This is a genomic window from Streptococcus sp. 3109 (genome assembly GCF_013276905.1).
In the GTDB taxonomy this organism is placed as follows: domain Bacteria; phylum Bacillota; class Bacilli; order Lactobacillales; family Streptococcaceae; genus Streptococcus.
Map to the genome: position 1 here is coordinate 1 of NZ_VMLY01000004.1, position 57,671 is coordinate 57,671.

Below are 57,671 nucleotides of genomic sequence, written 5' to 3' on the forward strand. Positions count from 1 at the left end.
CGTCAGCTTTATCTGCAACCTCAAAGCAGTGCTTTGAGCAACCTGCGGCTAGCTTCCTAGTTTGCTCTTTGATTTTCATTGAGTATGAAGCAGTAAATGCTGAGGGAGTGGAGGTTTAAACTCTGACATTTGTGAGAGTTTGGTCTCCCCTCTTCTATTTTGTTTTTAAATAGGGGTGAAAAGACTTTTTGCTTCTATTTAAAAATAAAATAAGGAGATCAAATCATGAATCTTTTGATTATGGGCTTACCTGGTGCAGGTAAGGGAACTCAAGCAGCAAAAATCGTAGAACAATTCCATGTTGCACATATCTCAACAGGTGATATGTTCCGCGCTGCAATGGCAAATCAAACTGAAATGGGTGTTCTTGCTAAGTCATATATTGACAAGGGTGAATTGGTTCCTGATGAAGTTACAAATGGAATCGTAAAAGAACGTCTTTCACAAGATGATATTAAAGAAACAGGATTCTTGTTGGATGGTTACCCACGAACAATCGAACAAGCTCATGCCTTGGACAAAACATTGGCTGAACTTGGCATCGAACTAGAAGGTGTTATCAACATCGAAGTGAATCCAGACAGCCTCTTGGAACGTTTGAGTGGCCGTATCATCCACCGCGTAACTGGAGAAACTTTCCACAAGGTCTTTAACCCACCAGTTGACTATAAAGAAGAAGATTACTACCAACGTGAAGATGATAAACCCGAGACAGTCAAACGTCGTTTGGATGTGAATATTGCTCAAGGGGAACCAATCATTGCTCACTACCGTGCCAAAGGTTTGGTTCATGACATCAAAGGTAATCAAGATATCAATGATGTCTTCTTAGATATCGAAAAAGTATTGACAAATTTGAAATAAAGCGTTTTTCACACTTGCAAAAATCCGCTACAAATGTTATACTGAGATAGTCTGACTTATAATTGTTGTCTCTGTGTCTAGAGGCATCGAATCGAAATTTATGGAGGTGCTTTTGCGTGGCAAAAGACGATGTGATTGAAGTTGAAGGCAAAGTAGTTGATACAATGCCGAATGCAATGTTTACGGTTGAACTTGAAAATGGACATCAGATTTTAGCAACAGTTTCTGGTAAAATTCGTAAAAACTATATTCGTATTTTAGCGGGAGATCGTGTTACTGTCGAAATGAGTCCATATGACTTGACACGTGGACGTATCACTTACCGCTTTAAATAATCGAAAAACTTGGAGGGATAAGAAATGAAAGTAAGACCATCGGTCAAACCAATTTGCGAATACTGTAAAGTTATTCGTCGTAATGGTCGTGTTATGGTAATTTGCCCAGCAAATCCAAAACACAAACAACGTCAAGGATAAGATAGAAAGGAGAAAACATGGCTCGTATTGCTGGAGTTGACATTCCAAATGACAAACGCGTAGTAATCTCATTGACTTATGTTTATGGTATCGGACTTGCAACATCTAAGAAAATTTTGGCTGCTGCTGGAATCTCAGAAGATGTTCGTGTACGTGATCTTACATCAGATCAAGAAGATGCTATCCGTCGTGAAGTGGATGCAATCAAAGTTGAAGGTGACCTTCGTCGTGAAGTAAACTTGAACATCAAACGTTTGATGGAAATCGGTTCATACCGTGGTATCCGTCACCGTCGTGGACTTCCTGTCCGTGGACAAAACACTAAAAACAACGCTCGCACTCGTAAAGGTAAAGCTGTTGCGATTGCTGGTAAGAAAAAATAATATAGGAGGTAAAAGTCTTGGCTAAACCAACACGTAAACGTCGTGTGAAAAAGAATATCGAATCTGGTATTGCTCATATTCACGCTACATTTAATAACACTATTGTTATGATTACTGATGTGCATGGTAATGCAATTGCTTGGTCATCAGCTGGTGCTCTTGGTTTCAAAGGTTCTCGTAAATCTACACCATTCGCTGCTCAAATGGCTTCTGAAGCTGCTGCTAAATCTGCACAAGAACACGGTCTTAAATCAGTTGAAGTTACTGTAAAAGGTCCAGGTTCTGGTCGTGAGTCAGCTATTCGTGCGCTTGCTGCCGCTGGTCTTGAAGTAACAGCAATTCGTGATGTGACTCCAGTGCCACACAATGGTGCTCGTCCTCCAAAACGTCGCCGTGTATAATCATCGCATTACACTGCTTTTCGTTTAAGAGGGAGTAACTAAATGATCGAGTTTGAAAAACCAAATATAACAAAAATTGATGAAAATAAAGATTATGGCAAGTTTGTAATCGAACCACTTGAACGTGGCTACGGTACAACTCTTGGTAACTCTCTTCGTCGTGTACTTCTAGCTTCTCTACCAGGAGTAGCTGTGACATCTATCAACATTGATGGTGTGTTACATGAGTTTGACACAGTTCCAGGTGTTCGTGAAGACGTGATGCAAATCATTCTGAACATTAAAGGAATTGCAGTGAAATCGTACGTTGAAGACGAAAAAATCATCGAACTAGATGTTGAAGGTCCTGCTGAAGTAACAGCTGGTGACATTTTGACAGATAGCGATATTGAAATTGTAAATCCAGATCATTATCTCTTTACAATCGGTGAAGGTTCTTCGCTAAAAGCGACTATGACTGTTAACAGTGGTCGTGGATATGTGCCTGCTGATGAAAATAAAAAGGATAATGCACCAGTTGGAACACTTGCTGTAGATTCTATTTATACACCAGTTACAAAAGTCAACTATCAAGTGGAGCCTGCTCGTGTAGGTAGCAATGATGGATTTGACAAATTAACCCTTGAAATCTTGACAAATGGAACAATTATTCCAGAAGATGCTTTAGGGCTTTCAGCACGTATTTTGACAGAACATCTTGATTTGTTTACAAATCTTACTGAGATTGCTAAGTCAACTGAAGTGATGAAAGAAGCTGATACTGAATCTGACGATCGTATTTTGGATCGTACGATTGAGGAACTGGACTTGTCTGTGCGTTCATACAACTGTTTGAAACGTGCCGGTATCAATACTGTGCATGATTTGACAGAAAAATCTGAAGCAGAGATGATGAAAGTACGAAATCTTGGACGCAAGAGTTTGGAAGAAGTGAAACTCAAACTCATTGATTTGGGTCTTGGATTAAAAGATAAATAAAGGAGGAATACATGGCTTACCGTAAACTAGGACGCACTAGCTCACAACGTAAAGCAATGCTTCGCGATTTGACAACTGACCTTTTGATCAACGAATCAATCGTGACAACTGAAGCTCGTGCTAAAGAAATCCGTAAAACTGTTGAAAAAATGATTACTCTAGGTAAACGTGGTGATTTGCATGCACGTCGTCAAGCAGCTGCTTTCGTACGTAATGAAATCGCATCTGAAAACTATGATGAAGCAACTGACAAGTACACTTCTACTACAGCACTTCAAAAATTGTTCTCAGAAATCGCACCTCGTTATGCTGAACGTAACGGTGGATACACTCGTATCCTTAAAACTGAACCACGTCGTGGTGATGCAGCGCCAATGGCGATCATCGAATTAGTATAAAATCATCAATTTTGTTGAGTGTTATGATGATGGAGTCTTGTGCTCTTAGTCTAGCTCTGGTCTACCGCTAGGATTTCGGTCCTAGCGGGAACACTCATCATAAGTTGGGATAGTAGACGCTTGTTTACGAAATTGTTTTTTTCTTAAGAACAACTTCGTAAGCAGGCGTTTTTGAGTATTTTAGTTGGAATTATGCTATACTATTTGAAAAGAATCCTGTTTAATGTTCAGGTTTCCTATTAAAAGAAGAATTGGAGTTTGCTTATGAAAGCGATTATAACTGTTGTTGGTAAAGATAAATCTGGAATTGTTGCAGGTGTTTCTGGTAAAATTGCAGAATTGGGTTTGAATATTGACGATATCTCCCAAACTGTCTTGGATGAATATTTCACGATGATGGCTGTCGTCTCTAGCGATGAAAAGCAAGATTTTACCTATCTTCGTAATGAATTTGAAGCTTTTGGGCAAACTTTGAATGTAAAAATCAATATTCAGAGTGCAGCGATTTTCGAAGCTATGTATAATATCTAGGAGGTGCACATGGATATTAGACAAGTTACTGAAACCATTGCTATGATTGAGGAGCAAAACTTCGATATCAGAACTATTACCATGGGGATTTCCCTATTAGACTGTATTGATCCAGATATCAATCGTGCTGCGGAGAAAATTTATCAAAAGATTACGACCAAGGCGGCTAATCTAGTGGCTGTTGGCGACGAAATTGCAGCTGAGTTGGGAATTCCTATCGTTAATAAGCGTGTATCGGTGACTCCTATTTCTCTGATTGGGGCAGCGACAGATGCAACAGACTACGTGGTTCTGGCAAAAGCGCTTGATAAGGCTGCGAAAGAGATTGGAGTGGACTTTATTGGTGGTTTCTCTGCCTTGGTACAAAAAGGTTATCAAAAGGGAGATGAGATTCTCATCAATTCTATTCCTCGCGCTTTGGCTGAAACGGATAAGGTCTGTTCGTCAGTTAATATTGGCTCAACCAAGTCTGGTATTAATATGACGGCTGTGGCAGATATGGGACGTATTATCAAGGAAACGGCAAATCTTTCTGATATGGGGGCAGCTAAGCTGGTTGTATTTGCTAATGCTGTTGAGGACAATCCATTTATGGCAGGTGCCTTCCATGGTGTTGGGGAAGCAGATGTTATCATCAATGTCGGTGTCTCTGGTCCTGGTGTGGTGAAACGTGCCTTGGAAAAAGTTCGAGGAGAGAGCTTTGACGTAGTAGCCGAAACAGTTAAGAAGACTGCCTTTAAAATCACTCGTATCGGTCAATTGGTTGGTCAAATGGCCAGTGAGAGATTGGGTGTCGAGTTTGGTATTGTGGACTTGAGTTTGGCGCCAACTCCTGCGGTTGGAGATTCTGTGGCGCGTGTCCTTGAGGAAATGGGGCTAGAGACAGTTGGTACGCATGGAACGACGGCTGCCTTGGCTCTCTTGAATGACCAAGTTAAGAAGGGCGGAGTTATGGCCTGCAACCAAGTCGGTGGTTTGTCTGGTGCCTTTATCCCTGTTTCAGAGGATGAAGGAATGATTGCTGCAGTGCAAAATGGCTCTCTTAATCTGGAAAAACTAGAAGCTATGACGGCTATCTGTTCCGTTGGTTTGGATATGATTGCTATCCCAGAGGATACACCAGCTGAAACCATTGCGGCTATGATTGCGGATGAAGCTGCAATTGGTGTCATTAACATGAAAACAACAGCTGTTCGTATCATTCCAAAAGGAAAAGAAGGTGATATGATTGAGTTTGGTGGTCTATTAGGAACTGCACCTGTTATGAAGGTCAATGGGGCTTCGTCTTTCGATTTCATCTCTCGCGGAGGACAAATCCCGGCACCAATTCATAGTTTTAAAAATTAAGAAAATAGGAGAAAATGATGAAAAAAGAAATGAAACATGCTTTAGTAGCTTTAGGACTGTCAACTTTACTAGTCCCAACTTTTGCCAGTCAAGTAGTTTCTGCGCAGGAAGAAAGCCATGAAACTACCACTAGTGTGAGTCCAGAAGAGGTTAATAAAAAAATTGAGGAAACGAAGCAATTTTTAATTGATTTGATTAAACAAAATATCTTTGAACAGGTTGATCAAGGAGACTGGGATACAGTTTCTTTTTCCAAGAGTGATGTAAGCTCTATTAGAGATAAATTAAGAGAAGAACTTAATTATAGGTTACAAGATTTCATGGGAGAGTTAGAATATATAAGGAAGTATAGTTTAGAAGGAAAAATTCCTTTGGAAGAGTTACCAAATATTTTATCAGAGTTTAAGAACAAATCTAAAAAAAACTACATTGATCGTTATAGAGAAAAAGATAATTTTTTTGGTCATAGAATGAAGTATATTGTTGCTGAACTTGCTATACTAAAGAAAATGAATCTGGTAATTTCTCAAATAAATAATGATTCTCACTATACAGAATTAGAGAAAAAAGAAATGTTAGCTAGAGTTTCAAGCTACTACGCACCTGGTTTTCATCAATCTGGTTTATATGTTGATAGTGATAAGTATTTAACTTTATTTAATAATCAAGATAATTTAAATACTTATCTTAAGAAAGTTTCTCTATTTTTATCTAACAATCATTATCCGATTTCTACAGTACCTAAGGAAAAAAATATACGGGAAATTAATGCTGTTGCCTTTATGGAGAAGACAGCTATTAGTAATGATGATACACTTTCTAAAGCAGAAAAGGTTTCTATGTTTAGTAAGATTGATGATATAGTTGAAGAAGGGATACATAAAATAAGGAAAGAAGCTGGTCTTTTACATGAGGAGAAACCTGAGTTCGTACACATGCTATCTCCTGAGGAGTTATCTGTATTTACTAAGCGTATCGAAGATGTTTACCAAGGAAAAGCTAAGCCTAAGGTGACAAAAGAAGAGGCTATTCAAGCAGTTTCCACTGTTACATCAGCCACAGTTTCATCTTCATCTCAGTCTATCGTTACCTCTAATGGAGAGGCTAAGAAAAATCATCAAGCAAGTAAGTGGTTTAAAGAGTCTGGCAAATGGTATTATAATGACCTTTCGGGTAACCTTGTAAGAAACCGCTGGGTAGGCCGTTATTATCTAAAAGCAGATGCTTCAATGGCTGCTAGTGAATGGATTTATGATGAAGATTATAAGAGCTGGTTTTATGTAGATTCAACTGGTAGTTATGTGGAGAAAGCTTGGCAGGGCGAATACTACCTAAAACGTGGCGGTTACATGGCTAAGAGTGAGTGGGTATTTGATTCTCAGTATGATAGTTGGTATTATCTGAACCAAGATGGTAAGTACGCTCGTAACCAATGGATTAAGGATGGAGATAAGTGGTATTACTTGTTAGCTGATGGGAAATTGGCAAAAAATATGACCATTAATGGCTATAAAGTAAATGAAAAAGGTGAGTGGGTATAATTTTTTAAGTTCTATTTAAGGTTATCTGTGTATACTATAATCATTAAATAAAGACCTCCTAATATTATTTGAAACAGATAACACTGATTTAGTTTGAATTTGATTTTCATCTAATATCTTTATTTAATAGAACTCCTAAACTTTTTCATAATAATCTCCTGCAAAAGTCACCTGTCTGGGTGGCTTTTGTTTTATCATCCATGATATAATAGAAACAAATGGAGGACGGAAAATGGTAAAAGTACGATTGTATTTGGTACGTCATGGCAAGACTATGTTTAACACGATTGGTCGAGCGCAAGGTTGGAGCGATACTCCCTTAACGGCTGAAGGTGAGAGAGGGATTCAAGAGTTAGGAATCGGTTTGCGAGAATCTGGTCTACAGTTTGAGCGCGCTTATTCCAGTGATTCTGGTCGCACCATTCAGACTATGGGAATTATTCTTGAAGAACTTGGTTTGCAGGAAAAAATCCCTTATCGAATGGACAAGCGGATCAGAGAATGGTGTTTTGGTAGCTTTGACGGAGCTTATGATGGTGATCTTTTCATGGGCATTATTCCTCGTATCTTTAATGTGGACCACGTTCACCAATTGTCTTATGCTGAACTGGCTGAGGGCTTGGTAGAGGTTGATACAGCTGGTTGGGCTGAAGGATGGGAAAAACTCAGTGGCCGCATCAAAGAAGGTTTTGAAGCGATTGCCAAAGAAATGGAAGAACAAGGCGGGGGCAACGCCCTTGTCGTCAGCCATGGAATGACCATCGGAACCATTGTTTATCTAATTAATGGTATGCATCCGCATGGTCTCGATAATGGTAGCGTGACGATACTTGAATATGAGGATGGCCAGTTTAGCGTTGAGGTTGTTGGTGACCGTAGTTACCGAGAACTAGGACGTGAAAAGATGGAGGAAGCCTCTATTTAATACTCTTCGAAAATCTCTTCAAACTGTGTCAACGTCGTCTTGCCGTAGATATGGTTACTGACTTCGTCAATTCTATCCACAACCTCAAAACNNCGTCAGTCTTATCTACAACCCCAAAACAGTGCTTTGAGCAACCTGCGGCTAGTATCCTAGTTTGCTCTTTGATTTTCATTGAGTATAATCAGTCTAGACTTGCTTGCTCTGAACTAGGGATTTGATAAGAATATCAAGATAAGAAAAAACAGCCGAGGGTAATCCTTTCGGCTGTTTTTGATGGGGGAAACTAAAGTGTAATGCTGTTGCTTTTAGAGATTTTCATGAACAAGAGCAAGGAACCTACTGTTAGAACAGTGAGGATAGTTGACAAGGCTGCGGCTACACCGTAATTTCCTCTGAGAACTTCTGTATAAATGGCTACAGTCATTGTTCTTGTTTTGACATTGTAGAGGAGGATAGAAGTAGAGAGTTCTGAAATCATTGTGACCCAAGATAAGATGGCTCCAGAAATAATACCAGATAGCATCATTGGAGTTGTAATCTTGGCAAAGGTATTGAGACGGCTACTTCCTAAGCTTTCAGCGGCTTCTTCAATACTTGGTGCTATTTGTTGCAAGCTAGCAACAGATGAGCGAATAGTATAAGGCAATCTTCTGACAGATAGGGACATAATCAGGATGAAAGCTGTCCCAGTAATCATAAGAAATCCACTTCCAAATAGACCGGTATTGAAGGAAGAAATGAAGGCAATCCCTAGAACGGTTCCTGGTACAATATAAGGAACCATACTGAGGCTGTCAATTAAGTTTGTAAACAAATTCCGTTTTCTAACGGCTAGGTAGGAGATAAATGTTGCAAATAGAACAACTAGAACTAAGGCAATCAAAGGGATACGAATGGTATTGAAAATAGCAGAGCCCATACGATTGAGAGCTACCTTGTAACTGTTTAGAGAATAACCTTTGACAAATACCATACCTGATGTTTTTAGAAAAGAAGTATAAATCAAGTAAATTTGAGGTAAAACAGAGATAAAGATAATTCCGTAGACTGTTGCATAAATGGCAGCCATTTTTCCTTTTGTAGTTTTTTTAGGCTCAATTGGATGGAGCGAATTCATGCTGAAACTGTAGCGATTTGCAATGTATTTTTGGATAAGGAAAATTGCCAAGGCAATGATAATCGCCATAATGGCTAAAGCAGATGCAAAAGCAGAATTTCCTCCAACCTCGCTAATGAATTGGGTATAAATCAAGACGGGGAAAGTCCGATATCCTTCACCAATTAACATAGGCGTTCCAAAGTCTGAGAATGCTCTCATAAATACAAGCAAGGCAGCAGCTAGTAAGGTTGGAACGAGGAGAGGTAAAACAACCGTTACGATACGCTTAAATCCGAAGGACCCCATGCTTTCAGCAGCTTCAAGTAGAGAATTGTCAATACTTTTCATTGTCCCAGCAACGTATAGAAATACCAGTGGGAATAGTTGCAGTGTAAAGACAAGTACAATTCCTTTGAATCCATAAATATCGATAGCTGGAAGATGAAGGGCATTTGTCAGGAATTTAGTAATGACCCCGTTTCGTCCCAGTAAGAGAATCCAGGAGTAGGCTCCCACGAAAGGAGCTGACATGGAAGCAATGATAATCAATATTTGTAGAAATTTCTTTCCTTTGAAATCATACATAGAGAAGAGATAAGCTAATAAGGTTCCTACGACTAAGGAAGTGACAGTAGCGGTAATGGAAACCTTGAAACTGTTGACGAGTGTCTCAGAGTAGTAGGCTTTGCTAAAGAAAGTGACAAAATTAGCTAGTGAAAATTGTCCCTCATGTATGAGTGCTTGCTTGAGCACGGTAACGATAGGATAAACCAGAAAGACAAGATAGGTAAGAAAGATGAAGAAAGAGGAGGCTGTCCAAATATTTAGTTTTTTACGTTCCATGGTTGACTCCTTTTATCAGGTTTTGGGAACCATCTGCAGAAAAGACGTTTAATTTTTGAGTATTGATTCGTAGACGAATACGATCGCCTTTTTGTAGATCTTCTTCAAAAGTTGACTCTTCGCTAACTTGAATTTTTGAGGCAAATCCTGTTTCGATGAAGTATTCAGTATTCAGTCCAAGATAGACGCTATCGCTAATAATTCCTTCAATATCTCCAGATTCATCTTTGATAAACTCTTCAGGACGAATGCTTACATGAATAGCTTGCTCCTCAGCCTGATCAAGAGCTGGCATTCGAAGGGCATAGCCATCTGAAAAGACTATATAAGCGCCGGCGCTCCGTTTTTCGAGATTGGCAGGGATAATATTTGTGCGTCCGATAAAGGTTGCTACAAACTCATTAGCTGGTTTATGATAGAGTTCTTTTGGCCGACCGATTTGTTGAATGACTCCGTCTTTCATAACAGCAATTTGATCTGAAATAGCCATAGCTTCTTCTTGGTCGTGGGTCACATAAACGGTTGTAATTCCTACTTCGTGTTGGATTTCTCGAATGGCTTGACGCATATCCAAGCGAAGTTTGGCATCTAGGTTACTAAGTGGCTCGTCCATGAGGAGAACACTTGGATTAACCGCTAAGGCACGTGCCAAGGCGACACGTTGTTGTTGTCCACCACTGAGTTTATCGGGCTTCCGATCCGCATATTGAGCAATTTGCATGAGTTCAAGATACTTGTTGGTCTGTTGTACCAATTCTTCTTTTGGAACCTTCTTTTGCTTGAGACCAAAAGCGACATTATCTCGGACAGTCAAATGTGGGAAAATAGCGTAGTTTTGGAAAACCATCCCGATATTGCGTTTGCTGGGTTCCATATTATTGATTTTTGTATCATCGAAGTAAAATTCTCCGCCTTCGATACTGTTGAAACCTGCAATCATACGAAGAAGAGTCGTTTTCCCACATCCTGAAGGTCCAAGAAGGGTAAAGAGACTTCCTTTTGGAATTGTAATGTTCAAATTCTCAATAACAGGGACATCGTGGTAGATTTTTTTGGCGTTAATAATTTTGATCTCACTCATAGTGAACCTCTTTTACTGTTTAGATTGGATATCTGTAAAGACTTCGTTGTATTTCTTAACGATATCTGATTTATTTTTGATGACATAATCATAATCTTCAGTGAGTGTTTTGATTTTGTCAATTGGTTTCATATTTTCGCTTGTTTTAGCATTTTTACGAACAGGACGGTTAGTAGTGGTTGTGCCAAGTGTATCTTGTACTTCTTGAGAGATAATGAAATCGATAAATTTCTTGGCATTTTCCATATTTTTCGCTTTTTTAACGATAGCAGCACTAGCAGGTAGGAAGACGGTTCCTTCTTTTGGATAGACTACCTTGATATTAGCCCCGTCATTTAAGAGTTTAACTGCTGGATCTTCATAAGAGAGACCAACAGCCATTTCTCCGTCAGCGACTGCTTTATAGACACCAGATGAGCTTGAACCGATTTTACCATCAATAAGTGTGAAGAGATCTTTTACATAAGACCAAGCCTTATCATCTTTGTAACCACCTTGAGCTTGTAGCATATTTGTTAATTGAGCAAAGGCGCTAGAAGAGTTTGCTGGGTCAGCAGTTGCAATTTTTCCTTTTAGTTCAGGTTTGAGAAGGTCGCTATATCCTTCGATATTCATGCCTTTTGTTAAATCAGGATTGACGATTAAAACACTACCATCTAGTGTATAAGGCGTAGAGTAGCCAGTTGTATTTTGATATTCTTTGATAACATTATCATTTTCTTTTGAAGTATAGTTTTCAAAGAGTTCTCCGTGGGTAGCATATTGTGTATAAGAACCACCAAAGATGACATCGGCTACAGGAGCTTCTTTTTCTGACTCTAGTTTTTTGAAAAGTTCTCCAGTACCAGCTTGAATCAGTTCTACTTTGATACCATATTTTTCTTCAAAGGCAGGAATAGTTGCTCCGATTAAGCCCTCTGAGTTTGGTGAATAAACGACTAGCGAACCGCCGTCTCCTTTATCAGATGAACCGCCATCGGCAGATTCATTAGAAGAACAAGCAGCAAGACCAAAAAGAGCTAGTCCGCAAGCAGCATAATACATCCATTTCTTTTTCATGATGGATACCTCCGTTGTGTTATTTAAGTTTATTTTAAAACAATGTAAGCGTTTTTAAAACCGACAATTCTATTCTATTAGAGTAAAATTCTCTACAAAAAGAAGAATAGCTTATTTTACTATTCTTCCGAGTGATTTCAATTCCTTTGGGGAAATATGGAGATACTTTTTAAATACTTTAGCAAAATATTTATAGTCTGAAAATCCAACTTGGTCAGAGATGTCGCTTAGAGGGGAGTTGGGAGATTCAGCCATCTTATCTATAGCTTGTTTCAGGCGATATTGTAAGATATATTCATTTAGAGTCATGGGGAAGTCTTCTTTGATAACTTTATATAGATAGCTTTCGCTATAGTTTAAAGCTTCAGCAATAGTCGCAATCGTAAAATGCTCTGCATAATGCTTGTGGACAAAGGAAATAATTTGTTGAATGATTTGGTTTTGTGTATCAACCTGTTGGATAGAGGTGAGTAAAGTTTGATATTCTTCTAAAAAAGGAGTTTCTTGATAGGTGCTACCTTGTAATCGCAAAACAATTTTTTGAAGACATTCTGTCAACTCCTTGGTATCAATTGGTTTGGATAAGAAATCAACTGCTCCATATTGCATGGCTTTTTTAGCATTTTGAAAATCGTTATAACCTGATAAGATAACTTTTTCATAGGAGAGAGTACGAGTGGCTTCGAACATCATAAAAGCATCCATAATTGGCATTGTGATGTCTGTTAAGACAATATGAGGTTCTTTTTCTTGGATGAGTTTCATTCCCTCTTGACCGTGACTGGCAGTTCCTACGACTTGGATACCTAGGGCAGAGTAGTCTACGGCAATCTCTAGCCATTTTCGAATGAGGTGTTCGTCTTCTACGATAATGAGCTTAAACATGAGTTAGTCCTTTCGTTATAAATTTGACCCAAGTTTCTCCTTGGCGATTGACTCCTAAATCTAGCTGGACATCAGAAAAGAAATTGCTCAATCGTTTATAGCTGTTAACGATGCCATGCTGGGTATGAGGGCTTTCTAAAGAGTCTAAAATAGCGAGTCGCTCTTGTTTTGTGAGTCCTCCGGCGTTATCCTTGACTAAAAAAGTCAGAGAATCTGCTTCCAAGGTAATTTGGATATCTATATGAAGATCAATACGGTATTGCATCCCATATTTTATAGCATTTTCTACTAGAGGAAGCAAGAAAAGTTTAGGAATAGGTTGATTATCAACAGTTTCTGGACAGACAATATCATAAGAAAAGTGCTCGAAACGAATCTTATGAATCATCAGGTAATCCTCTATAATCTTTAAATCTTGGCAAATGGTTGTTTCTTTTTCTAAATCGGTGATACTGTAGCGAAGAATGCGCGTGAGGTTTTGAATCAGGTCTTGTGTGAGAGTGGCATCCATTAAAGAAGTGATTTTAATCGTCTCAAGTGTATTGTAGAGAAAATGAGGATTGAACTGAGCTTCCAGCATTTTTCTTTCAAAAATCCACTTTTCTTTTTCTATGGTCAACATTTTTTGATGAAGTTGATCTAATTCGTACAACATATTGTTGATTTTTTCTGCCATAAACTCAAACTCATCACCTGTTTGTAGAGAAAGCCTTTTTTCTGCTTGTTTAGGAATTTCTTGAAGTTGGTAAACCAAACTTTCAATAGGAACAGCATTGTGTGTGGCAATCTTATGAGCAATTCGCCTTGCTTGCCAGAAGTAGAGGAAGAATATACATAAGGTGAGAATGGAGGCTAGACCAAGTAAGCTAGGAATAGGAAAGAAGGATTGAAAAGTATAGATTGAAAAAATAGCACCGACTTTTTCTTTTTGAACAATAAGCGGTTCATTCGCATACCAGTGGGTGCGAGAGTGTAGGAGTTTTTCATCCAATTTTTCAAGAGTGGAACGAGTAAACTGATTTGTATTGTTGGAAAACATATTTCCAAAGCTATCGGTAATGATGTATTTGGAATTGATCATTGGGAAACTTGAGATGAAATCATTCTCATTTACGAAAGCAATAGTATAGGCCTTAACTCGTTGGTTTTGAAGTAGTGGTTTGATAAAGAGTGTGTAGTGTTGTTTATCTGAAGAGAGTGCAATTTTTTCTGTCACTTTATCTTGAGAAGGATTTTGAATGAGTAGTTTTAGATAGTAGGGTGATAAAATACTTTCTTGATGATTGCGATTGGTACTAAATAGTACTTCACCTGTATCACTTAGGATAATAAGGTCAGAACTAAGCTTTAATTTAGCTTTTGTCTCGTAAAATAAGCTAAAGACTTCTCTCTCTGTGTGTTTGCCGTCCAAAAATCCAAGAATCATTTTATGGTTCATAGTAGTCAGGAGCTCATTATTTGCTTCTTTCATCTCTTGAACTTGTTTGACAATCTGTCTCGTATCTTTGGAGAGTTGTTGTTTTTGTAAAAAATAGGAAAAACCAAAAAGTAAAATGAGTAGTAAAAGTGAGGTCACAAAGGCTGCGATAGAGCTTCTATGGAGAATTTCTTTTTGGAGAGATTTTTTAAAGGAATGAGACATCTGCTACCTCCTTGGAAGGGTTTTCTGTTATAAGTATAGCAGTTTAAAAATTTTAGAGCAAGGTAAAATAGAAAAGGTTTGGCTAAAATTTTTTAGCTAAACCTTTTGAGAAGTTAAGTATGTATTATAGATGCTTGTTATCTGCAAATAGCTAGAGCATTTCAAGGAAATAAACTAGAAATAACAATTAATATGATGGTTCAGAAATACCTTTTGATAATCAATAAGATCTTCAGGATGAAGTGCGTTGACTCCATCCATTTCATATTTCCGATTTAATAAACGATATTTGTTTTCACCAAATTGATGAAAAGGGAGTAGTTGAACTTGGTCGATATTTAATGAGTTAAATAGAGTAGCGAATTCTTCTGCATCCTCTAAACTATTGTTAAAATCAGGAATAACCGGGATTCTTAAAACGATAGTTTTATGTTGAGAAAAAGCATAATGAATGTTTTTAATAATCAGTTGATTAAAAACCCCAGTCACTTTTTTATGTTTTATAGAATTATAATGTTTTAGGTCTGTGTAGATAAAATCCACATATTGGATTAAATCAACAAATTTTTCATGATCAACAAAGGCAGTGGTTTCAATGGCAGTGTGTATGTGATGTTCTTTAGCTGACTTTAAGATGGCTTTAGCAAATTCAAACTGAGCAAATATTTCACCCCCTGATAAAGTTAAACCTCCACCGGATTCTTCGTAAAATTCTTTATCTTTTAATACCTCTGTAATAATTTCTTCTACAGTTTTTTCTTCACCGACTAAAGTGAATTTCTCTCGTTGAGCATCTTTCATTTTTTCAGGTTTCATTCTTTGAGATTCAGGATTAGAACACCATGGACAGCGCAGAGGGCATCCTTTTAAAAAAACAGTTGTACGAATACCCGGACCGTCATGAATTGAAAAGTGTTGAATATTAAAAATAATTCCTTTAGATATTTCCATAAGAGTTCCTCCTCTTTATAATTCTATCCTATCACAAAAACGAAAGAAAAACAATTACGAACGAAAGTTTAATTTGTTGTTTTTTGCTTTTTATTTTGGTAGAATAAAACGGAGGTGTAAAATGAAAAGATTGGAACAAATTATTAAATTAGTATCAGAATATGAAAAGATTGATGTTAATACATTATCGGAAAAATTAAATGTATCGAAAGTAACGATTAGAAAAGATTTAGATAAATTAGAGTCAAAAGGCTTATTACACAGAGAGCATGGATATGCTGTGTTAAATAGTGGAGATGACTTAAATGTACGCTTGTCAATTAATTATGAAATTAAGAGAAAAATTGTTCAAGAAGCAGTAAAATTGGTATCAGATAATGAAACAATAATGATAGAATCTGGTTCAACCTGTGCTTTACTTGCTGAGGAAATTTGCAAGCAAAAAAGAAATGTCACTATTGTAACAAATTCATTTTTTATAGCAAATTTTGTAAGAGGTTATGATTCATGTCGTGTTATTGTTCTTGGTGGAGAGTTTCAGAAAGATTCACAGGTTACCGTAGGACCTTTATTAAAAGAAATGATACAGACTTTTCATGTGCGTCAAGCTTTTGTTGGGACAGATGGCTACGATAAAGAGATGGGCTTTACAGGAAAAGATTTAATGCGCAGTGAGGTAGTTCAATATATTTCAGCAGTGTCGGATAAAGTCATTGTGCTAACTGACTCAAGTAAATTTGATAAAAGGGGTACAGTAAGAAGATTTGCTTTAAGTCAAGTCTATGAAGTAATAACAGACGAAAAACTTTCTAAACAAAATATAGCTACATTAGAAAATGCTGGGATAATGGTTAAGGTAGTTTCGTAAGAGGTTAAGTGTATGAATCAAGATAGGAATAAACTGCTCTCTAAAATTGCTTATCTGTATTATATTGAAAACTTAAATCAGTCACAAATAGCAGCAAAATTAGGAATTTATAGAACCTCTATTAGTAGAATGTTAACAGAAGCAAGGAATGCAGGAATTGTTAAAATTGAAATAGAGAATTTTGATAGCAATATGTTTAAGTTGGAAAATTATGTAAAAGAAAAATACAGTTTGGAAAGTTTAGAAATTATTCCAAATGAATTTGATGATACTCCAACAATTTTATCTGAAAGAATTTCTCAAGTTGCAGCAGGCGTCCTTAGGAATCTAATTGATGATAATATGAAAATTGGCTTTTCTTGGGGGAAAAGTTTAAGTAATTTAGTAGATTTAATTCACAGTAAAAGTGTCCGAAATGTTCACTTCTATCCTTTAGCAGGTGGCCCTAGTCACATACACGCTAAATACCATGTGAATACACTGATTTATGAAATGTCTAGAAAATTTCATGGAGAGTGTACATTTATGAATGCAACGATTGTGCAAGAAAATAAATTGTTAGCAGATGGTATTTTGCAATCAAGATATTTTGAAGATTTGAAAAATAGTTGGAAAGATTTAGATATAGCTGTAGTCGGAATTGGTGATTTTAGCAATAAAGGAAAACATCAATGGTTAGACATGCTTACAGAGGATGACTTTAAAGAATTGACCAAAGTTAAAACTGTAGGAGAAATTTGTTGTCGATTTTTTGATTCAAAAGGTAAAGAAGTCTATGAAAACTTACAGGAAAGAACGATAGCCATCTCTTTGGAAGATTTAAAAAATATTCCTCAAAGTTTAGCTGTTGCTTACGGTGATACGAAAGTATCTTCGATTCTTTCTGTCTTGCGTGCTAATTTAGTAAATCATTTGATTACAGATAAAAATACAATTTTAAAAGTTTTGGAAGAAGATGGTGATTTTTCTTTTCGAAATATTTTATGTGAGTGAAAATGATAGACTGATTCAGTTTATCGTTTTTTATTTTTAATCATTTGCACATTTGTGCTTATATAAATAAAAATTGTTTATTTGTTGATTTTTGGATTGACAACTTTATTATGTAGTTGTATTCTATAGTTACAAAAGAAAATTTTAAAATTTCAAATGAAAAAAGCTTTTTACATAGTGAAATGAGGAGGAATTTATGGAAATTATTGTTCCAGATCAAATTATCATGGGTTTAATTTTATACGCTGGTGATGCGAAACAACATATTTATAAAGCGTTAGATTACATAAAAAACGGTACATGTGAACGGTGTGAAGAAGAAATACAGTTAGCTGATGCCGCCTTATTAGAAGCCCATAATCTACAAACAAAATTCTTGGCACAAGAAGCGTCTGGTACAAAAACGGAGATTACAGCACTTTTTGTCCATTCGCAAGATCATCTCATGACTAGTATGACGGAGATTAATTTAATCAAAGAAATTATTAGTTTGAGAAAAGAACTTCATAAAAAATAATACTAGAGTATTATCGTTGTTATTAACATAGAGGAGGAAAATATAATGGTGAAGATTGGTTTGTTTTGTGCAGCAGGATTTTCTACTGGTATGCTTGTAAATAATATGAAAATTGCAGCGCAAGCTAGTGGAGTTGAGGCAGAAATAGAGGCGTTTTCTCAGTCTAAATTAGCGGATTATGCCCCAAATCTAGATGTTGCACTGTTGGGGCCTCAAGTTGCTTATACATTAGATAAATCAAAAGAAATTTGTGATAAGTGTGATGTTCCGATAGCTGTTATTCCGATGATGGACTATGGTATGTTAGATGGGAAAAAAGTATTAGATTTGGCCCTATCTTTGATTAGTGGGTAAGAAAAGGAGATTTATTATGGCAAAGATGGATGTTCAAAAAATCATTGCACCTATGATGAAGTTTGTGAATATGCGTGGTATTATAGCTCTAAAAGATGGTATGTTAGCAATTTTGCCATTGACAGTAGTTGGTAGTTTATTCTTGATTATGGGACAATTGCCATTTGAAGGATTAAACAAGAGCATTGCTAGTGTATTTGGAGCAAATTGGACAGAGCCGTTTATGCAAGTATATTCAGGAACTTTTGCGATTATGGGTCTAATTTCTTGTTTTTCAATTGCCTATTCTTATGCTAAGAATAGCGGAGTAGAGGCTTTGCCAGCTGGGGTTCTATCTGTATCTGCATTCTTTATTTTGCTAAGATCATCTTATATCCCTAAACAAGGTGAGGCAATTGGGGATGCTATTAGTAAAGTTTGGTTTGGAGGTCAAGGAATTATCGGTGCTATCATTATAGGTTTGGTAGTAGGAAGTATTTATACCTTCCTTATAAAGAGAAAAATTGTTATTAAGATGCCAGAACAAGTTCCACAAGCTATTGCGAAACAGTTTGAAGCAATGATTCCAGCATTTGTAATTTTCTTATCTTCTATGATTGTATATATTTTAGCGAAGTCATTGACTAATGGCGGAACATTTATTGAAATGATTTATTCTGTTATTCAGGTTCCGTTGCAAGGTTTAACTGGATCGTTGTATGGTGCGATTGGAATTGCCTTCTTTATATCATTTTTGTGGTGGTTTGGTGTTCATGGGCAATCGGTAGTAAATGGAGTAGTGACAGCTCTGCTTTTATCTAATCTTGATGCTAATAAAGCTATGTTAGCCTCTGGTAATCTATCATTAGAAAATGGAGCACATATTGTTACTCAACAGTTTTTAGATTCATTTTTAATTCTATCTGGTTCAGGGATTACGTTTGGTCTTGTAGTTGCCATGCTTTTTGCAGCAAAATCAAAACAATACCAAGCCTTAGGGAAAGTAGCAGCTTTTCCAGCAATATTTAACGTAAATGAGCCAGTTGTATTTGGATTTCCGATTGTCATGAATCCAGTTATGTTTGTACCTTTCATTCTTGTTCCTGTACTTGCAGCTGTTATAGTATATGGAGCTATTGCAACAGGTTTCATGCAGCCATTTTCAGGAGTTACATTACCTTGGAGCACCCCAGCTATTATATCAGGATTTATGGTTGGTGGATGGCAAGGAGTTATTACTCAGCTGGTGATATTAGCGATGTCTACATTAGTTTATTTCCCATTCTTTAAAGTACAGGATCGTTTAGCTTGTCAGAATGAAGCATGATAATTCTAAAAAAACATTTGTGTATTATCATTAAACACACACATTTGTGCTAAAAATTAGAGAGTTAAAGTTTTTCTAGTTAAAAGCTTGAAATTTTCTAAAAAACCAGGTATTATATTTTCGAAAGAAACAAAAATATTTTCGAAAGAAAGGTGCTTATTATGGTAAATAAAGAAGTAGCAAGAACAACAATCAAGACAGAATATTTTGGCAGCCTTACTGAAAGGATGAACAAATATCGAGAAGATGTTTTAAATAAAAAACCTTATATTGATGCTGAAAGAGCAGTTCTAGCAACACGCGCTTATGATCGATATAAGGAACAACCTAATGTCCTAAAACGCGCCTATATGCTCAAAGAAATTTTGGAAAATATGACTATCTATATCGAAGAAGAATCTATGATTGCGGGAAATCAGGCTTCTTCCAATAAAGATGCTCCTATTTTTCCAGAATATACGCTAGAATTTGTTCTCAATGAGTTGGATCTTTTTGAAAAGCGTGATGGAGATGTTTTCTATATTACTGAAGAAACAAAAGAACAACTTAGAAGTATTGCTCCGTTTTGGGAAAATAATAATTTACGTGCTAGAGCTGGTGCCTTGTTACCTGAAGAAGTGTCTGTTTATATGGAAACAGGATTCTTCGGTATGGAAGGTAAGATGAATTCTGGAGATGCTCATTTAGCAGTTAACTATCAGAAACTGTTGCAATTTGGTTTAAGAGGTTTTGAAGAGCGGGCTCGTAAAGCGAAAGCAGCTCTAGATTTAACAGATCCAGCAAGTATTGATAAATATCATTTTTACGACTCTATCTTTATCGTAATCGATGCTATTAAAGTATATGCAAATCGCTTTGTTGATCTTGCTAAAAGTTTAGCCGAAAATGCAAATCCTAAACGTAAGAAAGAATTACTTGAGATTGCAGATATTTGCTCTCGAGTCCCATATGAACCGGCAACTACTTTTGCAGAAGCTATTCAATCAGTTTGGTTTATTCAATGTATTTTACAAATTGAATCTAATGGCCACTCTCTTTCATATGGTCGTTTTGATCAATATATGTATCCATATATGAAGGCTGATTTAGAAAGTGGTAAAGAAACAGAAGATAGCATTGTTGAACGTCTGACAAATCTTTGGATTAAGACAATTACAATTAATAAGGTTCGCAGTCAAGCACATACATTTTCTTCAGCAGGAAGTCCTTTATATCAAAATGTTACAATTGGTGGACAGACTCGAGATAAGAAGGATGCTGTTAACCCATTATCTTATTTGGTATTAAAATCAGTTGCACAAACCCATCTACCGCAACCTAATCTAACTGTACGTTACCATGCAGGTTTAGATGCTCGTTTCATGAATGAGTGTATTGAAGTGATGAAACTTGGTTTTGGTATGCCTGCATTTAATAATGATGAGATTATTATTCCTTCTTTTATTGCAAAAGGAGTATTGGAAGATGATGCTTATGATTACAGTGCCATTGGATGTGTTGAAACGGCAGTTCCAGGGAAATGGGGCTATCGTTGCACAGGTATGAGTTATATGAACTTCCCTAAGGTTCTACTTATCACGATGAATGATGGAATTGATCCGGCTTCGGGTAAACGGTTTGCACCAAGCTTTGGTCATTTTAAGGATATGAAGAACTTTTCTGAATTAGAAAATGCTTGGGATAAAACACTAAGATATTTGACACGAATGAGTGTTATTGTTGAAAATTCTATTGATTTATCATTGGAACGAGAAGTTCCTGATATTCTATGTTCAGCATTGACTGATGATTGTATTGGTCGTGGAAAACACCTTAAAGAAGGTGGAGCAGTATATGATTATATATCAGGTTTGCAAGTTGGAATTGCAAATTTGTCGGATTCATTAGCTGCAATTAAAAAATTGGTATTTGAGGAAGAACGTATAAGCCCAAGTCAGCTTTGGCATGCACTGGAAACAGATTATGCCGGAGAAGAAGGTAAGGTCATTCAAGAAATGTTGATTCATGATGCACCTAAGTACGGTAATGATGATGATTATGCTGACAAATTGGTTACTGCTGCTTATGACATTTATGTTGATGAAATTGCTAAATATCCTAATACACGTTATGGAAGAGGCCCTATTGGAGGAATTCGTTATTCAGGAACCTCTTCTATCTCAGCCAACGTAGGACAGGGACGTGGAACATTAGCAACTCCAGATGGACGCAACGCGGGTACACCGTTAGCAGAGGGTTGTTCACCATCACATAATATGGATCAACACGGTCCTACATCTGTTTTAAAATCTGTTTCAAAATTACCAACAGATGAAATCGTAGGTGGGGTTCTCTTAAATCAGAAAGTAAATCCTCAAACGTTAGCCAAAGAAGAAGATAAATTAAAACTAATTGCTTTGTTACGAACATTCTTTAATCGTTTACATGGGTACCATATTCAATACAATGTTGTTTCCAGAGAGACGTTGATTGACGCTCAGAAACATCCTGAAAAACACAGAGACTTAATTGTTCGTGTTGCAGGATACTCTGCATTCTTCAATGTTCTTTCTAAGGCAACCCAAGATGATATTATAGGACGTACTGAGCATACATTTTAAAATAAAGAGGTTCTTTTTATGGAATTTATGCTTGACACATTAAATTTAGATGAGATTAAAAAGTGGTCTGAAATTTTACCGCTAGCTGGGGTAACTTCAAATCCCACTATTGCCAAAAGAGAGGGTTCTATTAATTTTTTTGAACGAATCAAAGATGTAAGAGAATTGATTGGCTCTACACCCTCTATTCATGTTCAGGTGATTTCTCAAGATTTTGAAGGCATCTTAAAGGATGCTCATGAAATTCGGAGACAAGCAGGAGATGATATATTTATCAAAGTACCTGTTACTCCAGCTGGATTACGTGCAATAAAGGTGCTAAAAAAAGAGGGCTACCATATCACTGCAACAGCTATTTATACAGTTATTCAGGGATTATTAGCTATCGAAGCAGGAGCGGATTACCTAGCTCCATATTATAATAGAATGGAAAATCTGAACATTGATTCAAATTCTGTCATTCGTCAATTAGCTCTTGCTATTGATAGACAGAACTCTCATAGTAAGATTTTAGCCGCATCCTTTAAAAATGTAGCACAAGTAAATAATGCTTTAGCTGCAGGTGCGCATGCTGTTACAGCAGGGGCAGATGTTTTTGAATCGGCTTTCGCCATGCCATCTATCCAAAAGGCGGTTGATGATTTTTCTGACGATTGGTTTGTTATTCAAAATAGTCGTTCCATTTAGATAGAGAGGAAATACATATGAGAATTTTTGCTAGCCCTTCTAGATATATTCAAGGGGAAAATGCCTTGTTTGAAAATGCCAAATCAATATTGGATTTGGGAAATCGTCCTATTCTATTATGCGATCGATTGGTTTATGATATTGTTGGAAAACGATTTGAAGATTACCTACATAGGTATGGTTTCCATATTGTTCTAGCCCAGTTTAATGGTGAAGCTTCTGACAATGAAATCAATCGAGTTGTTGCCTTAGCTGAGAAAGAAAATTGTGATAGTATTATCGGGCTTGGTGGTGGAAAGACGATTGATAGTGCAAAAGCTATTGCAGATTTGATTGAAAAGCCTGTTATTATCGCTCCAACAATTGCATCGACAGACGCACCTGTATCTGCTTTATCTGTTATTTATACAGATGAAGGTGCATTTGATCATTATCTATTTTATTCTAAAAATCCAGATTTAGTTTTGGTTGATACAAAAGTTATTTCACAAGCTCCTAAGCGTTTATTAGCGTCTGGTATTGCAGATGGTTTAGCAACTTGGGTTGAGGCGCGTGCGGTTATGCAGGCAAATGGAAAAACTATGTTGGGACAACAGCAAACGTTGGCTGGAGTTGCAATTGCGAAGAAATGTGAAGAAACGCTGTTTGCAGATGGTTTACAGGCTATGGCAGCTTGTGAAGCTAAAGTGGTGACACCAGCATTAGAAAATATTGTTGAAGCTAATACTTTATTGAGTGGCCTAGGTTTTGAAAGTGGAGGATTAGCTGCGGCGCATGCAATTCATAATGGTTTTACTGCATTGACAGGTGACATTCATCATTTAACACATGGTGAAAAAGTAGCTTATGGAACTTTGGTACAACTATTATTGGAAAATAGACCTAAAGAAGAACTTGATAAGTATATTGAGTTTTACAAAAAAATTGGTATGCCAACAACTTTAAAAGAAATGCATTTAGATCAAGTTGGATATGATGATTTAATAAAAGTTGGTAAACAAGCAACTATGGAGGGTGAGACAATCCATCAGATGCCGTTTAAGATTTCGCCTTCAGATGTTGCTCAAGCTATCATCGCTGTAGACGCCTATGTAAATTCAAAATAAACAATAAGGACTACTGTTTTCCAAATGGTAGTCTTTTATTGATCCTCGTATTGAATCCGACGCTCTTCATAAATTAAAAAGCGACACAGGTTGTCGGCTATTTATTGTAAATACATTAATTAGCATTCCAGTTTTATCTTCGGTCTAAAATCAGTATTTTATGTTATAAGAGATAAGCTTCTTGTTTTGCTCTTTGATTTCCCGCATAACAATAAGATAAAAAAGTGAGTGATAGAGCAATCCATAGTCATCAAAATTAATGAGATACAGTATACAGTTTTTTCTTTTAACACATTTCAAATTCCCTCAAAAATGGTATAATAGTAACATCACAAAATTGGAGAGAGACCATGAGTTTTTACAATCATAAAGAAATTGAGCCTAAGTGGCAGGGCTACTGGGCAGAACATCATACATTTAAGACAGGAACAGATGCATCAAAACCGAAGTTTTATGCGCTTGACATGTTCCCTTATCCGTCTGGAGCGGGTCTGCACGTAGGGCACCCAGAAGGCTATACAGCGACAGACATCCTCAGTCGTTTCAAACGTGCGCAAGGCTACAATGTCCTTCACCCAATGGGGTGGGATGCTTTTGGTTTGCCTGCAGAGCAATACGCTATGGATACTGGTAATGACCCAGCAGAATTTACGGCGGAGAACATTGCCAACTTCAAACGCCAAATCAATGCGCTTGGCTTCTCTTACGACTGGGATCGTGAAGTCAATACAACAGATCCAAACTACTACAAGTGGACTCAATGGATTTTCACTAAGCTTTACGAAAAAGGCTTGGCCTATGAAGCGGAAGTACCAGTAAACTGGGTTGAGGAATTGGGAACAGCCATCGCCAACGAAGAAGTTCTTCCAGATGGAACATCTGAGCGTGGAGGTTATCCAGTTGTCCGCAAACCAATGCGCCAATGGATGCTCAAAATCACGGCCTATGCAGAGCGTTTGCTCAATGACTTAGATGAACTAGATTGGCCAGAGTCTATCAAGGACATGCAACGCAACTGGATTGGGAAGTCAACTGGTGCCAATGTAACCTTCAAGGTTAAGGGAACTGATAAGGAATTTACTGTCTTTACCACTCGTCCTGATACCCTTTTCGGCGCGACTTTCACTGTTTTGGCTCCTGAGCATGAACTAGTAGATGCCATCACAAGCACAGAGCAAGCAGAGGCAGTAGCAAACTACAAACACCAAGCTAGCCTCAAATCTGACTTGGCTCGTACAGACCTTGCCAAAGAAAAAACAGGGGTTTGGACTGGTGCTTATGCTATTAACCCTGTCAATGGTAAGGAAATTCCAATCTGGATTGCCGACTACGTATTGTCTAGCTATGGAACAGGTGCTGTCATGGCTGTGCCTGCCCACGATCAACGTGACTGGGAATTTGCCAAACAATTTGGTCTTCCAATCGTCGAAGTACTTGAAGGTGGAAACGTTGAAGAAGCTGCCTACACAGAAGATGGACTTCACGTTAATTCAGACTTCCTAGATGGACTCAACAAAGAAGACGCTATTGCCAAGATTGTGGCTTGGTTGGAAGAAAAAGGCTGTGGACAAGAGAAGGTTACCTACCGTCTCCGCGACTGGCTCTTTAGCCGTCAACGTTACTGGGGTGAACCAATCCCAATCATTCATTGGGAAGATGGAACTTCAACAGCTGTCCCTGAAAGTGAATTGCCACTTGTCTTGCCTGTAACCAAGGATATCCGTCCTTCGGGTACTGGTGAAAGTCCACTAGCTAACTTGACAGACTGGCTTGAAGTGACTCGTGAAGATGGCGTCAAAGGTCGTCGTGAAACCAATACTATGCCACAATGGGCAGGTTCAAGCTGGTACTACCTCCGCTATATTGATCCACACAATACTGAGAAATTGGCTGATGAGGACCTTCTCAAACAATGGTTGCCAGTAGATATCTACGTTGGTGGTGCAGAGCATGCTGTTCTTCATTTGCTTTACGCTCGTTTCTGGCATAAATTCCTCTATGACCTCGGTGTTGTTCCGACTAAGGAACCATTCCAAAAACTCTTTAACCAAGGAATGATTTTGGGAACAAGCTACCGTGACCACCGTGGGGCTCTTGTGGCAACTGATAAGGTTGAAAAACGTGACGGTTCTTTCTTCCATGTGGAAACAGGGGAAGAGTTGGAGCAAGCGCCAGCCAAGATGTCTAAATCGCTCAAGAACGTTGTCAACCCAGACGATGTGGTGGAACAATACGGTGCCGACACCCTTCGTGTCTATGAAATGTTTATGGGACCACTTGATGCTTCAATCGCTTGGTCAGAAGAAGGTCTGGAAGGAAGCCGTAAGTTCCTTGACCGTGTTTACCGTTTGATTACAAGTAAGGAAATTATTGCGGAAAACAATGGTGCTCTTGACAAGGTTTATAACGAAACCGTTAAAGCTGTCACAGAACAAATTGAGTCCCTCAAATTCAACACAGCTATTGCCCAACTCATGGTCTTTGTCAATGCGGCTAACAAGGAAGACAAGCTCTATGTGGACTACGCCAAAGGATTTATCCAATTGATTGCCCCATTTGCGCCTCACTTGGCAGAAGAACTCTGGCAAACTGTTGCAGCAACAGGTGAGTCAATCTCTTACGTGGCTTGGCCAACATGGGACGAAAGCAAATTGGTTGAAGACGAAATCGAAATCGTCGTCCAAATCAAAGGTAAAGTCCGTGCCAAACTCATGGTCGCTAAAGACCTATCACGCGAAGAATTGCAAGAAATTGCTCTAGCTGATGAAAAAGTCAAGGCAGAAATTGACGGTAAGGACATCGTGAAAGTAATTGCGGTACCGAACAAGCTTGTCAACATTGTTGTGAAATAAGATAGGAATCCTTCAGAGTAGAATCTGGGGGATTTTTTATTTGACAGGAAGTTTCTGTTTTGTTAATATGATTAACAAAGGAAAGAGAGATTATGGATAAAAAAGAATTTATTGCATTTAATAATCGTTTCAATAGATTTATTTTAGCGTTTGACCAGTTAAAAAAAAATCAACATAAAAGTGGTGTTGAAAAATCCATTACGTTGAATGAGGTACATTTGATTGTTGTGATTGGGAAAAATCAGCCCTTAAATCTAGTAAAATTATCTGAATTATTAGAAGTTTCAAGAAGTGCAATAACTCAAAGTGTTAGGAGATTGATTCAAAAAAATTTAGTTGTTTTTGATTTTGATCCGAATAATGGGAAAAATAAATATTTGAGATTAACTGAAAAAGGCATCGAAATTTTTAAAATCCATAAGGAGCAACAAGAATATATTGAAAAATCAATCTTTTCAGTTTTAAACAACTATAGCGAGGTGGAACTTCAAACAGTTGTGAAATTGATGGATGATATTGAAAAGGTGTGGGGAGAATTACCGTGGTAAAAGTCACGGTAAATTTCAAATATAATTGTTAAGCAAATTAACAAAAAGGAGAAGATATGACTGTAAACATAGAACTGATTTCACAAACAGATTTAGCGGATGAATCTTTTTATATTGCTATTAATGGTTTAGAACCAAGGGCAATGTATTGTGTAGAAATGTACCTGTCTGACTATTACTGTATAAATGCTCCCTTGCTTTTAGATCATGATGTTATATGGAAATCAACCGCAATTTTTTTATCTGATCAGGACGGTATGATTGATACCTCTCAGACAGCATCTATTTCGGGATCTTATAAAGGAGTTTCAGAAATGGGATTATTCTTTAATGCGAAACCGTTGAAGAATAGGAAAAGGAGATTACCGAGTTCTCTTGATAGAATTCCATTACGAGATTGTTTTGGTGTTGAAATTAAAATCAGGCTGGGGAAAGATATGGTCGCGGAGCAAAGTTTTGTAAGGCGTTATATGAATCTGGGAGTAAGATATCAAGATATCTATGACAAGCATTTTCAAGGTCGATTATTTTATGATGAAAAGTTAAGAAGGGCGCCAGCCGTGATTATTGTTAGCGGTAGTGAGGGAAGAATTGAAAAAGCTCAGAATATTGCCCAACTTTTATCTTCTAGAGGCTATATTTGTCTTGCAATAGCTTATTTTGGTTTAGAGGGATTACCCCAAAATTTAGAACGAATTTCAATAGAATGTCTGGAGGAAGCGAAAGATTTTCTATATCATCATCCTCAAGTTGATAATACAAAAATAGGAATATATGGTCGCTCTAAAGGAGCAGAGCTTGTTCTGGCTGGACAAAGTATTTTGAAAGATGTGCAATGTTTGGTACTCAATTCCCCCTCAAATGTAATATTTGAGGGAATAAAGGGAAAACTCAACTCTCATTCATCTTCTTGGACATATTTACAAAAAGAACTTCCGTATCAAAAATTTCAGTTAGGAAATTATTTGTTAAACAAGTTTTTTGGAAAACATATTCCTGAAGATAGTAGGGCTCAGATTGATGTGAGTAAAATTTCCTCTCCTTTATTATTACTAGGAAGCGATGTTGATGAAATATGGAATGCATCATCCGCGATAGATGATATCATTTCACATTATAAAGGGGAATCCATTTTGTTTAAAAAATACCATGAAACAGGGCATATGTTGACGATTGCTTATCAACCGAATCATCGTTATAGAAAAGATTGGCGCTTATTAATGAAAGAAAGTGTAGACTCTTGGTTTGCTACGATAAATTTTTTTGATACACATCTGAAAAATTTGTAGATAGTGCTGAACCGTAATAGTCCTAACTAAGATAAAAACACAGTTCTGGTTGGTAGTCCAGTATACAAAAGCAAACACTAAAACAAGAGAAATTTGAATACAAACAGTAAAAAATAGAGAGAAGCATAAGGGGCATTACCTCACTCGTTCCCATATTTGATTATTCCTCCATAAAGTGGATGGATGATTTTTATAAGAGGAGTTTGCATTATTGAATAGAAAACCAAGTGTTTCCTAAAATTTTCATTGAGATATGTTATACTATATTCAATAAGTGAATAAGGAGAATGCTATGCCAGTAAATGAATATGGTCAGATAATTGGCGAGTCTTTAGTCGGTCACACGTCTGGTAAATTACCTGCTATTGATTTCTTAGAAGGGCGTTATGCTCGAATAGAAGCTCTTTCAGTGGAAAAGCATGCGGAGGATTTGCTAGCTGTTTATGGCTCTGATACGCCTCGGGAGATGTGGACCTACCTCTTTCAGGAACCGGTGGCAGACAGAGAGGAACTGGTTACTCTTTTAAATCAGATGTTGGCTCGTAAGGACCGTTTTTACTATGCAATCATAGACAAGGCAACTGGTAAGGCTTTGGGAACTTTTTCTCTCATGCGTATTGACCAGAATAACCGAGTAATAGAAGTGGGAGCTGTCACTTTTTCTCCAAAACTCAGGGGGACACGGATAGGAACAGAAGCCCAGTATCTCTTGGCTTGCTATGTCTTTGAGGAGCTTAACTATCGTCGCTATGAGTGGAAATGCGATGCCTTAAATCTGCCATCCAGACGAGCAGCGGAACGTTTGGGCTTTATTTATGAAGGAACCTTCCGTCAGGCAGTGGTTTATAAGGGACGGACGAGGGATACGGATTGGTTGTCTATGATTGATAAGGACTGGCCTCAAGTCAAAGCTCGTTTAGAAACATGGTTACGTCCTGAAAATTTTGATAAAAATGGACAGCAGTACAAGAGCTTGAGAGAGCTTTAAGAGGTGTTGACATGATAACCATTAGAAAGCAAGAAATTGTCAAGCTAGAGGATGTTTTGCATCTCTATCAGGCTGTCGGTTGGACAAATTATACCCATCAACCAGAGATGCTGGAGCAGGCCTTATCTCATTCATTAGCGATTTATGTGGCACTTGATGGCGATGCTGTGGTGGGCTTGATTCGTTTGGTTGGAGATGGATTCTCATCAGTATTGGTTCAGGATTTAATTGTTTTACCAATCTATCAGCGTCAAGGGATTGGTAGCGCTTTGATGAAAGAGGCTTTAGAGGATTACAAAGATGCCTATCAAGTCCAGCTGGTGACAGAACAGACAGAAAAAAACGTGGGATTTTATCGTTCTATGGGGTTTGAAACTTTATCCACCTATGATTGTACAGGAATGATTTGGGTAAACAGAGAAAAATAACAAAACTTGTTTTTCTTAAGCAAAGTTTAAGGCTGGTCTAGTATCATATAGTCATTAAATAAAGACCTCCTAACTTTATTTAATGAAATCCTAAAACTTTTTTTCATCATAATCTCCTAATGAAGTCACCCAATCAGGTGACTTTTTTTCGTGGTGAGGTGATGGTGATAGAAATTTTTTGCAAAATAGTAAAATTTGAGAAAAGTTAAGCTAGTTTTAAGCTTTGTCTTGTATCATATAGTTATTAAATAAAGACCTCCTAACTTTATTTAATAAAATCCTAAACTTTTCTTTTTCATAATAATCTCCCTTAACTCCACCCAATCAGGTGGAGTTTTTTGGCTCTATTTCAGGCTTTTGGGGACTATTCTAAAAATCATTTTTCGATATTTTTCGGTATTTTTCGGATTTTTGTCGGGGAATTGGCGGGGACTTTTTGAGATTTTGTCGGGGATTTTTTAGCGAATATGACTAAGAAATAGGCTTGCTGTTACTTCAGCTACTTCAAACTCAATTTGATTGTAAGTGACTGTTAATTGAAGGACTGGAACTGCTGTAATAATGATTTTGCTTGTCCAGTAGTGGCGTATTAAATGAGGAGTGACATGTAAGATTGTCTATTCGTTTACTAAATCAAAATTTCTATGAAATTGATAGAATCCCTAACTTTCTCTTAAACTTGAAAGTCTTGTTGTAAAGTGGTTAAAGCTTGAGAAGCTGAGGATGGTAAAGTTTTGACAAATTTTGTGAACTGTGGGATAATGGAGAAGAATTAAGGATTAGTTCTATATCATGGACTAGAAAAGACCCCAAGCTAACTTCCACATTAAGCTTGGGGTCTTTTTTGACACTATCTATCTTTGTTTAGCCATTTATCGACTAAGCGAAGAACAACACCGACCACAATTGGTCCGATGATAGTTTTAAGGATTAGTTCCATCATGGGCTATCTCACCTCCTTTCGTAGGCGGTGTAGCAGTGCCGTAGAATATTATACCACATAAGTGCTAAACTCGGGAGTCATCCAATTAGGTGGAGTTTTTTGGCTCTATTTCAGGCTTTTCGGGAGTTTTCTAAACATCATTTTCCGATAACTTTCGCAATCTTGAACGTCTTGTAGTACAGAGGTTCAAGAGGATATAAACCTTTGACAAATTTTGTGAACTATGGGATAATAAAAGGGAATTAAGTATTGTGTCTATATCATAGGCTAGAAAAGACCCCAAGCTCACGTCCAAATAAGCTTGGGGTCTTTTTGACACTATTTGTCCTTGTTTAGCCATTTATCGACTAAGCGAAGAACGACACCGACCACAATTGGTCCGATGATAGTTTTAAGTATTGTATCCATCATGGGCTAATTCACCTCCTTTCGTAGGCGGTGTAGCAGTGCCGAACAATATTATACCACATAAGTGCTAAACTCGGGAGGCACCAATCCAGTGGCTTTTTTGTTTGTGGCTTGGATTTTTTGATATAATAGAGCCATGAGTAGAATTTTAGATAATGAGATAATGGGGGATGAGGAGTTAGTAGAACGCACGCTCCGTCCTCAGTATTTACGTGAATATATTGGGCAGGACAAGGTCAAGGACCAGCTCCAAATCTTTATCGAAGCTGCCAAAATGCGGGATGAAGCGCTGGATCATGTGCTCTTATTTGGACCTCCAGGCTTGGGGAAAACGACAATGGCTTTTGTTATTGCCAACGAACTAGGTGTCAATCTCAAGCAGACTTCGGGTCCAGTCATTGAAAAAGCTGGTGATCTAGTAGCGATTTTGAATGACTTAGAGCCTGGGGATGTCCTTTTTATTGATGAAATTCATCGCTTGCCCATGTCTGTGGAAGAGGTGCTTTATAGTGCCATGGAGGACTTCTACATTGATATCATGATTGGTGCTGGTGAAGGCAGTCGCAGTGTTCATTTGGAGTTGCCACCTTTTACCTTGATTGGTGCGACGACTCGGGCTGGTATGCTCTCAAATCCACTACGGGCACGTTTTGGGATTACAGGTCATATGGAGTATTATGCCCATGCTGATTTGACAGAAATTGTTGAGCGGACGGCAGATATTTTTGAGATGGAAATCACTCATGAGGCAGCATCCGAGCTGGCCTTGCGTAGTCGAGGAACCCCTCGTATTGCCAATCGTCTCCTCAAGCGCGTGCGCGATTTTGCCCAGATTATGGGAAATGGGGTTATCGATGATGTTATTACCGATAAGGCTTTGACCATGCTGGATGTTGACCATGAAGGTTTGGACTATGTGGATCAAAAAATCCTTCGAACCATGATTGAGATGTACGGTGGTGGTCCTGTTGGTCTAGGAACTCTTTCTGTTAACATAGCAGAAGAGCGTGAGACTGTCGAAGACATGTATGAGCCCTACTTGATTCAAAAAGGTTTTATCATGCGGACACGGTCTGGACGGGTGGCGACTGCTAAGGCATATGATCATTTAGGTTATGAATACAATGAAAAATGAGCAAGAAATTATAGAGGCTTTTAGAGAAAATCCGGATATGATGGCTATTCTGACCATCATCCGTAACCTTGGTTTGAAAGATTCTTGGTTGGCGGCAGGTTCTGTCAGAAATTTTATCTGGAATCTCTTGTCAGACAAATCCCCTTTTGACTGTGAAACAGATGTAGATGTGATTTTCTTTGATCCAGATATTTCTTATGAGGAAACCTTGTCTCTAGAGAAAAAGTTGAGAGCGGATTTTCCTCAGTACCAGTGGGAGTTGAAAAATCAAGTCTATATGCACCAGCACAGTCCTCACACTGCTCCCTATAGCAGCTCTTGTGATGCTATGAGTAAGTATCCAGAACGGTGTACGGCAGTTGGACTGCGCTTGAATGAAAAATCCGATTTTGAACTCTATGCACCTTATGGTTTGGAGGATATTTTGAATTTTCAAGTTCGTCCAACTCCTCATTTTTTAGAGAATGAAGACCGAATGGAACTTTATCGAACACGTCTATCCAAGAAAAATTGGCAGGAGAAATGGAAAAATTTGATTTTTAAAAATACTTAAGGAAACTTTAAGCTAGGAAGTGTATACTAAGTTCATAAGTTAAGAAGACCTTAACTTAAACTCCTAAAACTTTTTCATAATAATCTCCCTATAAAAAATAAAGTCGCCAAATCAGGCGGCTTATTTTTTTGGAAATGGGCTTTGTGCCTGAGAATAATACTCAATGAAAATCAAAGAGCAAACTAGGAAGCTAGCCGCAGGCTGTACTTGAGTACGGCAAGGTGAAGCTGACATGGTTTGAAGAGATTTTCGAAGAGTATAAATAGCTTAGTGATAGAAGAAAATAGGGAAATATGGTATAATGAAACGATAGATTTTTGAATAGGAATAAGATCATGTTTGGATTTTTTAAGAAAGATAAGGCTGTGGAAGTAGAGGTTCCGACACAGGTTCCTGCTCATATCGGCATCATTATGGATGGCAATGGCCGTTGGGCTAAAAAACGTATGCAACCGCGAGTTTTTGGACACAAGGCGGGCATGGAAGCATTGCAAACTGTGACCAAGGCAGCCAACAAACTGGGCGTTAAGGTTATTACGGTCTATGCTTTTTCTACGGAAAATTGGACCCGTCCAGATCAGGAAGTCAAGTTTATCATGAACTTGCCAGTAGAGTTTTATGATAATTATGTTCCAGAACTACATGCGAATAATGTTAAGATTCAAATGATTGGGGAAACGGACCGCCTGCCTAAGCAAACTTTTGAAGCTCTGACCAAGGCTGAGGAATTGACTAAGAACAACACAGGTTTGATTCTTAATTTTGCCCTCAACTATGGTGGACGTGCTGAGATTACACAGGCTCTTAAGTTGATTTCTCAGGATGTTTTAGATGCCAAAATCAACCCAGGGGACATCACAGAGGAATTGATTGGCAACTATCTCTTCACCCAGCATTTGCCTAAGGACTTACGAGATCCGGACTTGATTATCCGGACTAGTGGGGAATTGCGTTTGAGTAATTTCCTTCCATGGCAGGGAGCCTATAGTGAGCTCTATTTTACGGACACCTTGTGGCCTGATTTTGACGAGACAGCCTTGCAGGAAGCCATTCTTGCCTACAATCGTCGTCATCGCCGATTTGGAGGAGTTTAGGAGGAAATATGACACAGGATTTACAGAAAAGAACCTTGTTTGCAGGAATTGCCCTGGCTATTTTCCTACCGATTTTGATGATTGGGGGACTCTTGCTTCAGATAGCAATTGGAATCATAGCTATGCTAGCCATGCATGAACTTTTGAAGATGAGAGGTCTAGAGACCATGACGATGGAGGGCCTCTTGACCCTCTTTGCAACCTTTGCCTTGACCATTCCCTTGGAGAATTACCTGACTTTTTTGCCAGTTGATGGGAATGTGGTTGCCTATAGTGTTTTGATTTCAATCATGTTAGGAACGACCGTTTTTAGCAAGTCTTATACAATTGAAGATGCTGTTTTCCCGCTTGCTATGAGTTTCTATGTGGGCTTTGGTTTTAATGCTCTATTAGATGCTAGAATTGCAGGTTTAGATAAGGCATTATTAGCCTTGTGTATTGTTTGGGCAACAGACAGTGGTGCCTATCTTGTTGGGATGAACTATGGGAAACGAAAATTAGCTCCGACAGTTTCTCCAAATAAAACCTTTGAAGGTGCCTTGGGTGGTATTTTAGGTGCTATTTTAGTAACCATCATCTTTATGATAGTTGACAGTACAGTCGCTCTTCCGTATGGAATTTACAAGATGTCAGTCTTTGCTATTTTCTTTAGTGCGGCTGGACAATTTGGTGATTTACTAGAAAGTTCGATCAAGCGTCATTTTGGTGTCAAAGATTCTGGGAAATTTATCCCTGGGCATGGTGGTGTTTTGGATCGTTTCGATAGTATGTTGCTTGTATTTCCAATCATGCACTTATTTGGACTCTTTTAATCAAAAGACGGAGGAAATACTATGCTCGGAATTTTAACCTTTATTCTGGTTTTCGGGATTATTGTGGTGGTGCACGAGTTCGGGCACTTCTACTTTGCTAAGAAATCAGGGATTCTAGTGCGTGAATTTGCTATCGGTATGGGGCCTAAAATCTTTGCTCATATTGGCAAGGATGGAACGGCCTATACCATTCGCATCTTGCCTCTGGGTGGCTATGTTCGCATGGCCGGTTGGGGTGATGATACAACTGAAATTAAGACAGGGACTCCTGTCAGTTTGACGCTTACTGATGACGGTAAGGTTAAACGCATCAATCTCTCAGGTAAAAAATTGGATCAAACAGCCCTCCCTATGCAGGTGACCCAGTTTGATTTTGAAGATAAGCTCTTTATCAAGGGATTGGTTCTGGAAGAAGAAAAAACATTTGCAGTGGATCACGATGCAACGGTTGTGGAAGCAGATGGTACTGAGGTTCGGATTGCACCTTTAGATGTTCAATATCAAAATGCGACTATCTGGGGGAAACTGATTACCAATTTTGCAGGTCCTATGAACAACTTTATCTTAGGTGTCGTTGTTTTCTGGATTTTAATCTTCATGCAGGGTGGTGTCAGAGATGTTGACACTAATCAGTTTCATGTCATGCCTCAAGGGGCTTTGGCTAAGGTAGGAGTACCAGAAACGGCACAAATTACCAAGATTGGCTCACATGAGATTAGCAACTGGGAAAGTTTGATTCAGGCTGTGGAATCAGAAACCAAAGATAAGACAGCCCCGACCTTGGATGTGACTATTTCTGAAAATGGTAGTGACAAACAAGTCACTGTTACTCCGGAAGAAAGTCAAGGCCGTTACCTTCTAGGTGTTCAACCGGGGATTAAGTCAGATTTTCTATCTATGTTTGTAGGTGGATTTACAACTGCTGCTGACTCGGCCCTCCGAATTCTATCAGCACTGAAAAATTTGATTTTCCAACCGGATTTGAACAAGCTAGGTGGACCTGTTGCCATCTTTAAGGCAAGTAGTGATGCCGCTAAAAATGGAATTGAGAACGTCTTGTACTTCTTGGCAATGATTTCCATCAATATCGGGATTTTTAATCTTATTCCGATTCCAGCCCTGGATGGTGGTAAGATTGTGCTCAATATCCTAGAAGCCATCCGCCGCAAACCATTAAAACAAGAAATTGAAACTTATGTCACCTTGGCCGGAGTGGTCATCATGGTTGTCTTGATGATTGCTGTGACCTGGAATGACATCATGCGACTCTTTTTTAGATAATCGAGGAATATTATGAAACAAAGTAAAATGCCTATCCCAACGCTTCGCGAAATGCCAAGCGATGCTCAAGTTATCAGCCATGCTCTTATGTTGCGAGCTGGTTATGTTCGTCAAGTTTCAGCAGGTGTTTATTCTTACCTACCACTTGCCAACCGTGTGATTGAAAAAGCTAAAAATATCATGCGCCAAGAATTTGATAAGATTGGTGCCGTTGAGATGTTGGCTCCTGCCCTTCTCAGTGCAGAGTTGTGGCGCGAATCAGGTCGTTATGAAACTTATGGTGAAGACCTTTACAAGCTAAAAAACCGTGAAAAATCAGACTTTATCCTAGGTCCAACTCACGAAGAAACCTTTACAGCTATTGTCCGTGATTCTGTTAAGTCTTACAAGCAATTGCCACTCAACCTTTACCAAATCCAGCCTAAGTATCGTGATGAAAAACGCCCACGTAATGGACTTCTTCGTACACGTGAGTTTATCATGAAGGATGCTTATAGTTTCCACGCTAACTATGATAGCTTGGACAGTGTTTATGATGAGTATAAGGCTGCTTATGAGCGTATTTTCACTCGTAGTGGTTTAGACTTTAAGGCTATTATTGGTGACGGTGGAGCCATGGGTGGTAAGGATAGCCAAGAATTTATGGCCATTACACCTGCTCGTACAGACCTTGACCGCTGGGTTGTCTTGGACAAGTCGGTTGCCTCATTTGACGAAATTCCTACAGAAGTGCAAGAAGAAATCAAGGCAGAATTGCTCAAATGGATGGTTTCTGGTGAAGATACGATTGCTTACTCAAGTGAATCTAGCTATGCGGCCAACTTGGAAATGGCAACAAACGAGTACAAACCAAGCAACCGTGTTGTCGCTGAAGAAGAAGTGACTCGTGTTGCAACACCAGATGTTAAATCAATCGATGAAGTTGCAGCCTTTCTCAATGTTCCAGAAGAACAAACGATTAAAACCCTCTTCTACATGGCAGATGGTGAGCTTGTTGCAGCCCTTCTAGTTGGAAATGATCAACTCAACGAAGTCAAGTTGAAAAACCATTTGGGAGCAGATTTCTTCGACGTTGCTAGCGAAGAAGAAGTAGCGAATCTTATTCAAGCAGGGTTCGGTTCACTTGGACCAGTTGGTTTGCCAGAGAATGTTAAAATCATTGCAGACCGTAAGGTGCAAGATGTTCGCAATGCAGTGGTCGGCGCTAACGAAGATGGCTACCACTTGACTGGTGTGAACCCAGGCCGTGATTTTACTGCAGAATATGTGGATATCCGTGAAGTTCGTGAGGGTGAAATTTCCCCAGACGGGCAAGGTGTCCTTAACTTTGCGCGTGGTATCGAAATTGGTCACATCTTCAAACTTGGCACTCGCTATTCAGCAAGCATGGGAGCAGATGTTTTGGATGAAAATGGCCGTGCTGTGCCAATTATCATGGGATGTTACGGTATCGGTGTCAGCCGTCTCCTTTCAGCAGTGATGGAGCAACACGCTCGCCTCTTTGTTAACAAAACGCCAAAAGGTGAATACCGTTACGCTTGGGGAATCAACTTCCCTAAAGAATTGGCACCATTTGATGTGCACTTGATCACTGTCAATGTCAAGGATGATGAAGCGCAAGCCTTGACAGAAAAGCTTGAAGCAAGCTTGATGGGAGCTGGTTACGAAGTCTTGACAGATGACCGTAACGAACGTGTCGGAGTTAAATTCAGTGATAGCGACTTGATTGGTCTTCCAATCCGTATTACTGTTGGGAAGAAAGCAGCCGATGGTATCGTAGAAGTGAAGATTAAAGCGACTGGTGATACCATCGAGGTTCATGCAGATAACGTGCTTGAAACGCTTGAAATTCTCAGCAAGAAATAAAAACTATAATCAGAAGAAAAACAAGGAAAAAATGTAACTAGTTTTTACCTTGTTTTTTCTGTATAATGGGAAAAATGAGTAGATAAAGAGGTAAATGTATGCTAAGATTTCCAAAGGATTTTGTCTGGGGATCCTCTACTTCTGGACCACAAACGGAAGGACGTGTAGCTGGTGACGGTAAGGGAGATAATCTCTGGGATTATTGGTACCAAGTAGAGCCGAATCGTTACTATAATGGGATTGGTCCAGATAAGACATCGACCTTTTATGAAAATTGGGAAAAGGATATTGAGCTACTGTTAGAAACTGGTCACACGGCTTTTCGGACTTCTATTCAGTGGTCACGGATTTTTCCACAAGGATGTGGGGAAGTCAATCCTCAAGGTGTAGACTTTTACCGTAAGGTTTTTGAGGCTATTAAGGCTAAAGGGATTCGTCTTTTAGTCAATCTTTATCATTTTGATTTGCCTTTTGCCCTTCAAGAGGATGGTGATGGTTGGGAAAATAAGGCGACTGTCTCAGCCTATGAAGACTATGCTCGTTTTTGTTTTGAGACTTATGGAGATTTAGTGGATCAATGGATTACCTTTAACGAGCCAATCGTTCCAGTAGAATTTGGCTATTTTTACGATGCCCATTATCCACATAAGGTGGATGCAGAGGCAGCCGTTAAAGTAGCTTATCATACACAATTGGCCAGCAGTCGAGCGGTCAAGGCCTGTCATGAACTCTTGCCTGATGCTAAGATTGGGATTGTCTTAAACTTGACACCCGCTTATCCACGTAGCCAGCATCCTGCTGATGTCAATGGTGCTCGTATTGCGGACCTTTTTCAGACCCAATCTTTCTTAGATCCGTCTGTTTTGGGGACTTATCCACAGGAGTTGGTAGAAATCTTGCATGAACACGGCCTCTTGCCTGATGCTACAGAGGAGGAGTTGGAGCTCATTCGTGACAATACGGTGGACTTCCTTGGTGTCAACTACTATCAACCTTTGCGTGTTATGGCGCCTCGATTTGCGAAGCATCCAGAGAGTCCACTCTTACCAGAACATTTTTACGAGCCTTATGTGATGCCTGGACGTAAAATCAATCCTCATCGTGGCTGGGAGATTTATGAGCAAGGGATTTATGACATCGCCCAAAATATCAAGGAAAATTATGGCAATATTGAGTGGATGTTGACAGAGAATGGTATGGGTGTTGAAGGGGAAGAAAAATTCCGTGAGAATGGAATGATTCAAGATGATTACCGTATTGACTTTGTAAAAGGTCATCTTCGTGAACTGCACCGTGCCATTGAAGACGGAGCCAATTGTAAGGGCTACTTGATTTGGACCTTTATCGATTGCTGGTCATGGCTCAACAGCTATAAAAATCGCTATGGTTTGGTCGAATTAGACTTGGAAACACAAGAACGTCGTCTGAAAAAATCAGGGCACTGGTTCAAGGAACTAAGTGATAATAATGGATTTTAAAAAAGACTCTGACTGATTGTTCTAATTGGTCAGAGTTTTTTTGATTTCAGGAAGTTGATTTCGGCTATACCAATTTTTACTCTTGACAAGTGAAAGAAACAAGTATATACTGTTTTTGCTGATTCTATAAAAGAGGAATTAGACTATACCAATTTTAAGGAGAAAGCACAGCTGGTCTGTGTCGTATATACTATGTGTGGAATTGTTGGTGTTGTTGGAAATACAAATGCAACTGATATTTTGATTCAAGGGCTTGAAAAGCTCGAATACCGTGGCTATGATTCTGCGGGGATTTTTGTCCTAGGTGGTGCTGAAAACCATCTGGTTAAGGCGGTTGGCCGTATTGCAGAATTGTCTGCTAAGACAGCTGGTGTTGAGGGAACAACTGGTATCGGACATACTCGTTGGGCAACTCACGGGAAACCAACTGAGGACAATGCTCACCCACACCGCTCTGAGACAGAACGTTTTGTCTTGGTTCACAATGGGGTCATTGAGAACTATCTTGAAATCAAGGAAGAATACCTTGCAGGACACCACTTCAAGGGGCAAACAGATACGGAAATCGCCGTTCACTTGATTGGAAAATTTGCGGAAGAAGATGGCTTGTCAGTTCTTGAAGCCTTCAAAAAAGCTCTTCACATCATCCGTGGTTCTTATGCCTTCGCCTTGGTTGACTCACAAGATCCTGAAGTCATCTACGTGGCTAAAAATAAATCACCACTTTTGATTGGTCTTGGGGAAGGCTATAACATGGTCTGCTCAGATGCTATGGCTATGATTCGTGAGACCAACCAATACATGGAAATTCATGACCAAGAGTTGGTAATCGTCAAGGCTGATAGCGTAGAAGTTCAAGACTATGATGGCAATCACCGTGAACGTGCTAGCTATACTGCGGAGCTTGACTTGTCAGATATCGGTAAAGGAACTTATCCTTACTACATGCTCAAGGAAATCGATGAGCAACCAACTGTTATGCGTAAACTCATCCAAGCCTACACAGATGAGGCTGGTCAAGTTGTCGTAGACCCAGCTATCATCAAGGCTGTTCAAGACGCAGACCGTATCTACATCCTTGCAGCTGGGACATCTTACCACGCAGGATTTGCTTCTAAGAAAATGCTGGAAGAATTGACAGATACGCCAGTTGAACTTGGAATCTCATCTGAGTGGGGCTACGGTATGCCACTTCTCAGCAAGAAACCACTCTTCATCTTTATCAGTCAGTCTGGTGAAACGGCGGATAGCCGTCAGGTTTTGGTTAAGGCTAATGAAATGGGTATCCCAAGCTTGACAGTGACAAACGTCCCGGGTTCAACTCTTTCTCGTGAAGCCAACCATACCATGCTTCTTCATGCAGGTCCTGAAATTGCCGTGGCATCAACCAAGGCCTATACAGCGCAAATTGCAGCCCTTGCCTTCTTAGCAAAAGCAGTCGGTCAAGCAAATGGCAATACTAAAGCGCAAGCCTTTGATCTAGTTCATGAGTTATCAATCGTAGCTCAGTCTATCGAATCAACTCTTTCAGAGAAAGAAACCATCGAAGCCAAGGTTCGTGATCTTCTTGAAACAACTCGTAACGCCTTTTACATTGGACGTGGTCAAGATTACTATGTAGCCATGGAAGCAAGTCTCAAGCTCAAAGAGATTTCTTACATCCAGTGTGAAGGCTTTGCGGCGGGAGAACTCAAGCACGGAACTATTGCCTTGATTGAAGAAGGAACGCCTGTCTTGGCCCTCTTGTCAGATCCAGTTCTTGCCAACCACACTCGTGGAAATATCCAAGAGGTCGCAGCCCGTGGAGCCAAGGTCCTCACTATCGCAGAAGAGAATGTTGCTAAAGAGACAGATGACATCGTTCTTACGACCGTCCACCCTTACCTCTCACCAATCTCAATGGTTGTACCAACGCAATTAGTCGCTTACTTTGCAACCCTTCACCGTGGACTTGATGTGGACAAACCACGTAACCTTGCTAAATCAGTAACGGTAGAATAAGCTAAAAAAGTCTAGTTATCTAGGCTTTTTCTTGTGAGCAAATTGGTTGCTTGTACTCATGATTCGTGTTATACTCTTCGAAAGTCTCTTCAAATCACGTCAGCTTCACCTTGCCGTAGGTATGGTTANNTCAAAACACTGTTTTGAGCAGCCTGCGGCTAGCTTCCTAGTTTGCTCTTTGATTTTCATTGAGTATTAGAATAATTTTTCAAATTGAAGGACAGAAATAGACAAGGATAATGGATATGGTAGAATTGGGAATTTCAACATTTGGGGAAACAACGGAGCTTGAAGGGACTGGACAGACTTACAGTCATGCTGAACGCATTCGTCAGTTGGTGGCAGAGATTGAATTGGCTGACAAAGTTGGTTTGGACGTGTATGGGATTGGTGAGCATCATCGGGAAGACTTTGCGGTATCAGCCCCAGAGATTGTTCTGGCCGCTGGGGCAGTTAATACCAAGAAAATCCGTTTGACCAGTGCAGTCAGCATTCTCTCGAGCATGGACCCTATTCGTTTGTTCCAACAGTATGCCACTATCGATGCTTTGTCAAATGGACGTGCGGAGATTATGGCTGGAAGGGGGTCTTTCACGGAATCTTTTCCCTTGTTTGGATATGATTTGAAAGACTACGAAGCCCTTTTTGATGAGAAATTAGACTTGATCCAGTTAGTCAATGAGAAGACCAGGATAGACTGGCAAGGGCGATTGACCCAAACAATCTCTGGCAAGGAAGTTTATCCTCGTCCAGTTCAGGACAAATTACCCTTGTGGATAGCGACAGGTGGCCATGTCGAATCAACAGTGAAGATTGCTCAGGCAGGTCTACCGATTGTCTATGCCATTATTGGTGGGAATCCGCGTTATTTTAAAAAGTTGATTCAGGCTTATCGTGAGATTGGTAGCGAAGCGGGTCATACCAGTAATGAGTTAAAGGTTGGGGCTCATTCTTGGGGGTGGATTGCTGAAGATGGCGAGCAGGCTGTGAAAGATTATTTCCATCCGACCAAGCAAGTAGTGGATGCTATTTCCAAAGATCGCCCGCACTGGCAGGAATTGCGTTATGAACAATATTTAGAGCAAGTTGGACCAAATGGCGCCATGTTTGTGGGAAATCCAGATCAGGTGGCAGAAAAATTGATTCGCATGATTGAAGATCTAGGTTTGGACCGCTTCATGCTCCATCTACCGCTTGGTTCCATGCCACATGATCAGGTTCTGAGAGCTATTGAACTCTTCGGCACGCAAGTGGCTCCAAAAGTACGGGCTTATTTTGCCATGAAAGAGGCTTAATAAAAAATCCTAATCAAGTTTATTAGGACAACAAATATTGTACAAAAATCAATGAGTCTGGGACAATAGTCTCTTATGTCCCCAAAAAAAGCAACGGATTTGCCGTTGCTTTTTTGCATGGTTGCGATAGTCTTGGTAAAATAGAATTGCTTAATAAACCATTTAGAAAGGCTATCCCATGCATATTCACTATAACACAAATCAAACAACTTTACCACTAGAAATCAGTTCTTTCTTGCCACAAGACCATCTCGTCTTTACTATTGAAAAAGAGGTAAATACCTTGGAGGATTGTCATTTCCACGCCTTCTATCATGCCTTTGGTCGCCCGTCTTATCACCCTAAAATGCTTGTATCTGCTCTTCTATTTGCCTATTCACAAGGGATTTTCTCTGGACGAAAAATTGAAAAAATGATGGTTGAGAATCTGGCTATGCAGTACCTAACAGGACAGTTAGTTGTCAGCTACCGCACCATCAATCGTTTTCGAGTCGCTGAAGGGATGGAAGAACTCATTCGTAATCTTTTCATCGACCTCAATCTTCGTTTAAAAATGGAAGAATTAGTGACTTTAGATTGTCTGTTTATTGACGGGACTAAGATTGAAGCTAATGCCAACAAGTATAGTTTTGTGTGGAAGAAAGCGACAGAGAAATTCTCCGCCAAACTTCAAGAACAGATACAGATCTATTTTCAAGAAGAAATCACACCCCTTATCCATCAGGCTATTAAGCTGGATGAAGAAGAACCAATTTCTTCAGAGCAGTTGCTTGCATTCGCTCAAGTTCTTGAAGAAGAATTGGAAAAACTGAACCAGGACATTGAGGAGACACCCGTTAAAGGAAAGGATGAACGTAAAACCCAGCGTCGTAAACTCAAGAAAGTCTTGCGTAAAGTCAAGGAGGATTTTTCAGTACGTGCTGAAAAATATGAGAACTATCAGGAGACATTTGAAGGGCGTAACAGTTTTTCCAAAACCGATCCAGATGCCACTTTTATGAGAATGAAAGAAGACCATATGAAAAATGGCCAACTCAAGGCTGCTTATAATCTTCAAATCGCTACTGAAAACCAATTTGTTCTTCACTATGATGTCTTTTCAAATCCGACAGATACCAAGACTCTTCTCCCCTTCCTTGAAACCTATCCGCATGACTTGAAGACAGTTGTCGCAGATGCTGGATATGGAAGTGAAGAGAACCTCCTTCGTTTAGATGAAAAGCAGGTAAACCATCTGATTAAATATGCCGTGTTTGATAAGGAACAAAAGAGAAGGTATAAACAGTCAGCTAAAAACTTATCGAATTGGCACTATAATGACAAGGAGGATAGCTACACACATCCTGATGGCTGGTGCTATCGTTTTCACCATATCAAACATCAGAAAACACAGACGGACTTTCAACAGGAAATCAAGGTTTACTATGCTGATGAACCTAAATCAGCCCCTCGAAAGGGACTGTATATGAACGAACGCTATCAAAACTTGAAAGCTAAAGAATGTCAGGCGCTTTTATCTCCTGAAGGTAGACAGATTTTCGCTCAACGTAAGATTGATGTGGAACCTGTCTTTGGGCAGATAAAGGCTTGTTTGGGTTACAAGAGATCTAATCTGAGGGGCAAGCGTCAAGTGAGAATTGACATGGGATTGGTACTTATGGCTAATAACCTCTTAAAATACAATAAGAGAACGACTCAAAATTAAAAAGCTAGAGTTCCACAATTGAAAATCTCTAGCTTTTTTGTGGTCGAGAACTATTTTGTCTCAGGCTCATTGTTCTATAGGAGGGCTAGTTTAGTTCTCTTTTTTGTTTTTTAGCAAGAACCTGAGATCTAGGAGCGCAAGGAGACTAATTCCTGCAAACAGGAGTTTGTGATCGTTGAGCTTCCTGTATTTGGATTGGCTATATCTAGCTATGCAAAGGTTATACAGTAGCAGTTTTAGCTAACCCATTCACCGTTTTCATTGACCAAATAGCCTTCAACTCTTGTATTAACTGCAAGTTTACCTGATGAATCAACATAGTACCATTTGCCAGAAACTTCAAACCATTGATTTTCTTTCATAGCTCCTGATGGCTCAAGATAGTACCAAGTATCTCCATCCTTAACCCAACCGGTTGACATAGAGCCGTTACTATTTAGGAAGTACCAAACATTGCCATCTTTTACCCAACCAGTTACCATAGAGCCATCATCTTTTAGATAATACCAAGTATCTCCATCTTTCACCCAACCAGTAGCTAGAGAACCGTCTGCTTTATGGAAATACCAGATGCCATTTTCTTGTTTCCAACTAGCTTTAGTTGTCTGATTTGGAGTTTCCGATTTCTTATTTGTATAAGCTGGGGTGTAGGAAGTTACAATAGCTTGTGTAGAAGTAGCTGGAAGTGATTGAGTATTACTGTCCTTATGTGGCTTCTCAGCTTGTGAACCAGTTGTAGCTTGGCTAGGTTTATTTTCTGCATCAGCTACTGTTGCAGATGGTTTAGTAGAATCAGGTTTAGTTTGTGGAGCTGGATCTTGATGTGCAGGGTGAGAAGCTTCATTTTGATGTTCAGGCTTGGAAGGGCTTGAGTCTGGTTTCTCTTCTGCAGTTGACTCATGGTTAGTTCCATTTTGAGAGACTCGAAGAACAGTAGCTGTAAGGGCATTTAATTTCAAGCCTTTTTCAGTCCATTCAAGTCCTTGAGGGTTGGCAATTCCGACTGGCCCTGCTTGGTTTTCATCTGCCAAAACTTCAGCATTTCTGAGGTGGGCAAAGGCAGTTCCCAAATTAAATTCGCGGGCTTTTTCATCCGCATTGACAAAGACTGCGTAGATATCACCGTTTGGAGCAGTAATTTGGTAGCCAATTACTACATCCTCTTTTTCTACACCATTTTGACCTGGGACAGTGATGAGGTGGACACGGTCTTTGATATCTTGGAGACTTTTAAGTCGGAAGGCATCTGTAGATTGACGAAGGGCAATCAAACCTTTCATATAGTCACGGCTCTTGACATTTTCAGGATATGCTTTTCCATCTGTAGCCTTAGTCCAGTCAAACTTGTTAATAGCATCACTCGAATCGTAAGAGTCATGGATGAAGTAAGGATAGTCAAATGGATTGCCATCCTTATCACGCAACAAGTGAGATTTGTTTGGTTGTTTATCCTCTGCTACTGGAGTCTTGTAGGCCGGGTCACGGAATTGTTTGGTACGCCCGTATTCCTGACCAGAGTGGATAAACGGAGTTCCTTGAGCTGTCAAGACCATGAGGTTTCCAAGTCGCAAACGACGGTGGATTTCAGCATAGTTCTCAGCCTTGCTTGGGTCTTTTTTGATAGACTGGGCAATGATGTCAAAGAGGGTCAAGTTATCATGGGCTGCGATGTATTGGATGACATCTCCAGGACTGTCTGCTTCAAAGTTGGTTGGTTGAGCAATGAGATTTTTGAAGACAGTGTTGACATCACGCTTGCCACCTGTGATAAAGGCAGGTTGACCTTCGTTTGGATAACCAGATTTGAGGTTGTTACGGATGTCATCTGAAAAGACAGCGACAGTATCGGTATGTTTCATCCAATCTTGGTCAGCAGCTTTAGTAGGCATATTTTCATCACCAGCATAGGTTCTCCAACCTTCACCCAGCATGATGAGGTTTGGATTGAGGGCGCGTGCAGCCTTGTAAGCTTCTTCGATAGAAGCGGCGTCATGGTCTCCCATCATATCGAAGCGGAAGCCATCCACTTTGTAGGTATCAACTAGATATTTGATAGAATCAACTAGTAGGCGTTTGGTCATATGGTGGGTTGTCCCTAAACGTCCACCACCAAAGCTAGTGCGAGGTATCCCATCAGCATCCATAAAGTGGTAGTAGTTTGGCTCTAAATCTTCAAAGATATCGACTTTGGCTGTATGGTTGTAAACTACGTCCAGGATAGCTCCCATGCCACGTTTGTGGATCTCATTGATGAGGTTTTTAAACTCTGCGATTCGTTTTTCTGGATTTTTAGGATCGCTTGAATACATACCAGTCAAGGAGAAGTAGTTTTGAGGATCATATCCCCAGTTGTAGTTGCTGTTGCTTGAAGCATAGTCAGACAAGCGTTCATGATTTTTTAATTCATTGACAAAGTAGTAAGACAAGACTGGAAGGAGCTGGATGTGGGTCACACCCAAGTCTTTGAGGTAGTCTAGTTTTTCAATAAAGGCTTCAAAGGTACCAAATGGTTTGGTCAAGTCTTTTGCAATGGCAGGATCTGAAGTGAAGTCACGCACATGAGCTTCGTAGATAACGGCATCTTCACGAGTCTTGAAGTTGTGAATCTTACCATAAGTTAAGTCTTGCGGTCCTAGTTTGGCTGGATCTACAAAGGCAGCTTTAGCCACTTTATGGGCATCGTCTGTTTTTGCAAGATCGCTGTTCCAAGCAGCGAGAGATTTAGCGTAAGGATCGAGTGCAAGAACAGTTTTCCCTTGACGCTCGATTTGGTATTGATAATAGTATCCAGTGAAATCTTTGATGCCTAATTTGTTTGTGCTATCTAGAGTTTGTTTCCAAGTTCCTCTTTCCCCTTTTTCAAGAGCGACAGTTCCAACTACTTTTTCAGGGTCATTCTTGTCGTAGACAACAACAGAAACCTTATCAGCACTTGGTGACCAAAGGGTCAAATCAACTTGTTTTCCTTCTTCTTTTAAGTCAGCTCCAAGTTTGCCATCATAGCTGTAAGTCTCATCTTTAAGACGCCAGCTTGTTTTGGTAGTGAAGTGGTCGGAATTGTAGCTAACAGTATAGGGATGTTTTGTGTCAGAGAAATCTCCGCTGTAGGTCACTTTCTTACCAGCTTCATCGATTGCAACATCGGTGATAGTTACTTTGTTTCCTAGGTGATTAGTGATGTTGGAGTGTTTGAGGATATCCTCTTTTTTAGCACCAACAAGTGTTGAAAAACTACTTTCAATGCTAGACGTTCCTACGTGTTGGGCACCTGTCATACGGATATCATGAACATAGTATGGATTTGTGTAAATCGATTCATCATCGTCTTTTAGGAAAATTTGGCTATGATTTTTCAAATCTGTGAACTTATAATCTTCTTTACGGATTTTCACGTCGTCTCCTTGTTTGCTCTCATCTAGTAATAAAAAGCCGAATTCTTTGGCGGCATCCTTAAGAGGGATGTCGATATAGCGACCATATTTGCCTGTAGCCGTAAAGTCTGTTCCGTCAGGCCATTGAGCGCTACTTGGATTTTTCACATCTCCCCAGTACCAGAGAGATTTCTTGTCATAGTTGCCATCCGTGCGGTAGTAGTTGACGCGAACAGTTCCTGCAGGTTGTGGTTCGTAAGAGAAAACCTTATAATCTTGGTCCAACCAAGCCTCGTTCATTTTTGGAACTAGTTTTTCTACAGATTTATCGCCGGTTAGATTTTTTCCAGCTGTATTGTTGATGAGGAAGCTAATTTTCTTGGCTTGTTCTCCCTTTAATTTGACATCTAGATAGTAGCCGTAGTCATCTTTCTTGGCATCCTTAAAGGACAAGGCTCCGTTAGGCCAGTTTTCAGAAGGCTTTTCAACATCATCCCAAGTCCAAAGTCCTTGAGCATCCTTGTTTTCTTCAGGAAGTTTTTTGACATGGATACGGAAGTAGTTGTCTTCGATTGGCTCTTCTGCCTTAGTTTCAGTTGCTACTGGACTGGTAGAAGTAGTTGGCTCACTTGAACGATCTTGTCCGGTTTGCGGTGCTGAATCGGCTGGGCTTGCAACAGGAGTAGTTGGCTCTGTTACAGGTTTTTCTTCTTTTTTCTCTAGGGAAGCGTTCGCATTTTCAGGTAAAGAGATGTCACTTTTCTTCTTACCGGAGTTATCTACTGTATCAGTAGTTGGTTGAACAATAGTGTTCGGTGCTTCTGTACTAGCTGTTGTACTTTCGTTGGCTGAGATAGTTGGCGTAGCCATAGCAAGTAGGACAAGGCTTGCTCCAATAAGGACAGAACCAGTTCCATTTTTGAGGGAACGGATGCTGTAGACCATTTTTTTCTCAGTTTGAGCTGGTGTTTTTCTCATAATGATTCTCCAATCAATAAATTTCTATATCAGTATAGCATGTAGTAAAACAAGATGCAAGCGTTTTCTTTGATTTGTCAAAGAAATTCTTACTTTTGAGAAGTTTTCCGTACTATTTTATATATCAGTATAAATAATGGAAATAATACTCAATGAAAATCAAAGAGCAAACTAGGAAACTAGCCGCAGGCTGTACTTGAGTACGGCAAGGCGACGTTGACAGTATAAAAATGTCACATAAGACAAGACGTATTATTAGGAAGATGATGTGTTTTCAGCTATTTTTATTCAGAAATTGATTTCTAATATTTCTTTAAAAAGTTCATCTAGCGAAACTATAAATAGGAAGAGAAAAAGCTAGCGCTTCTCAAGTTTTATCTAGTTTCCAAACTATAGTATTTACTGGAAATCTAAAGAAAATATCAGAAAAATTCAGCAAACGTTTTCTTCTTATTTTCTTGACTTTTTTGCTGGTTTGTGCTTGACTTTTGCTTGAAATTTGATAGACTATAGACAAATAGGAAAACGTATTCATTTAAAAACGGAGGAATAAGGAATGAATCAAGAAAAACGTTTGCATCGCTTTGTCAAAAAGTGTGGACTCGGTGTGTGTAGTGCTGTTGTTGCGGCCTTTTTATTGAACGCTCAGGGAGTAGCTTTGGCTACAGAGCAAGGGAATCGTCCAGTTGAGACAGAAAACATTGCTCGTGGAAAACAAGCTAGTCAAAGTTCTACTGCTTATGGAGGAGCTGCTACACGAGCAGTGGATGGTAATGTTGATAGTGACTATGGGCACCATTCTGTAACGCATACAAACTTTGAAGACAATGCTTGGTGGCAAGTTGATCTTGGAAAAACAGAGAATGTTGGAAAAGTTAAACTTTACAATCGTGGAGATGGGAATGTAGCTAATCGTCTTTCCAATTTTGATGTTGTTTTGTTAAATGAAGCAAAACAAGAAGTTGCTCGTCAACACTTTGATAGTTTGAATGGGAAGGCAGAACTTGAAGTTTTCTTCACAGCCAAAGGCGCTCGTTATGTAAAAGTGGAGTTGAAAACTAAAAATACCCCATTGAGCTTGGCAGAAGTGGAAGTATTCCGTTCAGCAACAACTCAAGTTGGACAGGATAGAACTACACCAGTAGTAGATCAAAAATCAGCATTGAAAGACTACCTTTTTGGCTTAACTTATAATCCTTTGGATATTTTAACTCGCAAGGGAGAAACCTTAGAAAATCGCTACAACACAAGTGCTAAGGAACAAAATGGAGAGTTTGTCGTTGTAGAAAAAATCAAGAAAACTCTCTCTACAGGCACAGCAGATGTTTCCATCAATGGAAATCAAAATGTCTTCCTAGGTGGCTTGTATAAGGCAAACCAAAATCTGCTAGAAAATCAGCCAGAATTGATTAGTCTTGCCCGTGCAAAGGGGACAGTCAGCGTCGATTTACCTGGTATGATTCAGTCTGACAGCCGAATTGAAGCAGATCCTACAACTAGTGGTATGCAGTCTGCGATGAATACCTTGGTTGAAAGATGGACAAAGAATTACTCATCTAGCCATTCCGTTCCTGCCCGTGTTCAGTATGAATCAACTACAGCCTATAGCATGAACCAATTGAAAGCAAAATTTGGTGCAGACTTTGAAAAAGCAGGTGCACCGCTCAAGATTGACTTTGAGGCTGTGCAAAAGGGTGAAAAGCAAATTGAAGTTGTAAACTTTAAACAAATCTACTATACAGCGACATTTGATGCACCGACCAATCCAGCGGCTGTATTTGACAAGAGTGTGACACCTGAAGATTTAAAACAAAGAGGTGTTGATTCACAAACTCCACCTGTATATGTATCAAATGTTTCTTACGGACGTCAAATCTATGTTAAGTTTGAGTCAACAAGTAAGTCTACTGAATTAAAAGCAGCTATCAATGCGGTTATCAAAGGCGCAACAATTGCTCCAAATTCTGAATGGAGCCGTCTATTGAAGAATACTTCTGTAACAGCGGTAATTGTAGGAGGTAATGCTAGCGGTGCCGCCAAAGTTGTCACAGGAACAGTCGAAAACTTGAAGGAACTCATCAGAGAAGGAGCTAACTTTAGCGCTCAAAGTCCAGCTGTGCCAATCTCATATAAGACTGCCTTCCTAAAAGATAATGCCCAAGCAACTTTACAAAATAGTACAGACTATATCGAAACGAAGGTGACTTCTTACAAAAATGGCTTCTTGAAACTTCATCATAAGGGTGCTTATGTTGCGCGTTACTACATCTATTGGGATGAAATTACATATGATGAACAAGGAAATCCAGAAATCCGTTCACGTCAATGGGAAGATAACGGAAAAAACAGAACTTCAGGCTTCCAAACAGAGATTCAATTTAAAGGAAATGTCCGTAATCTTCGTATCAAGGTTCAAGAAAAGACGGGTCTTGTATGGGAACCATGGCGTACAGTTTACAACCGCACAGACTTACCACTAGTACAACAGCGTACAATTACACATTGGGGAACAACTCTAAACCCTAAAGTTGATGAAAAAATTGTGAATGAGTAACGATTTGATTTACTTGATTCGATAGTAAACAGTGAAGAGGAGGAACTTTGATTTCTCCTCTTTTATGATTGGCTTTTGAGAGAATGAAAAGGGTAACTTCTATAGCAGATTGAAACTAGAATAGTACGTTGTTGCTATTAAAACATTTCTAGAAATTAAGTTGACTTTCCCAATAGATTTGTTCATGTCTTATTTCAATTCAATATAAAACTAACTTCCAGTTTTCCACAACCTAGCTTTTAGTATGAGAAAAACGCGTTGTTACAGACATAAGGAGCTTTTTGAGAAGTGGGCAATCCGTACAATCAGATTTGACGGATGTTGGATGCATGATGCGATTGCGCTTGATTTCTTTTGAAATCGTTGACGGATCTTTTCCCATCTTCTCAACGATGGAACGGAAAGTCTCACACTTAATTCCACCATAAAAATCCGTTTTAGACTAATTTCCACTTCGGTTAGGTAAGTGGAAGTTACTTTGAGAAGTTACGCTAGCGAAAAGATTAACAATAAAAAAGAAAAATATCTTGACAAGCAAGGGGAAATTTTGTTACAATAATAGACGGTACTTTTTACTTTTGGTCTCTCAAGAGTGTACAGGGACGTGCTGACAAATGTTGCAAAAGTACACACAGATGATAGCTGTCACCAAGTGTATCATCACCAAAAATAAAAAAACACAGGAGAATGTAGATGCCTACAATTAACCAATTGGTTCGCAAACCGCGTAAATCAAAAGTAGAAAAATCTAAATCACCAGCTTTGAACGTTGGTTACAACAGTCATAAAAAAGTTCAAACAAACGTTTCTTCACCACAAAAACGTGGTGTTGCAACTCGTGTTGGAACAATGACACCTAAAAAACCTAACTCAGCCCTTCGTAAATTCGCTCGTGTACGTTTGAGCAACCTTATCGAAGTTACTGCCTACATCCCAGGTATCGGACACAACTTGCAAGAGCACAGCGTGGTTCTTCTTCGTGGTGGACGTGTAAAAGACCTTCCAGGGGTACGTTACCATATCGTCCGTGGTGCACTTGATACTGCAGGTGTTAACGATCGTAAACAAGGCCGTTCTAAATACGGTACTAAACGTCCAAAAGCATAAGGAAAGGGGATAAAGAGAAATGAGTCGTAAAAATAGAGCTCCAAAACGTGACGTATTGCCAGATCCGCTTTACAATTCACAACTAGTTACTCGTCTTATCAACCGCGTTATGCTTGATGGTAAACGTGGTACAGCTGCTTCAATCGTTTACGGTGCCTTTGAGCAAATCAAAGAAGCTACTGGAAACGATGCACTTGAAGTATTTGAAACAGCTATGGAAAACATCATGCCTGTACTTGAAGTACGTGCACGCCGTGTTGGTGGTTCTAACTACCAAGTCCCAGTTGAAGTTCGTCCAGAACGTCGTACAACACTTGGACTTCGTTGGTTGGTAACAATCGCTCGTCTTCGTGGTGAACACACAATGCAAGACCGTCTTGCAAAAGAAATCTTGGATGCTGCTAACAACACTGGTGCAGCTGTTAAGAAACGTGAAGACACTCACCGTATGGCTGAAGCTAACCGTGCATTCGCACACTTCCGTTGGTAAGATTAAGATACTAAGGGCGTTAAAAAAGCGACTGAAAATTAGGAAACTTGACGAAGAATCGAAGATTCTAGGAGAGTTTATCTATTTTCCGAGCTTTTAGCCTGGGTTCAAATTAGCTAAATCGATTAGTATTAGCTATAACTCAACTTACCAGCTCGTAAGTTGAAACCAACAATAGCATGAAAACATTGAGAACGGGTAGGTCCTGCCTATCCGTTTTTATTAAAATCGTGTTATAATAGAATAGAAATCAAAAATAAATAGGAGAAACAAACCTCATGGCACGCGAATTTTCACTTGAAAAAACTCGTAATATCGGTATCATGGCTCACGTCGATGCTGGTAAAACAACTACAACTGAGCGTATCCTTTACTACACTGGTAAAATCCACAAAATCGGTGAAACTCACGAAGGTGCGTCACAAATGGACTGGATGGAGCAAGAGCAAGAACGTGGTATCACTATCACATCTGCTGCAACAACAGCTCAATGGAACAACCACCGCGTAAACATCATCGACACACCAGGACACGTGGACTTCACAATCGAAGTACAACGTTCTCTTCGTGTATTGGATGGTGCGGTTACCGTTCTTGACTCACAATCAGGTGTTGAGCCTCAAACTGAAACAGTTTGGCGTCAAGCAACTGAGTATGGAGTTCCACGTATCGTATTTGCCAACAAAATGGACAAAATCGGTGCTGACTTCCTTTACTCTGTAAGCACACTTCACGATCGTCTTCAAGCAAATGCACACCCAATCCAATTGCCAATCGGTTCTGAAGATGACTTCCGTGGTATCATCGACTTGATTAAGATGAAAGCTGAAATCTATACGAACGACCTTGGTACAGATATCCTTGAAGAAGACATCCCAGCTGAATACCTTGACCAAGCTCAAGAATACCGTGAAAAATTGATTGAAGCAGTTGCTGAAACTGACGAAGAATTGATGATGAAATACCTCGAAGGTGAAGAAATCACTAACGAAGAATTGAAAGCAGGTATTCGTAAAGCAACTATCAACGTTGAATTCTTCCCAGTATTGTGTGGTTCTGCCTTCAAGAACAAAGGTGTTCAATTGATGCTTGATGCGGTTATCGACTACCTTCCAAGCCCACTTGACATCCCAGCAATCAAAGGTATCAACCCAGATACAGACGAAGAAGAAACTCGTCCAGCATCTGACGAAGAGCCATTTGCAGCTCTTGCCTTCAAGATCATGACTGACCCATTCGTAGGTCGTTTGACATTCTTCCGTGTTTACTCAGGTGTGCTTCAATCAGGTTCTTACGTATTGAACACTTCTAAAGGTAAACGTGAGCGTATCGGACGTATCCTTCAAATGCACGCTAACAGCCGTCAAGAAATTGACACTGTTTACTCAGGTGATATCGCTGCTGCCGTTGGTTTGAAAGATACTACAACTGGTGACTCATTGACAGATGAAAAAGCTAAAATCATTCTTGAGTCAATCAACGTTCCAGAACCAGTTATCCAATTGATGGTTGAGCCAAAATCTAAAGCTGACCAAGACAAGATGGGTATCGCCCTTCAAAAATTGGCTGAAGAAGATCCAACATTCCGCGTTGAAACAAACGTTGAAACTGGAGAAACAGTTATCTCAGGTATGGGTGAGCTTCACCTTGACGTCCTTGTTGACCGTATGCGTCGTGAGTTCAAAGTTGAAGCGAACGTAGGTGCTCCTCAAGTATCTTACCGTGAAACATTCCGCGCTTCTACTCAAGCACGTGGATTCTTCAAACGTCAGTCTGGTGGTAAAGGTCAATTCGGTGATGTATGGATCGAATTTACTCCAAACGAAGAAGGTAAAGGATTCGAATTCGAAAACGCAATCGTCGGTGGTGTGGTTCCTCGTGAATTTATCCCAGCGGTTGAAAAAGGTTTGGTAGAATCTATGGCTAACGGTGTTCTTGCAGGTTACCCAATGGTTGACGTTAAAGCTAAGCTTTATGATGGTTCATATCACGATGTCGACTCATCTGAAACTGCCTTCAAGATTGCGGCTTCACTTGCCCTTAAAGAAGCTGCTAAATCAGCACAACCAGCTATCCTTGAACCAATGATGCTTGTAACAATCACTGTTCCAGAAGAAAACCTTGGTGATGTTATGGGTCACGTAACTGCTCGTCGTGGACGTGTAGATGGTATGGAAGCACACGGTAATAGCCAAATCGTTCGTGCTTACGTTCCACTTGCTGAAATGTTCGGTTACGCAACAGTTCTTCGTTCTGCATCTCAAGGACGTGGTACATTCATGATGGTATTTGACCACTACGAAGATGTACCTAAGTCAGTACAAGAAGAAATCATTAAGAAAAACAAAGGTGAAGACTAATCTGTCCTCACTTTAGAAGGAAGTCACTTAGTGGCTTCCTTTTGTCTTTAGAAAATACCTCTAAATATGGTAAAATAGTAGGAGAATAATGTGAGGAAAATGAATGTCAAATAGTTTTGAAATTTTGATGAATCAACTGGGGATGCCTGCTGAAATGAGACAGGCTCCTGTTTTATCACAGGCTGATATTGAGCGAGTTGTGGTTCATAAAATTAGTAAGGTATGGGAGTTTCATTTCGTATTTTCTAATATTTTACCGATTGAAATCTTTTTAGAATTAAAGAGAGGTTTGAGCGAAGAATTTTCTAAGACAGGCAATAAAGCTGTTTTCGAAATCAAGGCTCTGTCTCAAGAATTTTCAAATCAACTCTTGCAGGCCTATTATAGAGAGGCTTTTTCTGAGGGGCCATGTGCTAGTCAAGGTTTTAAGTCCCTTTATCAAAATTTGCAAGTTCGTGCGGAGGGCAATCAGCTCTTTATTGAAGGCTCTGAGGCGATTGATAAGGAGCACTTTAAGAAAAATCATCTTCCTAATTTAGCCAAACAACTTGAAAAATTTGGTTTTCCAACTTTTAATTGTCAAGTCGAGAAGAATGATGTGCTGACTCAAGAGCAGGAAGAAGCATTTCATGCTGAAAATGAGCAGATTGTTCAAGCGGCCAATGAGGAAGCGCTCCGTGCTATGGAACAACTAGAACAGATGGCACCTCCTCCAGCGGAAGAGAAACCAGCCTTTGATTTTCAAGCTAAAAAAGCTGCAGCTAAACCGAAGCTGGATAAGGCAGAGATTACTCCTATGATTGAAGTGACGACGGAGGAAAATCGTTTGGTCTTTGAAGGGGTTGTTTTTGATGTGGAGCAAAAAGTGACCAGAACAGGGCGTGTTTTGATCAACTTTAAAATGACGGACTACACTTCAAGTTTTTCGATGCAAAAGTGGGTTAAGAATGAGGAAGAGGCTCAGAAATTTGATCTCATCAAGAAAAATTCTTGGCTCCGTGTTCGTGGGAATGTGGAGATGAATAACTTCACACGCGATTTGACTATGAACGTGCAAGACGTGCAGGAAGTTGTTCACTATGAGCGGAAGGATTTAATGCCAGAAGGAGAACGACGGGTTGAGTTTCATGCTCATACTAATATGTCGACCATGGATGCTCTACCAGAGGTAGAAGAAATCGTTGCGACAGCTGCTAAGTGGGGACACAAGGCGGTTGCCATCACAGACCATGGAAATGTTCAGTCCTTCCCACATGGCTATAAGGCGGCTAAGAAAGCGGGAATCCAGCTGATCTATGGTATGGAAGCCAATATCGTGGAGGACCGTGTTCCTATCGTTTATAACGAAGTGGAGATGAACTTGTCGGAAGCGACCTACGTGGTCTTTGACGTGGAAACGACAGGCCTTTCAGCCATCTATAATGACTTGATTCAGGTTGCGGCTTCTAAGATGTACAAGGGGAATGTCATTGCTGAATTTGATGAATTTATCAATCCTGGACATCCTTTGTCAGCTTTTACTACTGAGTTGACTGGAATTACAGATGATCATGTCAAAAATGCCAAACCACTGGAACAAGTTCTGCAAGAATTTCAAGAGTTTTGCAAGGATACGGTCCTAGTTGCCCACAATGCTACCTTTGACGTTGGATTTATGAATGCCAACTATGAGCGTCATGGTCTGCCAAAGATTAGTCAGCCAGTTATTGATACACTTGAGTTTGCTAGAAATCTCTATCCTGAGTATAAACGTCATGGTTTGGGACCTTTGACCAAGCGTTTTGGTGTGGCTTTAGAACATCACCACATGGCCAATTACGATGCGGAAGCTACAGGTCGCCTGCTTTTCATCTTTATCAAAGAGGTGTCAGAAAAACATGGTGTGACTGATTTGGCTAGATTAAACATTGATTTGATTAGTCCAGATTCTTATAAAAAAGCTCGGATCAAACATGCGACCATTTATGTCAAGAATCAGGCAGGCCTAAAAAATATCTTTAAACTGGTTTCTTTGTCCAATACCAAATACTTTGAAGGGGTGCCACGGATTCCGAGAACGGTTTTAGATGCCCATCGGGAAGGTTTGATTTTAGGTTCAGCTTGCTCTGAAGGTGAAGTTTTTGATGCAGTCGTTTCCCAGGGTGTGGATGCAGCGGTTGAGGTGGCCAAGTATTACGACTTTATTGAGGTCATGCCACCAGCTATCTATACTCCCTTGATTGCCAAGGAGCAGGTCAAGGATATGGAAGAACTCCAGACCATTATCAAAAGTTTGATAGAAGTGGGAGACCGCCTTGGCA

The 57,671-nt window shown here is 39.4% G+C and carries 49 protein-coding genes and 1 pseudogene (1 of these 50 running past the window's edge); 39 read left to right on the plus strand and 11 right to left on the minus strand.

From position 1 onward, the window contains the following. Window positions 1-225 precede the first annotated feature (225 nt). The 11 genes from HT698_RS02355 to HT698_RS02405 all read left to right on the plus strand — a co-directional run bounded on the left by HT698_RS02355 (window position 226) and on the right by HT698_RS02405 (window position 7,844). The gene (locus HT698_RS02355) at window positions 226-864 is read left to right on the plus strand and encodes an adenylate kinase (RefSeq protein WP_173219266.1); all 639 of its coding nucleotides are present in this window, start codon (window positions 226-228) and stop codon (window positions 862-864) included. Between the two features lie 116 nt (window positions 865-980). Further along, the gene (gene infA / locus HT698_RS02360; RefSeq protein WP_001029883.1) at window positions 981-1,199 is read left to right on the plus strand and encodes a translation initiation factor IF-1; all 219 of its coding nucleotides are present in this window, start codon (window positions 981-983) and stop codon (window positions 1,197-1,199) included. 24 nt (window positions 1,200-1,223) lie between these two features. Continuing rightward, window positions 1,224-1,340 (plus strand): 50S ribosomal protein L36, encoded by a 117-nt coding sequence (rpmJ, locus tag HT698_RS02365; protein WP_001808836.1) that lies wholly within the window; start codon window positions 1,224-1,226, stop codon window positions 1,338-1,340. Window positions 1,341-1,357: 17 nt separating this feature from the next. Further along, the gene (rpsM, locus tag HT698_RS02370; RefSeq protein WP_000090781.1) at window positions 1,358-1,723 is read left to right on the plus strand and encodes a 30S ribosomal protein S13; all 366 of its coding nucleotides are present in this window, start codon (window positions 1,358-1,360) and stop codon (window positions 1,721-1,723) included. Window positions 1,724-1,740: 17 nt separating this feature from the next. Next, window positions 1,741-2,124, plus strand: a complete 384-nt coding sequence (gene rpsK, locus HT698_RS02375; RefSeq protein WP_001118385.1) for a 30S ribosomal protein S11 — start codon at window positions 1,741-1,743, stop codon at window positions 2,122-2,124. Window positions 2,125-2,166: 42 nt separating this feature from the next. Next, the gene (locus HT698_RS02380; RefSeq protein WP_061746340.1) at window positions 2,167-3,102 is read left to right on the plus strand and encodes a DNA-directed RNA polymerase subunit alpha; all 936 of its coding nucleotides are present in this window, start codon (window positions 2,167-2,169) and stop codon (window positions 3,100-3,102) included. An 11-nt stretch (window positions 3,103-3,113) separates the two neighbouring features. Next, complete coding sequence (rplQ, locus tag HT698_RS02385) at window positions 3,114-3,500, plus strand: 50S ribosomal protein L17 (protein WP_000331493.1); 387 nt, start codon at window positions 3,114-3,116, stop codon at window positions 3,498-3,500. A 264-nt stretch (window positions 3,501-3,764) separates the two neighbouring features. Beyond that, window positions 3,765-4,031, plus strand: a complete 267-nt coding sequence (locus HT698_RS02390; protein WP_000644124.1) for an ACT domain-containing protein — start codon at window positions 3,765-3,767, stop codon at window positions 4,029-4,031. Between the two features lie 9 nt (window positions 4,032-4,040). Then, entirely contained in the window at window positions 4,041-5,378 is a 1,338-nt protein-coding gene (locus tag HT698_RS02395; protein WP_173219269.1) for a PFL family protein, read from the plus strand. A 17-nt stretch (window positions 5,379-5,395) separates the two neighbouring features. Then, complete coding sequence (locus HT698_RS02400) at window positions 5,396-6,919, plus strand: N-acetylmuramoyl-L-alanine amidase family protein (RefSeq protein ID WP_173219272.1); 1,524 nt, start codon at window positions 5,396-5,398, stop codon at window positions 6,917-6,919. A 232-nt stretch (window positions 6,920-7,151) separates the two neighbouring features. After that, complete coding sequence (locus HT698_RS02405) at window positions 7,152-7,844, plus strand: histidine phosphatase family protein (RefSeq protein ID WP_173219275.1); 693 nt, start codon at window positions 7,152-7,154, stop codon at window positions 7,842-7,844. Between the two features lie 283 nt (window positions 7,845-8,127). Here HT698_RS02405 and HT698_RS02410 read toward each other — a convergent pair whose 3' ends face one another. The 6 genes from HT698_RS02410 to HT698_RS02435 all read right to left on the minus strand — a co-directional run bounded on the left by HT698_RS02410 (window position 8,128) and on the right by HT698_RS02435 (window position 15,404). Continuing rightward, a complete protein-coding gene (locus HT698_RS02410) occupies window positions 8,128-9,786 on the minus strand; it encodes an iron ABC transporter permease (RefSeq protein WP_173219278.1) in 1,659 nt (552 codons plus the stop codon). Beyond that, a complete protein-coding gene (locus tag HT698_RS02415; RefSeq protein ID WP_173219282.1) occupies window positions 9,776-10,867 on the minus strand; it encodes an ABC transporter ATP-binding protein in 1,092 nt (363 codons plus the stop codon). Before HT698_RS02415 ends, HT698_RS02410 begins: the two co-directional genes overlap by 11 nt. Window positions 10,868-10,879: 12 nt before the next feature. Then, window positions 10,880-11,926 (minus strand): ABC transporter substrate-binding protein, encoded by a 1,047-nt coding sequence (locus tag HT698_RS02420; protein ID WP_000731166.1) that lies wholly within the window; start codon window positions 11,924-11,926, stop codon window positions 10,880-10,882. A gap of 111 nt (window positions 11,927-12,037) precedes the next feature. Further along, entirely contained in the window at window positions 12,038-12,811 is a 774-nt protein-coding gene (locus HT698_RS02425) for a response regulator (protein ID WP_173213314.1), read from the minus strand. Further along, window positions 12,804-14,453 (minus strand): histidine kinase, encoded by a 1,650-nt coding sequence (locus HT698_RS02430; RefSeq protein WP_173219285.1) that lies wholly within the window; start codon window positions 14,451-14,453, stop codon window positions 12,804-12,806. The genes HT698_RS02425 and HT698_RS02430 overlap by 8 nt, the downstream gene beginning before the upstream one ends. Window positions 14,454-14,627: 174 nt before the next feature. Then, window positions 14,628-15,404 (minus strand): glycyl-radical enzyme activating protein, encoded by a 777-nt coding sequence (locus HT698_RS02435; protein WP_173219288.1) that lies wholly within the window; start codon window positions 15,402-15,404, stop codon window positions 14,628-14,630. A 121-nt stretch (window positions 15,405-15,525) separates the two neighbouring features. On the opposite strand from HT698_RS02435, the gene HT698_RS02440 reads away from it, so the two are divergent. The 13 genes from HT698_RS02440 to HT698_RS02500 all read left to right on the plus strand — a co-directional run bounded on the left by HT698_RS02440 (window position 15,526) and on the right by HT698_RS02500 (window position 29,940). Beyond that, window positions 15,526-16,272: a DeoR/GlpR family DNA-binding transcription regulator gene (locus HT698_RS02440; protein ID WP_050087602.1), complete on the plus strand. Its 747-nt coding sequence runs from the start codon at window positions 15,526-15,528 to the stop codon at window positions 16,270-16,272. A 12-nt stretch (window positions 16,273-16,284) separates the two neighbouring features. Beyond that, on the plus strand, window positions 16,285-17,265 hold the full coding sequence (locus HT698_RS02445; protein ID WP_173219291.1) for a sugar-binding transcriptional regulator: 981 nt from the start codon (window positions 16,285-16,287) through the stop codon (window positions 17,263-17,265). 196 nt (window positions 17,266-17,461) lie between these two features. Then, window positions 17,462-17,782, plus strand: a complete 321-nt coding sequence (locus tag HT698_RS02450) for a PTS lactose/cellobiose transporter subunit IIA (RefSeq protein WP_000402908.1) — start codon at window positions 17,462-17,464, stop codon at window positions 17,780-17,782. 45 nt (window positions 17,783-17,827) lie between these two features. Continuing rightward, window positions 17,828-18,136, plus strand: coding sequence for a PTS sugar transporter subunit IIB (locus HT698_RS02455; RefSeq protein ID WP_173219294.1), 309 nt, complete (start codon window positions 17,828-17,830; stop codon window positions 18,134-18,136). Window positions 18,137-18,152: 16 nt separating this feature from the next. Further along, a complete protein-coding gene (locus tag HT698_RS02460) occupies window positions 18,153-19,442 on the plus strand; it encodes a PTS sugar transporter subunit IIC (RefSeq protein WP_173219297.1) in 1,290 nt (429 codons plus the stop codon). Window positions 19,443-19,603: 161 nt separating this feature from the next. Further along, the gene (locus HT698_RS02465; RefSeq protein WP_173219300.1) at window positions 19,604-22,042 is read left to right on the plus strand and encodes a glycyl radical protein; all 2,439 of its coding nucleotides are present in this window, start codon (window positions 19,604-19,606) and stop codon (window positions 22,040-22,042) included. Between the two features lie 18 nt (window positions 22,043-22,060). Continuing rightward, on the plus strand, window positions 22,061-22,729 hold the full coding sequence (locus HT698_RS02470; protein WP_173219303.1) for a fructose-6-phosphate aldolase: 669 nt from the start codon (window positions 22,061-22,063) through the stop codon (window positions 22,727-22,729). A 17-nt stretch (window positions 22,730-22,746) separates the two neighbouring features. Next, window positions 22,747-23,835, plus strand: a complete 1,089-nt coding sequence (locus HT698_RS02475; RefSeq protein WP_001217827.1) for a glycerol dehydrogenase — start codon at window positions 22,747-22,749, stop codon at window positions 23,833-23,835. Window positions 23,836-24,185: 350 nt separating this feature from the next. Continuing rightward, window positions 24,186-26,687 carry a leucine--tRNA ligase gene (gene leuS, locus HT698_RS02480; RefSeq protein ID WP_173219306.1) on the plus strand — a complete coding sequence of 834 codons (2,502 nt, stop codon included), beginning with the start codon at window positions 24,186-24,188 and terminating at the stop codon, window positions 26,685-26,687. Between the two features lie 92 nt (window positions 26,688-26,779). Beyond that, on the plus strand, window positions 26,780-27,235 hold the full coding sequence (locus tag HT698_RS02485) for a MarR family transcriptional regulator (RefSeq protein ID WP_173219309.1): 456 nt from the start codon (window positions 26,780-26,782) through the stop codon (window positions 27,233-27,235). 56 nt (window positions 27,236-27,291) lie between these two features. Beyond that, on the plus strand, window positions 27,292-28,524 hold the full coding sequence (locus HT698_RS02490) for an acyl-CoA thioesterase/BAAT N-terminal domain-containing protein (protein WP_173219312.1): 1,233 nt from the start codon (window positions 27,292-27,294) through the stop codon (window positions 28,522-28,524). 292 nt (window positions 28,525-28,816) lie between these two features. Continuing rightward, on the plus strand, window positions 28,817-29,512 hold the full coding sequence (locus HT698_RS02495; protein ID WP_173219315.1) for a GNAT family protein: 696 nt from the start codon (window positions 28,817-28,819) through the stop codon (window positions 29,510-29,512). Window positions 29,513-29,523: 11 nt separating this feature from the next. Next, window positions 29,524-29,940, plus strand: coding sequence for a GNAT family N-acetyltransferase (locus HT698_RS02500; RefSeq protein WP_173219318.1), 417 nt, complete (start codon window positions 29,524-29,526; stop codon window positions 29,938-29,940). A gap of 850 nt (window positions 29,941-30,790) precedes the next feature. Here the strand turns inward: HT698_RS02500 and HT698_RS02505 are convergent. Continuing rightward, window positions 30,791-30,883 carry a type I toxin-antitoxin system Fst family toxin gene (locus tag HT698_RS02505; RefSeq protein ID WP_000970296.1) on the minus strand — a complete coding sequence of 31 codons (93 nt, stop codon included), beginning with the start codon at window positions 30,881-30,883 and terminating at the stop codon, window positions 30,791-30,793. Window positions 30,884-31,201: 318 nt separating this feature from the next. Then, window positions 31,202-31,294: a type I toxin-antitoxin system Fst family toxin gene (locus HT698_RS02510; RefSeq protein ID WP_000969509.1), complete on the minus strand. Its 93-nt coding sequence runs from the start codon at window positions 31,292-31,294 to the stop codon at window positions 31,202-31,204. Between the two features lie 133 nt (window positions 31,295-31,427). Between HT698_RS02510 and ruvB the strand changes: the two genes are divergently transcribed. The 9 genes from ruvB (at window position 31,428) to HT698_RS02555 (ending at window position 42,806) form a co-directional block, all read left to right on the plus strand. Further along, the gene (gene ruvB, locus HT698_RS02515) at window positions 31,428-32,426 is read left to right on the plus strand and encodes a Holliday junction branch migration DNA helicase RuvB (RefSeq protein WP_125443323.1); all 999 of its coding nucleotides are present in this window, start codon (window positions 31,428-31,430) and stop codon (window positions 32,424-32,426) included. Further along, a complete protein-coding gene (locus HT698_RS02520) occupies window positions 32,407-32,979 on the plus strand; it encodes a nucleotidyltransferase family protein (protein WP_166736645.1) in 573 nt (190 codons plus the stop codon). Before ruvB ends, HT698_RS02520 begins: the two co-directional genes overlap by 20 nt. A gap of 335 nt (window positions 32,980-33,314) precedes the next feature. Continuing rightward, window positions 33,315-34,073 carry an isoprenyl transferase gene (locus tag HT698_RS02525; protein ID WP_166736646.1) on the plus strand — a complete coding sequence of 253 codons (759 nt, stop codon included), beginning with the start codon at window positions 33,315-33,317 and terminating at the stop codon, window positions 34,071-34,073. An 8-nt stretch (window positions 34,074-34,081) separates the two neighbouring features. Then, a complete protein-coding gene (locus tag HT698_RS02530) occupies window positions 34,082-34,885 on the plus strand; it encodes a phosphatidate cytidylyltransferase (RefSeq protein ID WP_050259804.1) in 804 nt (267 codons plus the stop codon). A gap of 21 nt (window positions 34,886-34,906) precedes the next feature. After that, window positions 34,907-36,166, plus strand: coding sequence for an RIP metalloprotease RseP (rseP, locus tag HT698_RS02535; protein ID WP_000900675.1), 1,260 nt, complete (start codon window positions 34,907-34,909; stop codon window positions 36,164-36,166). 12 nt (window positions 36,167-36,178) lie between these two features. Next, window positions 36,179-38,032, plus strand: coding sequence for a proline--tRNA ligase (locus HT698_RS02540; RefSeq protein WP_050259801.1), 1,854 nt, complete (start codon window positions 36,179-36,181; stop codon window positions 38,030-38,032). Between the two features lie 98 nt (window positions 38,033-38,130). Then, complete coding sequence (gene bglA, locus HT698_RS02545; protein WP_050259800.1) at window positions 38,131-39,510, plus strand: 6-phospho-beta-glucosidase; 1,380 nt, start codon at window positions 38,131-38,133, stop codon at window positions 39,508-39,510. A gap of 192 nt (window positions 39,511-39,702) precedes the next feature. Beyond that, window positions 39,703-41,511, plus strand: a complete 1,809-nt coding sequence (glmS, locus tag HT698_RS02550) for a glutamine--fructose-6-phosphate transaminase (isomerizing) (RefSeq protein WP_173219321.1) — start codon at window positions 39,703-39,705, stop codon at window positions 41,509-41,511. Between the two features lie 245 nt (window positions 41,512-41,756). Beyond that, window positions 41,757-42,806: an LLM class flavin-dependent oxidoreductase gene (locus tag HT698_RS02555; RefSeq protein WP_173219327.1), complete on the plus strand. Its 1,050-nt coding sequence runs from the start codon at window positions 41,757-41,759 to the stop codon at window positions 42,804-42,806. Here the strand turns inward: HT698_RS02555 and HT698_RS10270 are convergent. Beyond that, the gene (locus HT698_RS10270; protein WP_345789463.1) at window positions 42,803-43,024 is read right to left on the minus strand and encodes a hypothetical protein; all 222 of its coding nucleotides are present in this window, start codon (window positions 43,022-43,024) and stop codon (window positions 42,803-42,805) included. The two genes, HT698_RS02555 and HT698_RS10270, sit on opposite strands and share 4 nt — an antisense overlap. Between HT698_RS10270 and HT698_RS02560 the strand changes: the two genes are divergently transcribed. Further along, window positions 42,985-44,511 carry an IS1182 family transposase gene (locus HT698_RS02560; RefSeq protein WP_173219324.1) on the plus strand — a complete coding sequence of 509 codons (1,527 nt, stop codon included), beginning with the start codon at window positions 42,985-42,987 and terminating at the stop codon, window positions 44,509-44,511. The genes HT698_RS10270 and HT698_RS02560 overlap by 40 nt on opposite strands. A gap of 236 nt (window positions 44,512-44,747) precedes the next feature. Here HT698_RS02560 and HT698_RS02565 read toward each other — a convergent pair whose 3' ends face one another. Beyond that, window positions 44,748-48,860 (minus strand): pullulanase, encoded by a 4,113-nt coding sequence (locus HT698_RS02565; protein WP_240147147.1) that lies wholly within the window; start codon window positions 48,858-48,860, stop codon window positions 44,748-44,750. A 556-nt stretch (window positions 48,861-49,416) separates the two neighbouring features. Between HT698_RS02565 and HT698_RS02570 the strand changes: the two genes are divergently transcribed. Then, window positions 49,417-51,414: a thiol-activated cytolysin family protein gene (locus HT698_RS02570; protein ID WP_173218054.1), complete on the plus strand. Its 1,998-nt coding sequence runs from the start codon at window positions 49,417-49,419 to the stop codon at window positions 51,412-51,414. 257 nt (window positions 51,415-51,671) lie between these two features. Here HT698_RS02570 and HT698_RS02575 read toward each other — a convergent pair. Continuing rightward, a pseudogene (locus HT698_RS02575) lies at window positions 51,672-51,832 on the minus strand (helix-turn-helix domain-containing protein); the annotation flags it as partial. 275 nt (window positions 51,833-52,107) lie between these two features. Between HT698_RS02575 and rpsL the strand changes: the two are divergent. The 4 genes from rpsL to HT698_RS02595 all read left to right on the plus strand — a co-directional run. After that, on the plus strand, window positions 52,108-52,521 hold the full coding sequence (rpsL, locus tag HT698_RS02580; protein WP_001142332.1) for a 30S ribosomal protein S12: 414 nt from the start codon (window positions 52,108-52,110) through the stop codon (window positions 52,519-52,521). A 19-nt stretch (window positions 52,522-52,540) separates the two neighbouring features. Next, entirely contained in the window at window positions 52,541-53,011 is a 471-nt protein-coding gene (rpsG, locus tag HT698_RS02585) for a 30S ribosomal protein S7 (protein ID WP_000087873.1), read from the plus strand. Window positions 53,012-53,289: 278 nt separating this feature from the next. Then, window positions 53,290-55,371 (plus strand): elongation factor G, encoded by a 2,082-nt coding sequence (gene fusA, locus HT698_RS02590; RefSeq protein ID WP_000090348.1) that lies wholly within the window; start codon window positions 53,290-53,292, stop codon window positions 55,369-55,371. A gap of 103 nt (window positions 55,372-55,474) precedes the next feature. Next, window positions 55,475-57,671, plus strand: the 5' portion of a protein-coding gene (locus tag HT698_RS02595) for a PolC-type DNA polymerase III (RefSeq protein ID WP_173218052.1). Its footprint extends 2,195 nt past the window's final position; only the first 2,197 of its 4,392 coding nucleotides appear in the window; its start codon is at window positions 55,475-55,477; its stop codon lies beyond the right edge, outside the window.

What these genes read in the sequence shown, in the direction of transcription:
- HT698_RS02490 (WP_173219312.1), top strand. Translation starts at nt 27,292, where the DNA reads ATGACTGTAAACATAGAACTGATTTCACAAACAGATTTAGCGGATGAA.
- HT698_RS02405 (WP_173219275.1), top strand. Translation starts at nt 7,152, where the DNA reads ATGGTAAAAGTACGATTGTATTTGGTACGTCATGGCAAGACTATGTTT.
- HT698_RS02410 (WP_173219278.1), bottom strand. Translation starts at nt 9,786, where the DNA reads ATGGAACGTAAAAAACTAAATATTTGGACAGCCTCCTCTTTCTTCATC.
- HT698_RS02425 (WP_173213314.1), bottom strand. Translation starts at nt 12,811, where the DNA reads ATGTTTAAGCTCATTATCGTAGAAGACGAACACCTCATTCGAAAATGG.
- HT698_RS02355 (WP_173219266.1), top strand. Translation starts at nt 226, where the DNA reads ATGAATCTTTTGATTATGGGCTTACCTGGTGCAGGTAAGGGAACTCAA.
- HT698_RS02570 (WP_173218054.1), top strand. Translation starts at nt 49,417, where the DNA reads ATGAATCAAGAAAAACGTTTGCATCGCTTTGTCAAAAAGTGTGGACTC.
- HT698_RS02430 (WP_173219285.1), bottom strand. Translation starts at nt 14,453, where the DNA reads ATGTCTCATTCCTTTAAAAAATCTCTCCAAAAAGAAATTCTCCATAGA.
- HT698_RS02455 (WP_173219294.1), top strand. Translation starts at nt 17,828, where the DNA reads ATGGTGAAGATTGGTTTGTTTTGTGCAGCAGGATTTTCTACTGGTATG.
- HT698_RS02560 (WP_173219324.1), top strand. Translation starts at nt 42,985, where the DNA reads ATGCATATTCACTATAACACAAATCAAACAACTTTACCACTAGAAATC.
- HT698_RS02520 (WP_166736645.1), top strand. Translation starts at nt 32,407, where the DNA reads ATGAATACAATGAAAAATGAGCAAGAAATTATAGAGGCTTTTAGAGAA.
- HT698_RS02505 (WP_000970296.1), bottom strand. Translation starts at nt 30,883, where the DNA reads ATGATGGAACTAATCCTTAAAACTATCATCGGACCAATTGTGGTCGGT.
- rseP (WP_000900675.1), top strand. Translation starts at nt 34,907, where the DNA reads ATGCTCGGAATTTTAACCTTTATTCTGGTTTTCGGGATTATTGTGGTG.
- HT698_RS02495 (WP_173219315.1), top strand. Translation starts at nt 28,817, where the DNA reads ATGCCAGTAAATGAATATGGTCAGATAATTGGCGAGTCTTTAGTCGGT.
- HT698_RS02395 (WP_173219269.1), top strand. Translation starts at nt 4,041, where the DNA reads ATGGATATTAGACAAGTTACTGAAACCATTGCTATGATTGAGGAGCAA.
- rplQ (WP_000331493.1), top strand. Translation starts at nt 3,114, where the DNA reads ATGGCTTACCGTAAACTAGGACGCACTAGCTCACAACGTAAAGCAATG.
- HT698_RS02565 (WP_240147147.1), bottom strand. Translation starts at nt 48,860, where the DNA reads ATGAGAAAAACACCAGCTCAAACTGAGAAAAAAATGGTCTACAGCATC.
- HT698_RS02415 (WP_173219282.1), bottom strand. Translation starts at nt 10,867, where the DNA reads ATGAGTGAGATCAAAATTATTAACGCCAAAAAAATCTACCACGATGTC.
- HT698_RS02530 (WP_050259804.1), top strand. Translation starts at nt 34,082, where the DNA reads ATGACACAGGATTTACAGAAAAGAACCTTGTTTGCAGGAATTGCCCTG.
- rpsL (WP_001142332.1), top strand. Translation starts at nt 52,108, where the DNA reads ATGCCTACAATTAACCAATTGGTTCGCAAACCGCGTAAATCAAAAGTA.
- fusA (WP_000090348.1), top strand. Translation starts at nt 53,290, where the DNA reads ATGGCACGCGAATTTTCACTTGAAAAAACTCGTAATATCGGTATCATG.
- rpsM (WP_000090781.1), top strand. Translation starts at nt 1,358, where the DNA reads ATGGCTCGTATTGCTGGAGTTGACATTCCAAATGACAAACGCGTAGTA.
- rpmJ (WP_001808836.1), top strand. Translation starts at nt 1,224, where the DNA reads ATGAAAGTAAGACCATCGGTCAAACCAATTTGCGAATACTGTAAAGTT.
- HT698_RS02470 (WP_173219303.1), top strand. Translation starts at nt 22,061, where the DNA reads ATGGAATTTATGCTTGACACATTAAATTTAGATGAGATTAAAAAGTGG.
- HT698_RS02555 (WP_173219327.1), top strand. Translation starts at nt 41,757, where the DNA reads ATGGTAGAATTGGGAATTTCAACATTTGGGGAAACAACGGAGCTTGAA.
- HT698_RS02485 (WP_173219309.1), top strand. Translation starts at nt 26,780, where the DNA reads ATGGATAAAAAAGAATTTATTGCATTTAATAATCGTTTCAATAGATTT.
- HT698_RS02445 (WP_173219291.1), top strand. Translation starts at nt 16,285, where the DNA reads ATGAATCAAGATAGGAATAAACTGCTCTCTAAAATTGCTTATCTGTAT.
- rpsG (WP_000087873.1), top strand. Translation starts at nt 52,541, where the DNA reads ATGAGTCGTAAAAATAGAGCTCCAAAACGTGACGTATTGCCAGATCCG.
- HT698_RS02400 (WP_173219272.1), top strand. Translation starts at nt 5,396, where the DNA reads ATGAAAAAAGAAATGAAACATGCTTTAGTAGCTTTAGGACTGTCAACT.
- HT698_RS02440 (WP_050087602.1), top strand. Translation starts at nt 15,526, where the DNA reads ATGAAAAGATTGGAACAAATTATTAAATTAGTATCAGAATATGAAAAG.
- HT698_RS02450 (WP_000402908.1), top strand. Translation starts at nt 17,462, where the DNA reads ATGGAAATTATTGTTCCAGATCAAATTATCATGGGTTTAATTTTATAC.
- HT698_RS02475 (WP_001217827.1), top strand. Translation starts at nt 22,747, where the DNA reads ATGAGAATTTTTGCTAGCCCTTCTAGATATATTCAAGGGGAAAATGCC.
- bglA (WP_050259800.1), top strand. Translation starts at nt 38,131, where the DNA reads ATGCTAAGATTTCCAAAGGATTTTGTCTGGGGATCCTCTACTTCTGGA.
- HT698_RS02460 (WP_173219297.1), top strand. Translation starts at nt 18,153, where the DNA reads ATGGCAAAGATGGATGTTCAAAAAATCATTGCACCTATGATGAAGTTT.
- HT698_RS02380 (WP_061746340.1), top strand. Translation starts at nt 2,167, where the DNA reads ATGATCGAGTTTGAAAAACCAAATATAACAAAAATTGATGAAAATAAA.
- HT698_RS02420 (WP_000731166.1), bottom strand. Translation starts at nt 11,926, where the DNA reads ATGAAAAAGAAATGGATGTATTATGCTGCTTGCGGACTAGCTCTTTTT.
- HT698_RS02435 (WP_173219288.1), bottom strand. Translation starts at nt 15,404, where the DNA reads ATGGAAATATCTAAAGGAATTATTTTTAATATTCAACACTTTTCAATT.
- ruvB (WP_125443323.1), top strand. Translation starts at nt 31,428, where the DNA reads ATGAGTAGAATTTTAGATAATGAGATAATGGGGGATGAGGAGTTAGTA.
- glmS (WP_173219321.1), top strand. Translation starts at nt 39,703, where the DNA reads ATGTGTGGAATTGTTGGTGTTGTTGGAAATACAAATGCAACTGATATT.
- HT698_RS02390 (WP_000644124.1), top strand. Translation starts at nt 3,765, where the DNA reads ATGAAAGCGATTATAACTGTTGTTGGTAAAGATAAATCTGGAATTGTT.
- HT698_RS02465 (WP_173219300.1), top strand. Translation starts at nt 19,604, where the DNA reads ATGGTAAATAAAGAAGTAGCAAGAACAACAATCAAGACAGAATATTTT.
- HT698_RS02500 (WP_173219318.1), top strand. Translation starts at nt 29,524, where the DNA reads ATGATAACCATTAGAAAGCAAGAAATTGTCAAGCTAGAGGATGTTTTG.
- HT698_RS02540 (WP_050259801.1), top strand. Translation starts at nt 36,179, where the DNA reads ATGAAACAAAGTAAAATGCCTATCCCAACGCTTCGCGAAATGCCAAGC.
- leuS (WP_173219306.1), top strand. Translation starts at nt 24,186, where the DNA reads ATGAGTTTTTACAATCATAAAGAAATTGAGCCTAAGTGGCAGGGCTAC.
- HT698_RS02510 (WP_000969509.1), bottom strand. Translation starts at nt 31,294, where the DNA reads ATGATGGATACAATACTTAAAACTATCATCGGACCAATTGTGGTCGGT.
- HT698_RS02525 (WP_166736646.1), top strand. Translation starts at nt 33,315, where the DNA reads ATGTTTGGATTTTTTAAGAAAGATAAGGCTGTGGAAGTAGAGGTTCCG.